Source organism: Frigoribacterium sp. NPDC087798, from assembly GCF_044742985.1.
Classification (GTDB): Bacteria; Actinomycetota; Actinomycetes; order Actinomycetales; family Microbacteriaceae; genus Frigoribacterium.
On the sequence record NZ_JBIUVP010000008.1, the window covers coordinates 1 to 57671 of the forward strand.

At 72.9% G+C, this 57671-nt stretch carries 43 protein-coding genes; 24 read left to right on the top strand and 19 right to left on the bottom strand.

Annotated elements, in window-relative coordinates:
• Nucleotides 1-149 precede the first annotated feature (149 nt).
• From phoA to ACIOSR_RS15135, 3 genes are all read right to left on the bottom strand, one after another.
• On the bottom strand, nt 150-2090 hold the full coding sequence (phoA, locus tag ACIOSR_RS15125) for an alkaline phosphatase (protein WP_402753072.1): 1941 nt from the start codon (nt 2088-2090) through the stop codon (nt 150-152).
• Between the two features lie 256 nt (nt 2091-2346).
• Complete coding sequence (locus ACIOSR_RS15130; protein WP_402753073.1) at nt 2347-5343, bottom strand: AAA family ATPase; 2997 nt, start codon at nt 5341-5343, stop codon at nt 2347-2349.
• The gene (locus tag ACIOSR_RS15135) at nt 5340-6536 is read right to left on the bottom strand and encodes an exonuclease SbcCD subunit D (protein ID WP_402753074.1); all 1197 of its coding nucleotides are present in this window, start codon (nt 6534-6536) and stop codon (nt 5340-5342) included. Before ACIOSR_RS15135 ends, ACIOSR_RS15130 begins: the two co-directional genes overlap by 4 nt.
• Nucleotides 6537-6720: 184 nt before the next feature.
• On the opposite strand from ACIOSR_RS15135, the gene ACIOSR_RS15140 reads away from it, so the two are divergent.
• The gene (locus tag ACIOSR_RS15140) at nt 6721-7932 is read left to right on the top strand and encodes a M20/M25/M40 family metallo-hydrolase (protein ID WP_082460627.1); all 1212 of its coding nucleotides are present in this window, start codon (nt 6721-6723) and stop codon (nt 7930-7932) included.
• 151 nt (nt 7933-8083) lie between these two features.
• On the opposite strand, the gene ACIOSR_RS15145 is transcribed toward ACIOSR_RS15140, so the two are convergent.
• From ACIOSR_RS15145 to ACIOSR_RS15155, 3 genes are all read right to left on the bottom strand, one after another.
• Entirely contained in the window at nt 8084-8323 is a 240-nt protein-coding gene (locus ACIOSR_RS15145) for a hypothetical protein (RefSeq protein ID WP_402753075.1), read from the bottom strand.
• A gap of 965 nt (nt 8324-9288) precedes the next feature.
• Nucleotides 9289-10188 carry a methylisocitrate lyase gene (prpB, locus tag ACIOSR_RS15150; protein ID WP_402753076.1) on the bottom strand — a complete coding sequence of 300 codons (900 nt, stop codon included), beginning with the start codon at nt 10186-10188 and terminating at the stop codon, nt 9289-9291.
• Complete coding sequence (locus ACIOSR_RS15155; RefSeq protein ID WP_402753077.1) at nt 10188-11846, bottom strand: MmgE/PrpD family protein; 1659 nt, start codon at nt 11844-11846, stop codon at nt 10188-10190. Before ACIOSR_RS15155 ends, prpB begins: the two co-directional genes overlap by 1 nt.
• Nucleotides 11847-12028: 182 nt before the next feature.
• On the opposite strand from ACIOSR_RS15155, the gene ACIOSR_RS15160 reads away from it, so the two are divergent.
• Nucleotides 12029-12781, top strand: a complete 753-nt coding sequence (locus tag ACIOSR_RS15160) for an Ltp family lipoprotein (RefSeq protein WP_402753078.1) — start codon at nt 12029-12031, stop codon at nt 12779-12781.
• 130 nt (nt 12782-12911) lie between these two features.
• Entirely contained in the window at nt 12912-13583 is a 672-nt protein-coding gene (locus ACIOSR_RS15165) for a hypothetical protein (RefSeq protein ID WP_173151965.1), read from the top strand.
• A 313-nt stretch (nt 13584-13896) separates the two neighbouring features.
• Here ACIOSR_RS15165 and ACIOSR_RS15170 read toward each other — a convergent pair whose 3' ends face one another.
• From ACIOSR_RS15170 to ACIOSR_RS15180, 3 genes are all read right to left on the bottom strand, one after another.
• Nucleotides 13897-14847 carry an acetamidase/formamidase family protein gene (locus ACIOSR_RS15170; protein WP_123572045.1) on the bottom strand — a complete coding sequence of 317 codons (951 nt, stop codon included), beginning with the start codon at nt 14845-14847 and terminating at the stop codon, nt 13897-13899.
• Nucleotides 14844-16298, bottom strand: coding sequence for an APC family permease (locus tag ACIOSR_RS15175; protein ID WP_173151967.1), 1455 nt, complete (start codon nt 16296-16298; stop codon nt 14844-14846). Before ACIOSR_RS15175 ends, ACIOSR_RS15170 begins: the two co-directional genes overlap by 4 nt.
• 148 nt (nt 16299-16446) lie before the next feature.
• Complete coding sequence (locus ACIOSR_RS15180; protein WP_402753079.1) at nt 16447-17373, bottom strand: proline iminopeptidase-family hydrolase; 927 nt, start codon at nt 17371-17373, stop codon at nt 16447-16449.
• Between the two features lie 127 nt (nt 17374-17500).
• Here ACIOSR_RS15180 and ACIOSR_RS15185 point away from each other — a divergent pair, with 127 nt between their 5' ends.
• The 3 genes from ACIOSR_RS15185 to ACIOSR_RS15195 all read left to right on the top strand — a co-directional run bounded on the left by ACIOSR_RS15185 (nt 17501) and on the right by ACIOSR_RS15195 (nt 20985).
• Nucleotides 17501-18301 carry a FadR/GntR family transcriptional regulator gene (locus tag ACIOSR_RS15185; RefSeq protein WP_056049431.1) on the top strand — a complete coding sequence of 267 codons (801 nt, stop codon included), beginning with the start codon at nt 17501-17503 and terminating at the stop codon, nt 18299-18301.
• A gap of 109 nt (nt 18302-18410) precedes the next feature.
• The gene (locus ACIOSR_RS15190; RefSeq protein ID WP_402753080.1) at nt 18411-20177 is read left to right on the top strand and encodes an alpha-glucosidase; all 1767 of its coding nucleotides are present in this window, start codon (nt 18411-18413) and stop codon (nt 20175-20177) included.
• A gap of 139 nt (nt 20178-20316) precedes the next feature.
• The gene (locus ACIOSR_RS15195; RefSeq protein WP_402753081.1) at nt 20317-20985 is read left to right on the top strand and encodes a hypothetical protein; all 669 of its coding nucleotides are present in this window, start codon (nt 20317-20319) and stop codon (nt 20983-20985) included.
• Between the two features lie 175 nt (nt 20986-21160).
• Here ACIOSR_RS15195 and ACIOSR_RS15200 read toward each other — a convergent pair whose 3' ends face one another.
• Nucleotides 21161-22132: a siderophore-interacting protein gene (locus ACIOSR_RS15200; RefSeq protein ID WP_402753082.1), complete on the bottom strand. Its 972-nt coding sequence runs from the start codon at nt 22130-22132 to the stop codon at nt 21161-21163.
• 185 nt (nt 22133-22317) lie between these two features.
• Here ACIOSR_RS15200 and ACIOSR_RS15205 point away from each other — a divergent pair, with 185 nt between their 5' ends.
• The 5 genes from ACIOSR_RS15205 (at nt 22318) to ACIOSR_RS15225 (ending at nt 29313) form a co-directional block, all read left to right on the top strand.
• Nucleotides 22318-23880: a pyridoxal phosphate-dependent decarboxylase family protein gene (locus ACIOSR_RS15205; RefSeq protein ID WP_402753083.1), complete on the top strand. Its 1563-nt coding sequence runs from the start codon at nt 22318-22320 to the stop codon at nt 23878-23880.
• Nucleotides 23877-25331, top strand: coding sequence for a lysine N(6)-hydroxylase/L-ornithine N(5)-oxygenase family protein (locus ACIOSR_RS15210; protein WP_402753084.1), 1455 nt, complete (start codon nt 23877-23879; stop codon nt 25329-25331). Before ACIOSR_RS15205 ends, ACIOSR_RS15210 begins: the two co-directional genes overlap by 4 nt.
• Nucleotides 25328-27772 (top strand): GNAT family N-acetyltransferase, encoded by a 2445-nt coding sequence (locus ACIOSR_RS15215; protein ID WP_402753085.1) that lies wholly within the window; start codon nt 25328-25330, stop codon nt 27770-27772. Before ACIOSR_RS15210 ends, ACIOSR_RS15215 begins: the two co-directional genes overlap by 4 nt.
• Before the next feature lie 376 nt (nt 27773-28148).
• Nucleotides 28149-28649, top strand: a complete 501-nt coding sequence (locus ACIOSR_RS15220) for a MarR family winged helix-turn-helix transcriptional regulator (RefSeq protein WP_123572037.1) — start codon at nt 28149-28151, stop codon at nt 28647-28649.
• A 157-nt stretch (nt 28650-28806) separates the two neighbouring features.
• Nucleotides 28807-29313 (top strand): DinB family protein, encoded by a 507-nt coding sequence (locus ACIOSR_RS15225; protein WP_402753086.1) that lies wholly within the window; start codon nt 28807-28809, stop codon nt 29311-29313.
• Between the two features lie 213 nt (nt 29314-29526).
• On the opposite strand, the gene ACIOSR_RS15230 is transcribed toward ACIOSR_RS15225, so the two are convergent.
• From ACIOSR_RS15230 to ACIOSR_RS15240, 3 genes are all read right to left on the bottom strand, one after another.
• Nucleotides 29527-31722, bottom strand: a complete 2196-nt coding sequence (locus ACIOSR_RS15230; protein WP_402753087.1) for a DEAD/DEAH box helicase — start codon at nt 31720-31722, stop codon at nt 29527-29529.
• Between the two features lie 308 nt (nt 31723-32030).
• Nucleotides 32031-35204: an efflux RND transporter permease subunit gene (locus tag ACIOSR_RS15235; RefSeq protein WP_402753088.1), complete on the bottom strand. Its 3174-nt coding sequence runs from the start codon at nt 35202-35204 to the stop codon at nt 32031-32033.
• A gap of 163 nt (nt 35205-35367) precedes the next feature.
• Nucleotides 35368-36807, bottom strand: a complete 1440-nt coding sequence (locus tag ACIOSR_RS15240) for a PLP-dependent aminotransferase family protein (protein ID WP_056049466.1) — start codon at nt 36805-36807, stop codon at nt 35368-35370.
• Between the two features lie 62 nt (nt 36808-36869).
• Between ACIOSR_RS15240 and ACIOSR_RS15245 the strand changes: the two genes are divergently transcribed.
• Nucleotides 36870-37496, top strand: a complete 627-nt coding sequence (locus tag ACIOSR_RS15245; protein WP_056049470.1) for a YitT family protein — start codon at nt 36870-36872, stop codon at nt 37494-37496.
• Between the two features lie 104 nt (nt 37497-37600).
• Entirely contained in the window at nt 37601-39877 is a 2277-nt protein-coding gene (locus ACIOSR_RS15250; protein ID WP_402753089.1) for an APC family permease, read from the top strand.
• Between the two features lie 18 nt (nt 39878-39895).
• Here the strand turns inward: ACIOSR_RS15250 and ACIOSR_RS15255 are convergent, their stop codons facing one another.
• The gene (locus ACIOSR_RS15255; protein ID WP_043597449.1) at nt 39896-40894 is read right to left on the bottom strand and encodes a LacI family DNA-binding transcriptional regulator; all 999 of its coding nucleotides are present in this window, start codon (nt 40892-40894) and stop codon (nt 39896-39898) included.
• A gap of 232 nt (nt 40895-41126) precedes the next feature.
• Here ACIOSR_RS15255 and ACIOSR_RS15260 point away from each other — a divergent pair, with 232 nt between their 5' ends.
• From ACIOSR_RS15260 to ACIOSR_RS15275, 4 genes are all read left to right on the top strand, one after another.
• A complete protein-coding gene (locus tag ACIOSR_RS15260) occupies nt 41127-42380 on the top strand; it encodes an extracellular solute-binding protein (RefSeq protein WP_402753090.1) in 1254 nt (417 codons plus the stop codon).
• A gap of 210 nt (nt 42381-42590) precedes the next feature.
• The gene (locus ACIOSR_RS15265; RefSeq protein WP_402753091.1) at nt 42591-43679 is read left to right on the top strand and encodes a carbohydrate ABC transporter permease; all 1089 of its coding nucleotides are present in this window, start codon (nt 42591-42593) and stop codon (nt 43677-43679) included.
• Nucleotides 43676-44602 carry a carbohydrate ABC transporter permease gene (locus ACIOSR_RS15270; protein ID WP_173151986.1) on the top strand — a complete coding sequence of 309 codons (927 nt, stop codon included), beginning with the start codon at nt 43676-43678 and terminating at the stop codon, nt 44600-44602. The genes ACIOSR_RS15265 and ACIOSR_RS15270 overlap by 4 nt, the downstream gene beginning before the upstream one ends.
• Before the next feature lie 64 nt (nt 44603-44666).
• On the top strand, nt 44667-46622 hold the full coding sequence (locus tag ACIOSR_RS15275) for a glycogen debranching N-terminal domain-containing protein (protein WP_402753092.1): 1956 nt from the start codon (nt 44667-44669) through the stop codon (nt 46620-46622).
• Nucleotides 46623-46707: 85 nt separating this feature from the next.
• On the opposite strand, the gene ACIOSR_RS15280 is transcribed toward ACIOSR_RS15275, so the two are convergent.
• On the bottom strand, nt 46708-47868 hold the full coding sequence (locus ACIOSR_RS15280; RefSeq protein WP_402753093.1) for an NAD(P)-binding domain-containing protein: 1161 nt from the start codon (nt 47866-47868) through the stop codon (nt 46708-46710).
• Between the two features lie 140 nt (nt 47869-48008).
• On the opposite strand from ACIOSR_RS15280, the gene ACIOSR_RS15285 reads away from it, so the two are divergent.
• Complete coding sequence (locus tag ACIOSR_RS15285) at nt 48009-48206, top strand: DUF3073 domain-containing protein (RefSeq protein WP_056227242.1); 198 nt, start codon at nt 48009-48011, stop codon at nt 48204-48206.
• A gap of 13 nt (nt 48207-48219) precedes the next feature.
• Nucleotides 48220-48606, top strand: a complete 387-nt coding sequence (locus ACIOSR_RS15290; protein ID WP_173151992.1) for a VOC family protein — start codon at nt 48220-48222, stop codon at nt 48604-48606.
• Between the two features lie 121 nt (nt 48607-48727).
• Here ACIOSR_RS15290 and ACIOSR_RS15295 read toward each other — a convergent pair whose 3' ends face one another.
• Together ACIOSR_RS15295 and purM are read right to left on the bottom strand one after the other, a co-directional pair.
• Entirely contained in the window at nt 48728-48949 is a 222-nt protein-coding gene (locus ACIOSR_RS15295) for a hypothetical protein (protein WP_173151994.1), read from the bottom strand.
• 110 nt (nt 48950-49059) lie between these two features.
• Nucleotides 49060-50184 (bottom strand): phosphoribosylformylglycinamidine cyclo-ligase, encoded by a 1125-nt coding sequence (purM, locus tag ACIOSR_RS15300; RefSeq protein WP_402753094.1) that lies wholly within the window; start codon nt 50182-50184, stop codon nt 49060-49062.
• 71 nt (nt 50185-50255) lie between these two features.
• On the opposite strand from purM, the gene purF reads away from it, so the two are divergent.
• The 3 genes from purF to ACIOSR_RS15315 all read left to right on the top strand — a co-directional run bounded on the left by purF (nt 50256) and on the right by ACIOSR_RS15315 (nt 54162).
• Nucleotides 50256-51716, top strand: a complete 1461-nt coding sequence (purF, locus tag ACIOSR_RS15305) for an amidophosphoribosyltransferase (RefSeq protein ID WP_056049492.1) — start codon at nt 50256-50258, stop codon at nt 51714-51716.
• 89 nt (nt 51717-51805) lie between these two features.
• Nucleotides 51806-52606 carry an ABC transporter ATP-binding protein gene (locus tag ACIOSR_RS15310; RefSeq protein ID WP_233568550.1) on the top strand — a complete coding sequence of 267 codons (801 nt, stop codon included), beginning with the start codon at nt 51806-51808 and terminating at the stop codon, nt 52604-52606.
• Complete coding sequence (locus tag ACIOSR_RS15315; RefSeq protein WP_159825802.1) at nt 52588-54162, top strand: transporter; 1575 nt, start codon at nt 52588-52590, stop codon at nt 54160-54162. The genes ACIOSR_RS15310 and ACIOSR_RS15315 overlap by 19 nt, the downstream gene beginning before the upstream one ends.
• 118 nt (nt 54163-54280) lie before the next feature.
• Here ACIOSR_RS15315 and ACIOSR_RS15320 read toward each other — a convergent pair whose 3' ends face one another.
• Both ACIOSR_RS15320 and ACIOSR_RS15325 read right to left on the bottom strand, forming a co-directional pair.
• Entirely contained in the window at nt 54281-54694 is a 414-nt protein-coding gene (locus tag ACIOSR_RS15320) for a hypothetical protein (RefSeq protein ID WP_159825800.1), read from the bottom strand.
• Between the two features lie 106 nt (nt 54695-54800).
• The gene (locus ACIOSR_RS15325; protein WP_123572021.1) at nt 54801-55181 is read right to left on the bottom strand and encodes a sterol carrier family protein; all 381 of its coding nucleotides are present in this window, start codon (nt 55179-55181) and stop codon (nt 54801-54803) included.
• Nucleotides 55182-55321: 140 nt separating this feature from the next.
• On the opposite strand from ACIOSR_RS15325, the gene purD reads away from it, so the two are divergent.
• Nucleotides 55322-56590, top strand: coding sequence for a phosphoribosylamine--glycine ligase (gene purD / locus ACIOSR_RS15330; protein WP_123572020.1), 1269 nt, complete (start codon nt 55322-55324; stop codon nt 56588-56590).
• Nucleotides 56587-57534, top strand: coding sequence for a phosphoribosylaminoimidazolesuccinocarboxamide synthase (locus ACIOSR_RS15335; protein WP_402753095.1), 948 nt, complete (start codon nt 56587-56589; stop codon nt 57532-57534). Before purD ends, ACIOSR_RS15335 begins: the two co-directional genes overlap by 4 nt.
• The last annotated feature ends 137 nt before the right edge of the window (nt 57535-57671 follow it).

The following is a 57671-nucleotide window of genomic DNA, read 5'->3' on the forward strand; positions in this document are numbered from 1 at the left end:
GGGCCCCCCCGCCCCGGGGGGGGGGGGGGCGGCGCCGCCCCCCCCCCCCCCCCGGGGGGGGGGCCCGGGGGGGCCCCCCCCCCCCCTCCCGGGGGGGGGGGGGGGGGCGGGGGGCCCCCGCGCCTCCCGTGTGTCGGGGCGGGGAACGCCTAGAGCTGCACGCCGTCCTGCACGGACGCCGCGCGGTGGCGACGACGCAGCACGAGGGCGGCACCGGTGCCGGCCAGCATCAGCGCGAGCAGCAGGGCGGGCAGGGCGTCGGAGCCGGTGAACGCGAGGGGCCCGCTTCCGTTGCCGGCCGTCCCCGCGCCTCCTGCGCTCGAGCCGTCACCGGGGACCGCCGCGGGCGGGGTCGTCGGAGCCGGGGTGACGGCGCCTTCGACGACGGCGACGGTCGTCGCCAGCGTCGTGCCGCTCTGCGTGCCGGTCAGCGTGATCGTGTAGCTGCCGGGCTCGGTGGGGGCGGTGACGGTGTAGGTCGCGACGCCGTCGACCACGTCGGCGATGCCGAGGTCGGTCACCGTGCCGTCGACGTCGAGCGTGCCCGTGACCTGGCGGTCGCCGGCGAGGCCGGCGGTGCTGACCGGGAACTCGGCGCCGGGGGCGACCTCGGTCGGAGCCGAGATCGTCGCGTCGGCGCTGAGGCCGTCGAGGTCGCGGTCGAGCTGCAGGGCGTTCACGATGGTGAAGAAGTTGTCGGTCTGGTCGATCAGGCCGACGACGTTCGCGGCACCGGGGCCGTAACCCGCGACGCGCAACTGCGTGCCGGTGTGCTGCTGCGACCCGCCCGCCGCGGCGGTGCCGTAGGCGATCTTCATCGTGGTGCCGTCGACCGTCGTCAGCGCGGTGCTGAGCGTGGCGGGCGGCGTCGAGTCGACGATCTGGCTGGTGTGCGCGTGGTCCGCCGTGACGATGACCATCGTGTTGCCGTCGGCCTTCGCGAAGGCGAGGGCGGACTGGACGGCCTCGTCGAGGTCGAGCACCTCACCGATCTGACCGCAGGCGTCGGCGCTGTGGTCGCGCTTGTCGATCGAGGCACCCTCGACCTGCAGGAAGAAGCCCTGGTCACCGGTGTCGAGCAGGTCGATCGACTTCTCGGTCAGCGACTGCAGCGAGAGGCCGGTGGACAGGCGGGCCGGGTTCGGCTGGCAGGTCTGCGGGGCCAGGTCGGCCCCGCCGACGGTCGCCGTGGTGGCGGCGTACCGGGTCGGGAAGTTGCCGTCGGTGAAGGTGCCGAGCACGGGCTGCGCCTGGTCGGCGGTCGTCAGGGCGTCAAGGCCGGCCGCGTCGCGCACGACCTGGTAGCCACGGTCCTGCGCCTGGGCGAACAGGGTGTCGCCCTGCCACTGACCGGCACGGGCGGACTGGCCGAACGAGGTCGCGCCTCCGCCGAGGGTGAGGTCGGCACGGGTGCCGATGATCTGCTCGCTGATCGAGCCGAGGCCGCCCTGGTCGAGCGCGTCGGCGCCGCACTGGGTGACGCTGTCGGGGCCGTAGCAGCTGCGGGCGGCGACGTGCGCGGCCTGCACGGCCGGGGTGGCGTCCTGCAGCTCGGCGGTCGAGACGTTGCCGGTCTTCTTGCCGTTGGCCTTGGCGATCTCGAGCAGGGTGTCCTGCGGGACGCCGTCGACGTCGACCGAGATGGCGTTGTCGTAGGTCTTCGTGCCGGTGGCCCAGGCGGAGCCGGTCGCGGCGGAGTCCGGCACGTAGTCGGGCTTGCCCTTGTTCGCGCCGTCCCGGTAGACCGAGTACGTCGTGTACTGGCCGGTCAGGGGCAGGGCGTCGATGCCGGGCAGCGTTCCGCCCGCGCCGTAGGCGTAGTTGCGCGCCGACGTGATCTCGCTGTCGCCCATGCCGTCGCCGATCAGCAGGATGACGTTCTTGGCGGGGCCGGCCTCCACCGAGTCGAGCAGCAGCTGCGTGCTGTCGTCGATGCTGCGGGCGGCACCACCGTTCTGGGCGACGTTCGCGGGGGTGGCCGCGAAGGCGGCGACGGGGCTGAGGGCGAGGGCGGCGGCGGCGGCGGCGGCCGTCGCGACGACCCCCGTCGTCAGGGCCGCACGCCGGCGGTTCGGGGTGTTCTTCGACACGGTTCTGCTCCTGTGATCGTGATCGTGATCCGGTCGCCACGCGACGGAGTCGCCGCGGGGCGGGGACCAGCAGACTCCTGCCGGGTGGCCGCCACGTGAACGAGGCCGTGCGCGCGGGTGAACACCCTCGGACGGGGGTCGTCCGCTCGGCTGGCACGCCCCGCCGCCCCGGCCGGCCGGCCCGCCGCGCTGCCCCTCCCCGCTGCCCTGCTCAGCCGACCCGTCCCGCTGAGCCGACCCGCGCTGCCCTGCCTGCTCAGCCGGCCGTCGAGCGGAGCACCGACGACCCGTCGGGGCGGCGTCGCACCTCGACCCGGTCGGCGATGCGCTGCTTGAGCTCGTCGACGTGGCTGACGATGCCGATCACCCGCCCCGAGGCACTGAGCCGGCCGAGTTCGCTCATGACGGCGTCGAGGGTCTCGGGGTCGAGCGAGCCGAACCCCTCGTCGACGAACAGGGTGCCGAGCTCGAGCCCGCCGGCCTCGGCCTGCACGACGTCGGCGAGGCCGAGCGCGAGGCTGAGCGAGGCGTAGAAGGTCTCACCGCCCGAGAAGCTGCCGGGGTCGCGGGTGGTGTCGGTGGTCGCGTCCCGGATGACGAGCGAGAGCCCCGTCTTGCGCGAGCGCGACCCGACCTCGCGCTCGTCGGACGAGGCGAGCTCGTACCGCCCGCTCGACATGACCGACAGCCGGACGTTCGCCGCCGCCACGACCTCGTCGAACCGGCGCAGCAGCACGTAGGTGCCGAGCGTCACGCCCTTGACGTTCTCGCCGGTCGAGGCGCTGGCGAGGTTCGCCATGCGCACCACCGCCCGGGCGTGCTCGACGGCGGCGTCGGCCGCGGCCGTCACGGCCTCGAGGGCGGCCAGGGCCTGGCGCGCCCGCTCGGCGCGGTCGCCGGTGCGCGTCGCGCGGTCGGTGACCTCGTCGAGCTCGGCCTCGACCCCGTCGAGGGCCTGGACGGCCGACGGGACGTCCGCCACCTCGTCGCCGGTCAGCACCGCGACCTCGGGCTCGACCAGCCCGGCCGCGACGATCGCCCGTTCGCGTTCGTGGGCCGAGACCCGCGCCTCGAGCGCGGCGAGGTCGCCCGGCTCGAGCGCGGCGTCGGCCACCTGGTCGACGTCGTCGAACCCGCTGCGCCCGAGCGCGGCGGCGAGCTCGGCACGACGACCGGTCGCCGCGTCGGACGCCACCGTCGCGGCGTCGAGGAGGGTCAGGAGGCGCGTGTCGCGTTCGACCCCGTCACCGACCGCTGCGGTCAACTCGGCGATGGTCGGGGCCCGACCGTCGAGCAGTCGCGCGATCTCGGCCTCGTCGTCGAGCAGGGCCCGCCGGTCGGCGGCGACGCGCTCCCGGACGGTGGCGGCTCGCTCGCGGAGGTCGTCCCGCTCGGCCCGCAGCTCGTCGACCTCGCGGTCGTGGGCCACGAGCGTCGCCTCGGATGCCGCTAGGGCGGTACGGGTCCGGGTGGCCTCGGACACGCGCAGGGCGAGCCGGGCCAGGTCGGACTCGACGTCGTCGCGGGTCAGGTCGCCCAGGGCGCGGCGGGCCTCGGCGGCCCGCCCCTCGTCGGTCGCGTGCCGTGCGGCGGACTCGCGCTGACGGGCCTCGGCCGCTCGTGACGTCCGCGACGCGGCCTCGACCTGGTCGTCGGTGGGGTGCTCGGTGCCGGGAGCCGCCGGGGCCGGATGCTCTCGCGAGCCGCACACGGGGCACGGATCGCCGACGACCAGACCGGCGGCCAGGTGACCCGCCATGCCCTCGATCTGCCGACGGCGGAGGCCCGCCTCGTCGTCGAGGGCCCGCAGCGCCGCCGCCGAGTCGTCGGCCAGTCGTGCGGACGCCGCGTCGACGGCCCGGCCGAGGGCGTCGAGGTCGTCGAGGTCACGCAGGCGGAGCCGCGCCTCGGCCGTCGCCTGCTCGGCGGCGACGAGGTCGGTCGAGGCGTCGGCCAGGGCGTCGCGCTCGACGACGAGCGACGCCCGCACGGCGGGGGCCGCGACGAGGTGCGCGTCGAGCTCCCGGCGCCGCTCGTCGGCATCCACCAGGGACTGCTCGGCCGCCTCGAGGGCGGTGCGGCGACCGGGCAGGGCCTTCTCGGTCCGGGCCGCCTCGGTCAGGAGGGCGAGTTCCGACAGTCGGGCGTCGCGACGGGCGGCGACGTCGGCTCGGATCGGGATCTCGCCGTCCGCCGCCCTCGTCTCGCCGTCCGCGACGACCCCGGCAGCCTCGGCCAGGCGTGACGCCGCATCGCGCTCGACCTCGATCGCCCGCGTGACCGCGGCGAGGGCGTCGGTCACGGTCGCGGCCCGGGTCGCCGCGGCGACGCGCGAGCGGACCGTGGCGATCTCGCCGTCGCCCTCGTCGAGACGCGTCCGCCGGACGATCAGGTCGGCTCGTCGGTCGAGTGCCGCCCCCAGCGCCCGCACGCGATCGAGCGACCGTCGTGCCGCGTCTCGGGCCTCGACCACCCGTGACCGCTGAGCCGACGCGGCGACGGCCTGGGTCTGGAGGTCACCGAGCAGGGCGGCCCCGCCGTCGGCGGCCAGCCCCTCGTCGAGGGCCTCGGCCTCGAGGCCGCTCGCCTCGAGCAGTCTCGCGCGCGCCAGCTCGATGTCGCGGTCGGCGGCGGCGACGGCGGCGTTCGCGACCTTCCGCCGGTCGACGAGCTCGGCCGTGGTGCGTTCGTAGATCTCGGTGCCGAAGAGCGACTGCAGGACCTCTTTGCGCTTCTCGCCGGTCGAGCGGAGGAAGGCGGCGAACTCGCCCTGGGGCAGGACGACGGTCTGCACGAACTGCTGGCGCGTGAGGCCGAGGATGCGCGAGACCTCGGCGCCGGCCTCTTGCGTGCTGATCGAGACGATCTCGCCGTCGACGGCGTCGGGCGACGAGAGGCGCCACAGCTTTGCGGTCGCGTTCGCCGGCGTCGTGCCCGTGCCGCGTGCCTTCGGGCGGCGGTACGCGGGCGTGCGTCGGATGCGATGCACGCCCGCGCCGTTCTCGAAGACGAGCTCGACGAAGGGCTCGACGTCGGGGGCGGCGTGGTGGCTGCGCAGGCGGTCGGGCGTCGAGGCCGAACCGGCGAGCCCGCCGTAGAGGGCGAAGACGATCGCGTCGATGATGGTCGACTTGCCCGAGCCCGTCGGGCCCTCGAGCAGGAAGGTGCCCGAGGCGCCGAGCGCGGCGAAGTCGATGCTGTGCTCGCCCGCGTAGGGCCCGATGGCCCTCAGGGTCAGCCGGTGGAGGTTCATTCGCCGACCTCGCTCGCGAGTGCGGCCTCGTAGGCGCCGTGCACCACGGCGAGCTCGGTCTCGCTCGCCGCCCCGCCCGAGGCGAAGGCGACGAACTCGGCCGCCACCTCGATCGGGTCGGACTCGGCAGTGACGGCGGCGAGCGCCGAGGCCTCGACCGCACCGACGGGCGTGTGGTGGATCGCGAGGGCGTGCGGGAAGTGCTCGGCCACCCGCGTGTAGAGCCGTTCGGGGTGCACCGGATCGGTGACGAAGACCCGGAGCCAGGCGTCCCGCAGGTCGTCGTGGCGCCCGTCGAGCAGGGCGTCGAGGGAGTCGGTCACCTCGGCCAGTCGTCGCGGGACGGGGGCCGGGACGAGCTCGACCGAGACCGAGCCGTCGGCCGTCAGCTCGACGATCGTGGACGACTTGACCTGGTTCCGCTCGCCGAACGAGAAGGCCAGGGGCGAACCCGAGTAGCGCAGGCGACCGGACGGGCCGACGCGCTGGGCACCGTGCAGGTGGCCGAGGGCGACGTAGTCGACGCCCTCGAACGCGGCCGACGGCACGGAGTCGACGCCGCCCACCCGGATGTCGCGCTCGCTCTCGCTGCGTTCGGGTGCCGGGGCACCCTCGGGCTCGCGGTCGACTGCGGGCCCTGCGACGACGAACGCGTGCGCCACCACGACCGACCGGGTGCCGGGCCGCCCGGCGAGGTCGTCGCGCACCCGCTGCATCGCCGCACCCACGACGGCCGCGTGCGACCGGGGCAACGGCTCGTCGGTACCCGCCGGCGCCAGGGACCTGCGGACGCTGTCGGGGTCGAGGTAGGGCAGCCCGTAGAAGGCGACCGGCCCGTCCGGGTCGTCGACGACGACGGGCTCGTCGAGCAGGTCGACCGACGCCCGCAGGTGCAGGCCCGGGCGCATCAGCTCGGCCGCGAACCCCAGACGCACCGCCGAGTCGTGGTTGCCCGGCGTGACGATCACGGTGGCGTGCTCGGTCAGGCCGGCGAGGGCCCGGCCGAGGAGGCGCACGCTGGGCACCGCGGGGACGGCCCGGTCGTACACGTCGCCCGCGACCACCACGACGTCGATCGACCGTTCGACCACGAGCCCCACCAGGTGGTCGACGAAGGCCTGCTGGTGCTCGTGCAGGTCGACCCCGTGCAGCGTGCGCCCCAGGTGCCAGTCGCTGGTGTGCAGGATGCGCACGGCGCCCCTCTCGTGGATGTCGCGGTCGGTGCGGCAACGGGTGCCGGAGTCGGTGCCCCCGACTGTATCGGGGGCCTCCGACAGAGCCGACCGCGCCTCCCCGGGTCCGGCACCGCGCCTCCTCGGGTCCCGCGCCGCGCCTCCCCACCGGTCGCCGCCCCGCCCACGGGAGTGAGATGGTCAGATGCCCGCACACCGTGGCGGGCCCGACGAGAGCGAGACCGTGAGCCACGACGCCCTGCAGCCCGACCAGGTCACCGCCCTCCGTCGCGAGGTCGAGGCCCGCCTCGACGCGATGGTGGCCGACCTGACGACCTACGCGAGCCTCGAGACGCCGTCCGACGACGTCGACCTGCTCGAGGCGGGGCTCCGCTGGATCGAGACCTGGCTCGGCGAGACCGTCGGGCCGCCGGCCGAGCGCCGGGTGCACGTCGTCGAGGGTTACGGCGACACGGTGACCCTCGACTACCCGTCGCCGTCGGGCTCGACCGAGTGGGTGTCGGCCCTGTGCCACTACGACACGGTCTGGTCCGAGGGGACGCTGGCCGGGTGGCCCGTCACGGTCGAGGGCGACCGCATGACCGGCCCGGGCGTCTTCGACATGAAGTCCGGGCTGATCCAGCTCGGCAACGCCCTCGCGATCGGCGACCGCCTGGGGCTGCCACGTCCGAACGTGCGCCTGCTGCTCAACGGCGACGAGGAGGTCGGCAGCATCGCCTCGCGCGAGGCGATCGAGCGCGAGGTCGGACGAGGAGGCGCGGTGTTCGTCTTCGAGTCGGCCGCCGACGGTGCCGTGAAGACCGCCCGCAAGGGCGTCGGCATCTTCGAGGTCGAGGCCTTCGGGGTCGAGGTGCACGCCGGCCTGCACCCGCGCTCCGGTGCGAGCGCCGTCGACGAGATCGCACGCGTCGTCCTGGCCCTGCACGCGGCCGCCGACGTCGAGGCGGGCACCTCGCTGAACGTGGGAGTGCTGCAGGGCGGCACCCGCACCAACGTCAAGGCCGGCTACGCCCGCGCGATGGTCGACGTGCGCGTCACCTCGTCGACCGAGGCCGAGCGCATCGAGCGGGTGTTCGCCGGGCTCGCGGCGCACGATCCGGCCGCGACGCTGAAGGTCACCGGCGGCTGGAACCGCCCGCCGATGGAGCGCTCGGTCGCGACCGGCGCGCTGTACGAACGCGCCGCCCGGGTCGCCACCTCGCTCGGCTTCGAGTTGCGCGAGGTGTCGGTCGGCGGCGCCAGCGACGGCAACTTCGCCGCCGCGCTGGGCCTGGCCGTGCTCGACGGGGTCGGCGGCGTCGGCGGCGGAGCGCATGCCCGACACGAGTGGATCAGCGTGCACGGCATGGTCGAGCGCACCGAGTTCGTCAGCGCCCTGTTCGCCGACCTCGCCTAGTCCGCCCCAACCAACCCCACCGCACCGCTTTGCAGTGCTTTGCACCGCTCTGCACCGCCGAGTGGACACGACGCCGCCGCGCGACACGGCGCCTTGTCCACTCGGCGGTTCGCTGCCGTGGCGCCGACGACGCTGTACGAATAGCGCACCCTCACGACCACGACGCCGAGGTGCGGCCCGACCGCAGTGGCACCCCGCCACGGCGCACGATCGCCGCCAGCCGTCGCGGATCGAGCGCGTCGTCGATGTCACATCTCTCGATGCGTCGGACCCGACCCGTGCCCAACAATCGAGCCTCGCGCTTCTTCTCACGGCGTACGACCTCGGCCGGGGACGAGCCCGCGAGCAAGCGAGGGTCCGAGTACTTGCCGAAACCGTCGAACTCGAGCACGAACCCGAACTCTTCGAAGAAGAAGTCGCATCGTCCGACGAATCCCCGGCGTCGAAGAACTCCTCTTGCAGGATCGGCTGAGGCGCACCGAGCCGATGCAACGCGACTCGCACGAGCGACTCCCCGCCGTTCTCGGACAGGGGCGTGGCGAACGAGATCGCTCGCCCGAGTGCCAGCTCACCCCGCCGTCCGACCACGCCGTCGGCCATCGCCCCGAACCGGAGCCGGAACTCGTCACGCAGATCGTCGACTCGGGTGCGCATCTCGGCGGCCCTCGGAAGCCGACTCGTGACCAAGAGCCGACGACGCATCACGCCGTCGAGACAGAGGACGCCGTCGTCGAACCCGGATGACCTCGCGACGTCGAAGGCGGTGCGCAGCTCACTCGTGACCAGCAGGTCGCCCACCGACTCGATCTCGTCGTCCTCGAGACCGGCCCCGTGCTTGACGAGGACCGGCGTGCACTGGGTCGAGGCCCGACGTCGGTCGATCACGTGCACCCGGCGCGGGTCGCCCTGGACGCTCGGCAGCCCGTGCACGGCGACGGCCGAGCCGTGGGACACGACGCAGTCGGCGGGGAGCGCGGACACGGCGGCCCGCACCCGGACGACGTGGCGACGCCAGGGCCTCAGTCGGCCCCAGTCCTCCGTCGCCACGTAGACGCCCCGTTGGACGCGCACGAGACGTCCCGCGGCGGCGTCGCGTCGCAGGGCGCGCGCCTCGCGGGACTGCGCACCCGGCGTGGCGGAGAAGATCAGATCGGGGAGGTCGTCGTCCATCCCTCGATGCTCGCCCGTCGATCGGACCCGGCCGCGCCTCCAGAACTTCGCTGTGGACGACCGCCCGCCCACCGCGTCATGTCGACGAGACGACCTATGCGCACCGAGAACCGCCGAGTGGACAGCGCGCCGCCGCATGACGCGGCGCGCTGTCCACTCGGCGGCGTCCGGCACCGGCTCCCGACCTCAGCCCTCCAGCGTGAAGTCGTAGACGCCGGCGTCGAAGCGGGCGTAGCCGGGGTAGTCGATCAGCTCGTAGAGCTCGGCACGGGTCTGCATCGTCGGCACCTGCGAGTCGAGCGACCCGTCGGCCACGAGCGCGTCGAGCGCCCGGGACGCCGCGCCCATCGCGGCACGCATGAGCGACACCGGGTGGATGACCATGCTCACGCCGACGTCGTGCAGTTGCTGGTGCGTGAAGAGGGCGCTCTTGCCGAACTCGGTCATGTTGGCGAGCACGGGCACGTCGAGCGCGGAGCAGATCGCCTCGAACTCGCCGAGGTCGGCCATCGCCTCGGCGAAGATCGCGTCGGCCCCCGCGTCGACCAGGGCCCGGGCCCGGTCGACCGCGGCCTCGAGCCCGTCGAGCGCCCGGACGTCCGTGCGCGCCATGATCACGAGCGACGGGTCGCGGCGCGCGTCGACCGCGGCCCGGATGCGCCCGGCCGCCGTCGCCGCGTCCACGACCTGCTTGCCGTCGAGGTGACCGCAGCGCTTGGGGTTGACCTGGTCCTCGACGTGCAGCCCGGCCACACCGGCGGCCTCGAGCACCTGGACGGTGCGGGCGACGTTCATCGGCTCGCCGAACCCGGTGTCGGCGTCGACGAGCACGGGCAGGTCGGTCATCGACGCGATCTGCCCGGCCCGCGTGGCGACCTCGGTGAGCGTGGTGAGGCCGATGTCGGGCAGCCCGAGCTCGTTGGCCATCACGGCGCCCGACACGTAGACGCCGTCGAAGCCCTTCTGCTCGATCAGGCGCGCGGTGAGCGGCGTGAACGCGCCGGGGAAGACCAGGGTGCGCTCGTCGGCCAGCCCGGCCCGGAACGCCGCACGCTTGTCGGCCGGCGACACCGTCGAGTACAGCATCAGAACAGCCCGCCCGGCTGGGCGGCGGCACCCGCGAGGGCGTCGGGAGCGACGATGCCCAGCTGCCGCACCTCGGCCGCCGTCAACGAGGGGAGGCGCGTGGCCAGGTCGACGAACCGCTCGACCTCGGCGTCGGGCAGCACGCCCTCGGCCAACGTGCGGAACTTGCGCACGTAGTCCTCGCGTCCGAAGGGCCGCGCCCCCAGGGGGTGGGCGTCGGCGACGGCGATCTCGTCGACGAGGGTCGTGCCGTCGACGAACTCGACCTCGATGCGGCCGCCGAACGCCTTCTCGGCGGGGTCGGTCGAGTGGTAGCGGGCCGTCCAGGCGGGGTCCTCCGCCGTGGTGATGCGCTGCCACAGCTCGACGGTGTCGGGACGCTGCGCTCGGGCCGGGGCGTAGCTGCGCTCGTGGTGCCACTCGCCGTCCTGCAGGGCGACGGCCACGATGTAGGGGATGGAGTGGTCGAGCGTCTCGCGGCTGGCCGTGGGGTCGTACTTCTGCGGGTCGCCGGCGCCCGAGCCGATCACGACGTGCGTGTGGTGGCTGGTGTGCAGCACGATGCCGCGCACCTGCGCCGGGTCGCGGAGGGCGGGGTGCGCGCGGCCGAGCCGCCGGGCGAGGTCGATCCAGGCCTGGGCCTGGTACTCGGCCGAGTGCTCCTTCGTGTACGTGTCGAGGATGCCCCGCTTGGACGCACCCGGCGCCGGCAGGGGCACGTCGTACGACGCCCCGGGTCCGTCGAGCAGCCGGGCGATCACGCCGTCCTCGCCCTCGTAGATCGGGGCGGGGCTGCCCTGGCCGCGCATCGCGCGGTCGACGGCCTCGACCGCGGCCTTGCCGGCGTAGGCCGGGGCGTAGGCCTTCCACGACGAGATCGCCCCCTTGCGGGACTGCCGCGTGGCCGTCGTCGTGTGCAGCGCCTGGCCGATCGCCTGGTGCACCACCTCGGTCGAGAGCCCGAGCATCGTGCCGAGGCCGGCCGCGACCGACGGGCCGAGGTGGGCGACGTGGTCGATCTTGTGGGCGTGCAGGCTGATCGCCCGGACGAGGTCGACCTGCACCTCGTAGCCGGTCACGATGCCGCGCAACAGGGCCGCACCGTCGAGTCCGCGGTGCTGGGCCACGGCGACGAGCGCGGGGACGTTGTCGCCGGGGTGCGAGTACTCCGCCGCGAGGAACGTGTCGTGGAAGTCGAGTTCACGCACGGCGACCCCGTTCGACCAGGCGGCCCATTCGGGCGAGACGGGGTGCTCGGGCGCGACGCCCGTGACCTGCGAGCCCGCGCCTCCGGTGGTCGGCGGATGCGCGAGCGCCTGGTCGCGCGCGACGGCGACCGGCGCGCGCAGTAGCGACGCGGCCGAGACGGCGGCGTTGTCGATCAGGCGGTTGATCACCATCTCGGTCACGTCGTCGTCGACGGGTGCGTCGTCGGTCGCGAGCGCGGCGAGGCGCCACGCGAGCTCGTCCTCGCGGGCCAACGGCTGGTCGCTGCGGTGCACGCGCACCGCGTGCACGACGAGGTCGGCGGTCGGGGTGCCCGACTCGCCGATGACCCCGGACGAGGAGGCGCGGGTCGCGTCCCCTCGTCCGCCCGCGTCGGTCGTCGCCCCGGCGTCGTGTGCGTGCTCGGACGCCTGCTCGTGCTGCGTGCCCATCGGCCACCCTCTCTGGTGGGGCGGGCGTCGTGCGGCCCGCCGTGCGCCGTCGTCGGTGACGGCCGTGTCGTTGCCGACCAGTCTCGCACCCGGTCCGGGCGACGCGCCTGGCGTCCCCCGGCCCGCCGACGCGCCCCGTTCGGGGGTGAACCCGTCTGTCCGCCACCTGGCAGGCTCGGAGCATGACCACCGAGAGCCCGCTGGGGGGCGGCTCCGACGAGCGACGCCCCTCCGCCGACCAGCCGACCACCTCATACCCCGCGACGGGGACGTCGACCCCGCCGCCGCGACCGGGCCGCCCGATCGGGCTCGCGATCGCCGCCCTCGTCGTGGGCGTCGTCGCGTTCCTGCTCGGCCTCGTGCCCGTGGTGGGCACGATCGTCGGACTCGCCGCCGTGGTGCTCGGCATCATCGCGCTGCTGCGGCACCAGTCGAAGGTCATGGCGTGGATCGGCCTCGGCCTGGGAGCCGTCGCCACCATCGTGTCCATCGTCGTCGCCGTCGGCCTCGGCGCGGCGATCGACAGCGTGCAGCAGGACGACCCGGCCGTGTCCGCCACCTCCGAGCCCGCCCCCGTCCGCACCTCGTCGACGCCTGCGCCCACCCCGTCGGCCACGCCGTCGTCGGCGGCCGCCGACGTGCCGGCCGACCACTCGGAGGCCCTGGCGGACGCCGAGACCATCGCGAACGGCCTCGGCAGCAGCAAGCTCGAGACCTACGCGAAGCTCGTGGCCGGCGGCGCCTCCGAGGCCGCGGCGCAGTACGCGGTCGACACGGTCGACGCCGACTGGCAGGCCAACGCCGTCCGCAAGGCCAAGGCCTACGCGGCGGACGGCATGACGGGCGACGTGCTGCGCAACCAGCTCGTCAGCGAGTACGGCGAACAGTTCACCGCCGAGGAGGCCGACTACGCCCTGGCTCACCTCGACGGCTGACGCCTCGTGACGCGATCGTGACCCTGGCCGGCCCGACCTCATCCTCCGGGACGAGTGCTCGGGCCGGACCGGTCTGTAGCGTCGAGAACGACTGCCGGGGGGACGACCCGACGACCAGGAGGGCACGACCATGAAGAGCACGACGACGATGCGCGCCGCGATCGGCACGGGGGCCACGGCCTGCCTGATCCTGGTGCTGACCGCAGGCTGCACGGGCGGCGCCGGCGACGCGACGCCGAGTCCGTCCGAGAGCTCGACGACGCCGTCCTCGGCCACCGGCACGGCCACCGCCACGCCCACGCCCGCGCCCACCGAGACCGCCGGCCCGGTCGCCCTTCCGGTCGACTGCACCGACATCGTCGACCAGGCCACCTACGCCTCGACCTTCGGCGACACCCCGCTCAACCCGGTCGAGTTCGGCGGCTCGGGCACCAGCTCGGGCGTGGTCACCCCGACGACCCCGCCGGCCGGGGCAGGCGCTCGTGACGTCGTCGGGGCGGCGACCGAGCTGTTCTGCATCTGGCGTGACCCGCGGGCCGACATCTCGGGCATCTCGGTCTCGATGGGCCACCTCGAGCCCGCCGCCGGCGCTGCGGCCCTCGACGGTCTCGCCTCGCAGGGCTACACCTGCACCTCGGTCCACGAGGGGCGCAGCTGCCAGCTCGTGACGCCCGACCCGCTGTACCCGGTGGACCGCGCGCAGACCTACTGGCTGCGCGACGACGTCGTCGTCACCGTCGACCAGACGAACGTGCCGACGGACGACCTGATCGGCTCGATCGCGACGCGCCTCTTCGGCTGAATCCGCGCCTGCTGCACCTGTCGCACCGTGGACCGGACGTGGGGGCGCCCCCCCCGCCGGGGGGGGGGGGGGGGGGGGGGGGGGGCCCCGGGGGGGGCGCCCCCCCCCCCCCCGCCCGCGGGGGCGGGGCCCCCCCCCCCGGGGGGGGGGGGCCCGCCCCCCGCGCCCCCCCCCCCCCCCCCCCCCCCCCCAACCCCCCCGCCCCCCCCCCCCCCGGCGCGGGGGCGCCCCCACGTCCAGTCGGCGGTGCGGCACACGCGCGGCGCACGCGCGGCACACGCGCAGCGCGTGCGCGGCGCACGCGCGACGAGCGCTACAGCACGTGCTTCGGCACGCGGTGCAGCGTGACCGCGCCGACGGCGTCGAACGGGTGCAGCGGGTCGGGGGCGACCGAGCCGGTCGGGCCCCCGAGCCTCGAGTGCCCCACGGCGCTGAGCACGGCGTAGGCGTCTCCGCGCGACCAGCCGTGGTCGTCCACGAGGAACGAGAAGGCGTCCTCGTACCCGCGGCGGATGCTCTCCTGCACCGGGTCGCCGAGGCCGACGAAGATCCAGTCGTCGGCGGTCTCGATGCGCGGCGCCCGCAGGCCGAGACCGGGCACCAGGTCGATCGAGACGACCGCCGTGCCCTCGGCCTCGATGGCCACGAACGACGACTCGCCCTCGGCCATGATCGCGTGCACGTCGCCGATCGACAGGTACGCCCCCTCGACCATGACCGGGAGGTAGACCGTCGACCCGACCGTGTTCTCGGTGACGTCCATGTTGCCGCCCTGGGCGTACGCGGGCATGATCGTCGAGTTCTCGCCCTCGGCGGGCGCCGTGCCCATGCAGCCGATCATCGGCCGGGCCTCGAACACGTGCCGGTCGGTGACGTGGACCCCGTCGGAGTCGATCGGCACGCGGCGGGTGAACATCTCGTCGCCCATGACGTGCTGCAGGGCCCCGGAGCCGGGCAGGCTGACCGACCAGCCGTGCTCGATGAGTCGGATCTCGTGCACCGTGACGGCGAGCGCGTCGCCCGGCTTCGCGCCCTCGACGTAGACCGGCCCGGTGACCGGGTTGATCGGCACGGACAGCTTCGCGAGGTCGTGGTGTCGGTGCAGCTCGGCGTAGACGGCGTCGCTCGTCTCGAACCCGATGCGTTCGCCGGTGCCCGGCTCGATGCGCAGGGCCGGCGGCACCGTGGCGGTGAAACCGGGGCGACCGTGCTCCTTGCCGAGGAAGTGGTCGATCCCGTCGCGCGCGGCGTCCTCGGCGGTCATGCGTCGCGCCGTTCGGAGTCGGCCGCGGGCACCGACGCGACCGCGGAGTCGTCCGCAGCCTGCCCGAGGGACGGCGCCGCGCCTCCTCGGCTGCGGTAGTAGAGGAACACGCCCGCGCCGAGCACCAGCCAGACGAGCCCGCCGATCTTGGCCTCGGGTGCCGCGTTCACCAGCACGTAGCCGATGATCAGGAACCCGACGACGGGCACGACGAGGTGCAGCAACCAGTTGCGCGACTTCTTCTTCACGACGTAGTGCACCACGACGGACACGTGCAGCAGCATGAAGCCGAACAGCGCCCCGAAGTTGACCAGCGACGAGATGACGTCGATCTGGCCGACGAAGAACAACACGAGCACGGCCGAGAGCGCCGACACGACGAGGATCGCGGCCTGCGGCACCTGACGCGTGTTGATCTTCGACAGGAACGCCGGCAGCTGCCCGTCGCGGCTCATCGAGAACAGCAGGCGCGACGTCGCGGCCTGGGCGGCCATGGCGTTCGCGATGCCGACGGCCAACACGTTGACGACGAAGAACGCCGTCGCCCACCCGCTGTTCGACGCCTCGCGCACGAGGTCGAAGAAGGCGTTCCCGGCCTCGCCCTCGGGGAACGAGTCGCGGCCGCCGGCGAGCGCGCTGGCCAGCCAGGTCTGCAGGATGAAGCAGAACGCCACGATGAACAGCGCGATGATCATGGCCTTGCCGGCCCCGCCGCGCTTGCCGGTGCTCTCCTCGGCGAGGGTCGAGATGCCGTCGAAGCCGAGGAAGCTCAGCACGGCGATCGACAACGCCGAGGCGATCAGGGGGGCGGTGACCTTGCTGGAGTCCCAGATCGGGTCGGTCGTGAACTCGGCCCCGGGGATCGTGCCGCCGTTGAGCGCCGTCACCGCGATGATGACGAAGATCACGATGAAGACGACCTCGATGGCGAGGAACACCCGGTTCATCAGCTTGATCGAGCTGATGCCGAGCAGGTTCACGGCGGTGTTGACGGCGACGAAGATCAGCGCCCACATCCAGCGTGCGGTGCCCGGGAAGATGCCGATCATCGACTCGGCGGCGAAGACGTAGAGCAGCGTCGGCACGAGCAGGTAGTCGAGCAGGATGGCCCAGCCGGCGAAGAACCCGGCCACGGGGTGGATGCCCCGCCCGACGTACGAGAAGACCGACCCGGCGAGCGGGATCGACTTGGCCATCTGCGCGTAGGCGAGCGCGGTGAAGATCATCGCGACGAGGCCCACCAGGTAGACCAGCGGCACCATGCCCGAGGAGGCGTTGTAGACGGTGCCGAAGATCGCCCAGGGCGCGATCGGCACCATGAAGATCAAGCCGTAGATGAGCAGGTCGACGGTCGAGACCGACCGCTTGAGTTCTTGCTTGTAGCCGTACTGCTCGAGCTGCTGCTGGTTGCTCAGCTCACCGCCGGAGGCGGCCTTCGTGGGCAGGGACATGGTGTGCTCTCTCGCTCGGGTGGGGATCGGGTCGGTGCGGATGCGGGTGCGGGTCGGGTCGGGTCGGGGGGTGCGGGTGCGGTCGGGGTGCAGGTCGGGGGGCGGGAGGCGCGGGCCGCGTCGGTTCAGGAGGCGCGGCCCGCGCCGGTCAGGAGGCGCGTGCGGCGTCGCGCAGCTCGTCGTGCGCCGCCAGGAACGGCGCGACGACGGCCCGGAACTCCTCGGGCTGTTCGAGGTGCGAGCAGTGGCTGGCACCGGCGAACACGTGCGACCGGACGTCGGCGATGCCGTCGACGAAGGGCTGCCAGGTGGCGGGCGTCGCCTCGTCGAACTCGCCCGCGACGACGAGGGTCGGCGTCGTGATCACCGGCAGGCGGTCGACGACGGTCCAGTCGCGCAGCGTGCCGATGACGTGGAACTCGTTCGGCCCGTTCATCGTGTGGTAAACCGTCGGCTCGGCCTCCATCTGCTCCTCGCTGTCGACGAAGTCCTGCGGCATGGGCACCACGCGGCAGACGTGCCGCTCGTAGAACGCCTGGGTGGCGGCGAGGTACTCGGGGTCGGTGGTCGTGCCGTCCGCCTCGTGGCGTGCCAGCGCCTCCTGGGTGTCGGTCGGCAGCTGGTCGCGCAGCTCGGCGGCGCCCTCGACCCAGAGCTGCATGGACGCGGGCGAGTTGCAGATGGCCAGGCTCGCCAACCCGTCCGGTGTCGTCACGGCGATCTCGGCCCCGAGCATGCCGCCCCACGACTGGCCGAGCAGGTGGTACCGCTCGAGGCCGAGGTGCGCGACGAGGTTGGCGAACTCCGAGACGAAGAGGCTCGGCTGCCAGAAGTCGACGGGCGCGTCGGGCAGGTGCGTGCTGCGGCCGCAGCCGAGCTGGTCGTAGTGCACGACGGTGCGGCCGGTCTCGTCGGCGAGGGCCTCGAGGTTGCGCAGGTAGTCGTGGGCCATCCCCGGGCCGCCGTGCACCACGACGAGGGGCAGCGCACCCTCGCGTGGCTCGTCGGGCGTGGTGACCCGGTACCAGGTCTCGGCGTCGTGGAAGGCGGCGGTGCCGGTGGTGATCGTGGACATGCGGGTGAGCATGCACCCGGCTAAGGTCTCGCGACAAGACCTTTCGTGATGCCTTAATCTGCTCGTAACACGACGAGACCTCGACGGCTCCGCACAGGACGGGTCGTCGAGCAGGGACGGGGACGCGATGGGCCAGGACGACAGCCGAGGAGGCGCGGGCGGCGCGCGCTCGGACGTCGCGGTCGACGGCGCCCTCGGTGGCGCCCTCGGAGCCCCTCTCGCCCCCACGACCCGGGTCGACGACCTCACCGACCGCCTCGTCACGGCCATCACGATCGGCGAGTACCTGCCCGGCTCGCGCCTGCCCGCCGAGCGCGACCTCGCCGCCTCGCTGCGGGTCGGCCGCATGACCGTGCGGGCCGCCCTGGCCCGACTCGTCGAGCAGGGGTTGATCGTGACGCAACGCGGGCGCGGCGGCGGCTCGTTCGTCCAGGCGCCGGCACCGGGTTCGGGCACCGACGTCGTGCGCCGCACGCTCGCCGCGCGCTGGTCCGACCTGCGCGACACGAGCGAGGCGATCAGCCGACTGCACGGCGTCGTCGCCGAGGCCGCGGCCGAGAACCGCACCCCGGACGACGTCGACCGGCTGCACGACCGGCTCGAGGGCTACCGCGGCGCCGCGTCGGGCCTCGCGTCGCAGAAGGCCGACGAGGCCCTGCACGTCGCGATCGCCGAGGCCGCCGGCAACGCCACGCTGCGCGGGGTGCTGTTCGACCTCGAGGCCCGCGTGAGCATCTCGGCGCCGGCGCACCTCTGGGGCGGGCCGGACGGCATGCGCGAGATGGAGCTGCGCGCCCTCGCCGACCACGAGGCGCTCGTCGCCGCGATCTGCGACGGGCGTGCGGCGGACGCCGCGGCCATCGCCCGCGAGCACGTCAAGATCGACCTCGAGCTGCTCGAACGCGAGCTCGGCCGCGCCGCGCCCTGACCCCGCACCCGCGCCTCCCCGCCTCCGTCCCCGCGCCTCCTGAGCCCCCGATGCCCCTGGGGTCTCGGTGCCGCGGCGCGGCCGAGGCCGGCCGTGACAGGCTGGGCCCGTGAGCGACTCGACGACGAACGACACCACCCCCACGACCGCCGGAGGCGCGGCGCACGACGCCCCGCCCGTCACCACCCCGCCCGCCTGGTGGACGACCGCGACGGTCTACCAGATCTACCCGCGCAGCTTCGCCGACTCGAACGGCGACGGGGTCGGCGACCTCGGCGGCATCCGGCAGCGGCTCGGTCACCTGCACGACCTCGGGGTCGACGTGATCTGGCTGTCGCCGATCTACCGCTCGCCCCAGGCCGACAACGGGTACGACATCAGCGACTACGACGACGTCGACCCGCTGTTCGGCACGCTCGCCGAGTTCGACGTCCTGATGGACGAGGTGCACGCGCTCGGCATGAAGCTGGTCATGGACCTCGTCGTCAACCACACGAGCGACGAGCACCCGTGGTTCGTCGAGGCCCGGTCGTCGCGCGACTCCCCGAAGCGCGACTGGTACCTCTGGCGCGACCCGCTGCCGTCGGGCGAGGGGACCGACGCCGCGGGCACCCCCGGGGCCGGCACCCACCCGACCGCCTGGCGCAGCGCCTTCAGCGGCCCGGCCTGGACCCTCGACGAGCCCACCGGCCAGTACTACCTGCACATGTTCGCGTCGAAGCAGCCCGACCTCAACTGGGAGGACCCCGACCTGCGCCGGGCCGTCTACGACATGATGAACCGCTGGCTCGACCGGGGCGTCGACGGGTTCCGCATGGACGTCATCAACCACATCGCGAAGGAGCCCTCGTCGCTGGCGCCCGGAGCCTCGCACTTCGTCATGGGCGGGCAGATCCACGACCACCTGCGCGAGATGCACCGCGAGGTCTTCGCCCACCGCACCGACCGCGAGCTGATCACCGTGGGCGAGATGCCGGGGGTGACGGTCGACGACGCCCGGCTGTTCACGGCCGCCGACCGGCACGAGCTCGACATGGTGTTCCAGTTCGAGCACGTCGGCCTCGACCACGGACCGACCTCGAAGTTCGACAACCTCCCGTTCGACCTCGTGGCGCTCAAGCGCTCGCTGTCGCGGTGGCAGGAGGGCCTCGCCGACCAGGGCTGGAACAGCCTCTACCTCGGCAACCACGACCAGCCGCGGTCGGTCTCGCGCTTCGGCGACGACGGCCGCCACCGGTTCGAGTCGGCGACGCTGCTCGCCACCGTGCTGCACCTGCACCGGGGCACGCCGTACGTCTACCAGGGCGACGAGATCGGCATGACGAACGCCGGGTTCACCGCAGTCGAGCAGTACCGCGACATCGAGTCGATCAACTGGTTCGACGAGTCGGTCGCAGCGGGGGCCGACCCCGAGACCCTGCTCGAGGCGTTGCGCTTCCGCAGCCGCGACAACGCGCGCACCCCCGTGCCGTGGTCGGGAGGCGCGGCGGCGGGCTTCAGCACCGGCACCCCGTGGATCGAGGTGGTCGCGAACCACGACACCGTGAACGTCGACGCCGACCGTGCGGCGGGTGACCGCTCGGTGTTCGAGCACTACCGGCGGTTGATCGCGCTGCGGCACGAGTCGCCCGTGGTGGCGCTCGGGTCGTTCGAGCTGCTCGCTCCGGACGACGAGCGGCTCTACGCGTTCACCCGCACGCTCGGCGACGAGCAGCTGCTCGTGCTGGCGAACTGGTCGGGCGAGGCGTACGAGCTCGACCCGGCGCTCCACCCGGCGCTGCGGCGCCGGTCCGTGCCGCAGGTCGTGATCGGCAACGTGCCCGATGGGGCCGGGCTGACGCTCGCGCCCTGGGAGGTGCGCGTCCTGCAGGGCTGACCCGCGCCTCCTCGGCTCCCCCGCGCCGCGCCGTGGGCTCTCATCGCACCGTCCGCTGAACGTCGCACCGCCGGTGTTCGCGGTGCGACGTTCAGTCGACGGTGCGACTCGGGCCCCGGGACGCGCTAGCGTCGGCGAGGTGAGCGATCCCGACGACGCGCCCGCGCCTCCCGACGACCCGGCACCCGCCGACCCGGCACCCACCGAGCTCCCGCACGGCTGGGTGCGCGTCGGCGAGCGCCGCTGGTGGTCGACGTGGGTCGGCGCGACGACGGCCTTCGCGTTCCTCGCGGCGTTCCAGGGCGTCAACTTCTTCTTCCGCATCGCCGAGACGGCCTTCCGCTGGGACCTCGCCCTGCTGATCGCCCTCGGCGTCACGGTCGGGATCGTCGCCGTGATCACGCTGATCCGCAACGCCCTGGCGCCGCAGCCCTGGGTCGACCTCGACTCCGGGCAGCTGCGGGCCGGCACCCGCCGGCCGATCCCGCTGACGCAGGTCGATCGTGCCGTCCTCACGACGGCGCCCGTCGGCAACGGCGGCCGCGTGCTCGTGCTGCGCCTGACGGCGAAGGAGGCGCGGGTCGAGTTCATCCTGCGCGACCGGAAGGACGCGACCCTCGACCCGACCTCGACCGCCGTGTTGGCGGAGGCGCTGCGCCGCACCTCCGTCGCCATGCCGACCTCGATCCACGACCCCACCGGCCGGTTCGCGCGCTACAACTTCCCCGGCCACGTCGACCGCGACGACGCCGTCGCCCTCGTCGAGCACCCGCCCGCGGCCGGCGACCCGCTGCCCGCGGCCTGGTGACCGGTGCTGGTGACCGCGGTCTGGTGCCCGCGACTGGTGACCGCGGCCTCGTGACCGGTTCGCCCTCGAGCGCCCTCGTCCGAGACCACGTCGCACCACCGTCGCGTCGTCGAACCACGCGAGAAGGTGGTTCCCCGACGCGACAGTGGTGCGACCTCGCTGACGGGTCCCGGACTCAGCGCTTCCAGTACCCCGAGAACGTGATGCGGTTCTTCGGCAGCCCTGCCGCGTGCAGGTGCCGCCGTCCGCCGGTCGCCAGCGCGGACTCGCCCACGACGTAGGCGTAGGCCCGCGGGTCGGCCGCCGACCGCGAGAGCAGCGCGGCGAGCGCCCACTCCCCCGGCGCGACACCCCCGGCACCCCCGACAGCCCGACCGTCAGCGTCGTCGTGGCCGCCGAGCGGCCGGCTGCCGGACCCCAGGGCGCCGAGCGCCCGGGCGTCGAGCTCGTCCCGCACAACCCACGTCACCTCGACGCCGTCGGGCGCGTCGAGCGGCCGCACGTCGGCCCGGGTCGGCACCTCCTGGATCACCGACCCGACGGAGGCGCGGTGCAGCGACCGCACGATGCCCTCCGTCCCCGGCAACCCGGTCTCGTCGGCGACCAGGTGGATCTCGGTCGCGTCGTCGGGGGCGTTGAAGAGCACGCCCTGGTCGAGCAGGCCGAGGGCGTCGCCGGGGCGGGCGGCGCAGGCCCAGATCGCCGCGCCTCCTTCGAGTTCGCCGGACCCGCCGCGGTGCAGCACGAAGTCGATGTCGAGCTCGGCGCGCGAGGCCCCGCCCGCACCGGCCGCACCGGCCGCACCGGCACCCGCGCCGGCCGCCCCCGCACCCGCACCCGCCGGACCCGCCGGCCGGAACTCGCGCACCGTGTAGTTCGCGCAGTGCGGCCGCTCGGCCTCGGGGATCGCCAGGTACTGCGCGTACCAGAGCGACGTGGTCGCCCGAGGCAGCCTCAACGAGTCGCTGCCGGGCACCGGCAGGAACAGCCGGAACCACTGGTCGAAGCCCATGCCGCCGAACTCGTGCAGGTCGTCGCCGACGACGGTGACGCGCTGGAAGCTCGGCGAGACGCGCTCGGAACGCAGCACCTCGAGCCGGTGCACTCGGGGGTCGGCGGGCTTGACGGGCGGACGGCGGGTCGACATAAGGTAAGGCTAACCTAACGAACCGCGGGTCGCATCCGACGTCGTCGACCACGCCTCCGACGGGCACACCGACGTCGAGCCACCCGCACGACCCGCATGACCAGCACCACCCGCACCATCCGCACGACCCGCACGACGCGCGACACCGCGCCCTGCCCCACCGCTCCACGATCCGAAGGAGACCCGTGTCCGAACGCCACGCGTCCGCACTGCTGACCACCGCGACCGCCGACGAGTACGAGCGCCTCACCGGCGCCGCCGTCGCCCGGATCGCCGACCGCTTCCGCACGACGCGCCAACCCTTCTCGGGCGAGAGCCGTGCGCACCTGCAACACCTCGTCGACGCCGTCGACCTGGACGCCCCGGGCACCGGCCTCGACGACGCCCTGCGCGAGGTCGACGAGCTCTTCACGGCGAACGCCGTCTGGTTCCACGACCCCGCCTACCAGTCGCACCTCAACTGCCCGGTCGCCCTCCCGGCGGTCGCGGCCGAGGCCGTGCTCGCCGCGGTCAACCCCTCCGTCGACACCTACGACCAGTCGGCCGTCGGCACCCTGATCGAGCGTCGCCTCGTCGACTGGACCGCCGAGCGCATCGGCTTCGACCCCGCCACCCGCGACGGCGTCTTCACCTCGGGCGGAACGCAGTCGAACCTGCACGCCCTGCTGCTCGCCCGCGAGCACGCCACGGCGCGCGCCCGCGCCGACGCGAGGGACGAGGAGGCGCGGCTGCGAGGCACCGCCGCCCCCGGCCACCGACCCGTCCCGCGCGCCACGGCACTGCACGACCTGCTCGGCCGCATGGTCGTGGTCGCCACCGCCGAGAGCCACTTCAGCGTGCAGAAGTCGGCTCGGTTGCTCGGCCTCGGCGAGGACGCCGTCGTGACCGTCCCCACCGACGACGCCGGTCGGATGCGACCCGAGGCCCTCGCGGTCACCCTGGACGCCCTCGTGCAGGCCGGACACCTGCCGGTCGCCGTCGTCGCGACCGCCGGCACGACCGATCGCGGCTGCCTCGATCCGCTCGCCGCCGTCGCCGAGGTCTGCGACCGCACGGGCGTGTGGCTGCACGTCGACGCGGCGTACGGCGGTGGCCTGCTCGTGTCGCCGACGCGTCGGCACCTGCTCGACGGCATCGAGCACGCCCGGTCGGTCACGGTCGACTTCCACAAGACGTTCTTCCAGCCGGTGTCGTCGAGCGCCCTCATCGTGCGCGACGGGCACGACCTCGACCCGGTCGCCTGGCACGCCGACTACCTCAACCCGCTCACCGACCCCGAACCGAACCAGGTCTCGAAATCGCTCCAGACCACCCGACGGTTCGACGCGCTCAAGCTCTGGGCGACGCTCCGCGCCCTCGGCGCCGACGGCGTCGGCGAGCTGGTCGACCGGGTGATCGACCTCGCGACCGGCGCCCACGACCTGCTGCGGGGCGACGACGAGTTCGTGCTGCTCGCCGAGACCCAGCTCAGCACGGCGCTGTTCCGCTGGCAGCCGTCCGGCGTCGACGACGCCACCGCCGACCGGCTCGTCCCCCTCGTCCGACGCGTGCTCTTCGAGTCCGGCAGGGCGATCGTCGCGAAGACCGTGGTCGACGGGCGTCCCTGCCTCAAGCTCACGCTGCTCAACCCGGACGCGGGTCTCGACGACGTGAGAAGCGTGCTCGAGCTGGTCCGCGCCTCCTCGTGGGCCCTGCTCGAGAGCGACGCCCCCGCCCTCGTCGCCGCCGGGACGGAGGTCGCCCGATGACCGCCGCCACCACGGCAGCCGCAGCCGCCGCCACCCCGCGCGACGCCCCCCGCGACGCCCCGCGCCTCCACGACCTGGTCGGCATCGGCCTCGGCCCGTTCAACCTCGGACTGGCCGCCCTGACCGACCCGCTCGACGACGTCGACGCGGTGTTCCTCGACGAGAACGACGGCTTCGCCTGGCACCCCGGCATGATGATCGAGGGCGCCACGATCCAGGTGCCGTTCCTGGCCGACCTCGTGACCATGGCCGACCCGACCTCGCGCTTCGGGTTCCTGAACTGGCTGAAGGCGACCGGGCGGCTCTACCCGTTCTACATCCGCGAGGAGTTCTCCCCGCTCCGCGCGGAGTACGACGCCTACTGCCGCTGGGTCGCCGGCCAGCTCGACACCCTGCGGTGGGGTCGACGCGTCACGAGCGTCGACGAGCAGCCCGACGGGACGTACGTCGTGACCTCGCGACGTGCTGCCGACCAGGCCGTCGAGACCTGGCACGCCCGACACGTCGTGCTGGGGGTGGGCACCGAGCCGCGCCTCCCCGAGCCGCTGCAGCACCTCGCCGACCGGGGCGACACCCACGGCCGGGGCGACGCCCACGGCCGGGTCGTGCACAGCGCCGACTACCTGACGGCCCGCGACCGCCTGCGCGCCGCCGACTCGGTGACGATCGTCGGCAGCGGGCAGTCGGCCGCCGAGATCTACCGCGACCTGCTCGACACGACTCGCGTCGGCGACCGACCGGGGCACCGGCTCGACTGGGTCACCCGTTCGCCGCGGTTCTTCCCGATGGAGTACACGAAGCTCACGCTCGAGCTCACGAGCCCGGAGTACACCGACCACTTCCACTCGCTGCCGCGCGAGACCCGCGACCGCCTCGGCCGCGAACAGCGCAGCCTCTACAAGGGCATCAGCGGCGACCTCGTCGACGACGTGTACGACACGCTCTACCGGCTGAGCGTCGACGGGCCGGTCGACTCGACCCTGCTGACCGAGACCGAGCTGGTCGACGCCCGGTGGGTCGACGCCGACGAGCAGCTCGAGATCACGGTCCGGCACGCGCAGCTCGGCACGACGACGACCACCCGCCGCACGGACGCGCTCGTCGTCGCGACGGGCTACGCCGCACGGCTGCCGTCGTTCCTCGACGCCCTCGGCGACCGCGTCGACCGGGACGACCTCGGCCGCCTCGCCGTGGCCCGGGACTACTCGATCGACGGGGGCCGGGGACGGCTGTTCGTCCAGAACGCCGAGGAGCACACCCACGGCCTCACCGCCCCCGACCTCGGTTTCGGCGCCTGGCGCAACTCGAGCATCATCGCCTCGATCACCGGCCGCGAGGCCTACCCGATCGAGCGCCGCATCGCCTTCCAGACCTTCGGCCGGCCCGACGGGCCGACACCGACACCGACACCGACGCCGGCACCGACCGAGGAGGCGCGGGTCACCCGATGAGCACCACCCACGACACCGAGGCGCTCGCGCCCGAACTCGCGCCAGCCGCCTCGCCCGCGGCGCCCGCGGCGCCCGCAGCACCGTCCCGCACCGACGAGGGGGCGACGGGCGTGGCGTTCTCGCGCCGCGCCTCCTGCGGTCTCGTCACGATCGAGCTGTTCGCCGCGGACCCCTACGCCGTCTGCCTCCGCCGGTGGTTGGCGCACCCGGCATCGGCCGCCTGGCAGATGGCGGGCCTGAGCACCGACGAGGTGCGCGCCTACCTGGCCGCGATCGACGCCGACCCGCACCAGCAGGCCTGGCTCGGGCGGGTCGACGGCGAGCCGACGTTCTTCGTCGAGACCTACGACCCGGCCGAGGTGCTGCTGACCGAGGTGCACGACGCCGAGCCCGGAGACGTGGGCATGCACCTGCTCGTCGCTCCCCCGCGCGGGCAGCGGGTGCACGGCCTGACCAGCGCCGTCATGGCGAGCGTCGTCGACTTCGTCTTCGAGATCGAGCGGGCGAGGCGCATCGTCGTCGAGCCCGACGTGACCAACGACCGCATCGCGGCGAAGAACGACGAGGTGGGGTTCCGGGCACTCGGCGACGTCGAGCTGCCCGACAAGACGGCTCGGCTCTCGGTCCTGACGCGACACGACCGGGCGGCGGCGCACCTCGCCCCCGGCCCCGTGGACTGGGCTCATCGGCACCTGGTGACCAAGGCGCTGAGCGAGTTCGCCCACGAGCGGCTGATCGCCCCGGTGGCCGACGACGACGCCGCGACCGCCCCCGCAGTCGACGACGACGACGCCGACGCCACGAGGGACGGCGCCTGGCGGGTCGCCCTCGACCACGACGGCCACCGGATCGACTACCGGTTCACGGCCCGCCGGCTGGCCCTCGAGCACTGGGCGATCGACGACACGACGGTCACCCGCACGATCGACGACCGCCCCGAGCCCCTCGACGCCCTCGCGTTGGTCGTCGAGCTGGACGACCTGCTCGGCATCCCCGAGTCGCTGCTCGCCACCTACCTCGAGGAGGTCTCGTCGACCCTGGCGAGCGCCGCCTACAAACGTCACCGGGGCGGCCCGACCGCCGAGCGGTTGACCACCGCGGACTTCCAGACGGTCGAGGCGGCGATGACCGAGGGGCACCCGGGCTTCGTCGCGAACGCCGGGCGCATCGGCCTCGGACTCGACGAGTTCCACGCCTTCTCCCCCGAGGCCGCGGCTCCCGTCCGGCTGGTCTGGTTGGCGGCGCGTCGGTCGGTGACGCACCTCGCACTCGGCGCCGGACTCGACGAGAGGACGCTGTGGCAGGCCGAGCTGGGCCCCGGGACCGTCGCCCGGTTCGACGCGACCCTCGCCGCGAAGGGCCTCGACCAGGCCGGGTTCCACTACCTGCCGGTGCACCCGTGGCAGTGGCAGCACCGCGTCTCGATCTCGTTCGCCCCCGACGTCGCCCGGCGTGACCTCGTGCTGCTCGGCGAGGGCGACGACACGTACCAGGCGCAGCAGTCGATCCGCACCTTCGCGAACCGCAGCCGGCCCGACCGGCACTACGTCAAGACGGCGCTGGCGATCCAGAACATGGGCTTCGTCCGCGGCCTCTCGCCGGCCTACATGAGGCCGACGCCCGCGATCAACGACTGGGTGCACGACCTCGTGCACACCGACGCGACCCTGCAGGAGGCGCGGTTCCGGGTCCTGAGGGAGCGCGCCTCCGTCGGCTACACCGGTGACGCCTACCACCGGACGACGACGTCGTCGCCGCACCGGAAGATGATCGCCGCGCTCTGGCGCGAGAGCCCGGTGCCGCTGGTCGGCCCGGGTGAGCGGCTCGCCACGATGGCGGCGCTGCTGCACCGCGACGGTGCCGGCGACGCACTCGCCTCGGCCCTCGTGAAGGCCTCGGGGCTGTCGGCCGAGGACTGGCTGCGGTCGTACCTGCACGCCTACCTCCGACCGGTGGTGCACTGCCTGCGGGCGCACGACCTGGCGTTCATGCCGCACGGCGAGAACGTCATCCTCGTGCTCGAGGGGTGCGTGCCGACGGCCGCGTTCATGAAGGACATCGGCGAGGAGATCGTCGTCGTCGCCCCGCGCGAGGTCCCCGAGGCGGTGCGGCGGACCGTGCACCCGGTCGACGACCGCGAGAAGGCGTTGGCGGTGTTCACGGACGTGTTCGACGGGGTGTTCCGACACCTGGCCGCCATCCTCGACGGCGACGGCGTGCTGCCTGCGGCCCGGTTCTGGGCGCTCGTGGCCGAGTGCGTCGAACGGCACGCCGACGAGCACCCCGACCTGCCGGGGTCGGTCGACCTGCGGGCGGCGCGCTTCGACCACTCCTGCCTCAACCGGCTGCAGCTGCGCGACACGCGCCAGATGGTCGACCTCGCGGCGCAGTCGTCGTCGCTGATCTTCGCCGGGACGCTGGCGAACCCGATCGCGAGGTAGGGGCGGCGCCCCGGGGCGGGGGCGGTCGGGCCGCCTCCGCCCCTGGGAGGTGGCGGTCGATTCACGGTCGACCACCACCCGATCCGCGCAGGGCCACGGGCCGTGCGGGCCGCCGCCGATCACAGGGGGAGAACCATCGGCGGCGGGTCGAGCTGCTCGAGCGACGATACCGCCGTCGAGTTGCTTGGGTTTGAAGATACTCGCCCGACAAGGGGAAGGCAACGACCGAGCGCTGGGCATTCGCTGCACGGGGCGGGTGATTCGAAGCTCGAACAACTCACTCGGCGAGGTATCGTGGCCTCCGTGGCGTCCGTCGCCGCGCCTCCTCGTCTTCGCTCCGTCCTCGCGTCGCCGTCCCGCCAGCAGAGAGCCCACCATGTCCGACGTCTCCCCTCAGCCGCCCGCCGGCTCCCCTCCGCCCCTCGACGACGAGGGCCAGTTCGACGTGACCCTCGTGCTCTCGGCGTACGCGTCGCTGCAGCGACAGGGCGAGCGCGTGCAGAAGGTCGTCGCCGACCACTTCGGCATGGGCACCACTGACCTCCGCTGCCTGACCTTCATCGCCACCGACCACGACACGACCCCGAAGCGCGCCGCCGAGTTCCTCGAGCTGTCGACCGGGGCGACGACCAGCCTGGTCGACCGGCTCGAGAGCGGCGGGTACATCTCGCGCCAGCCGCACCCCTCCGACCGGCGGAGCGTGCTGCTCGAACTGGCCCCGGCCGGGCGCGAGGCGATCGACCAGATCCACGACTTCTACCGCCGGGCGTTCCGCGACGCGGTCGACCCGAACCACCTCGACTTCCTCGCGGCGGCGATGCGTGCGATCGGCGACTCGCTGACGCGCGCGGCGGCCGGCGACGACGCCGTCGGCTGAGCGACCACGCCGCCACCGCCGCCACCGCCGGGTCGAACCACCGATGTGGCGTCGAACCACGCACTCCGGTGGTTCGACGCCACGTCGGTGGTTCGGTGTCGTCCGGATGGTCCTGGTGACCCGCACGGGCGCGCGCGGCCGGTCGTAGAGTGGGTCGATGACCCCCTCGGACGTCCTCGTCGAAGCCTTCTCGCGCCTCCCCGCCATCGCCGTGCGGGCGGTCGCCGACCTCTCGGTCGACGACCTCGCCTGGCGCCCCGACGACGAGGCGAACACGATCGCCTGGCTCGTCTGGCACACCGCGCGGGGGCAGGACGTCCAGATCGCCGACCTCGCCGCCTCGGAACAGGTCTGGACGGCCGACGGCTGGGCCGAGTCGTTCGCGCTGCCGTTCTCGTCCGCCGAGATGGGCTACGGCATGTCCCCGGCCGACGTGGCTGCGGTGCGGGTCGACGCCGAGCTGTTGGTCGGCTACCTCGAGGCCGTGACGCTGCGGACGCGCGGCTACCTCGACGACCTCGACGGCGCCTCGTACGACGACGTGGTCGACGAGGCCTGGGACCCTCCGGTCACGGCCGGCGCCCGTCTCGTCAGCATCCTGAACGACTGCGTGCAGCACCTCGGCCAGGCCTCCTACGTGCGCGGCCTGCTCGACCGCCGCTAGCCGCCCGACTGCCGGCCGCCCCGCACCGAGACCCCGGAAGTCGCTGAGACCCCTCGCCGCGCGGCGACGTCCTCGTGTCCGACGAGCGCAGGAGGCGCGGCCCGCACGACGAAGAACCCCGTTCCGAACGATGCACCCACGCGATGCGGGGTCCGTCGTCCGGAACGGGGTCCGTGAGCAGGAGGCGCGGTGTGCGCCCCCGGGGGAGGCTCGCTACGCCTGCACTCCCGCGAGCTCGTCGATCAGGCGGTCGCCGGAGCGGGCCTCGATCATCTCGGCGTCGATCTCGGCGCGGTCGAGCAGCTCTTCCATGCGACGGCGGCGCTGACGCGTGATGAGCGTGACGACGGTGCCCTCCTTGCCCGCGCGGCCGGTGCGGCCCGAGCGGTGCATGTAGGTCTTGTACTCGTCGGGCATGTCGGCCTGGACGACGAGCTCGATGTCGTCGACGTGGATGCCGCGGGCGGCGACGTCGGTCGCGACGAGCACGTTGACCTTGCCGCTCGTGAGCAGCTGGAGGTTGCGCGTGCGGCGGGCCTGGTTCAGGTCGCCGTGCAGGCTCGTCGAGCGGATGCCGGCGTCCTCGAGCTGGTCGGCGAGCTGCTCGGCGAAGGCGCGGGTGCGGGCGAAGACCAGGGTCTTGCCGCCGCCCGAGGCGAGCTGCTCGATGACCGCGGTCTTGTCGCGCTGCTCGATCAGGAGCACGCGGTGGTCGATTGTGGCGCTGGCCTGGTCCTCGCCGGCGACCTCGTGGACGGCCGGGTCGACCAGGAACTCGTCGACGAGCTTCGCCACGCCCTTGTCGAGCGTCGCGCTGAAGAGCAGCTTCTGGGCGCGGGCGCCGTCGGGGCGGACCGTCGCGGTCTCGCGGATGATGCGCTGCACCGGCTCGAGGAACCCGAGGTCGCACATGTGGTCGGCCTCGTCGAGCACGGTCACGACGACCTCGCTCAGGTCGAGACGACCCTGGTCGATGAGGTCCTCGATGCGGCCGGGGGTGCCGATCACGATGTCGACGCCGCGGTTGAGGGCACCGACCTGGCGCTGCTGGGGCACGCCGCCGTAGACCTGCGTGGTGAACAGGCCGACCGAGCGGGCGATGGGCTGCACGGTGCGGTCGATCTGCATGGCGAGCTCACGGGTCGGGGCGAGGATCAGCGCGCGGGGCTTGCGGCCCATCTTGCGGTTCTTCGCGCCGTTGTTCTCCATCAGCTTCTCGACCAGCGGGGCGCCGAAGGCGATCGTCTTGCCCGAGCCCGTGCGGCCACGGCCGAGCACGTCACGACCGGCGAGCACGTCGGGGATCGTCGCGGCCTGGATCGCGAACGGAGCCGCGGCACCCATCGAGGCCAGCTGACGCTCGATGTTGTCGCCGAGGCCCAGGTCGCCGAAGCTCACGCCCTCGACGTCGGCCGCGGTGACGACCTCGGCCTTGAGCTTCTCGAGCTTGACGTCGTCCTCGGGCGAGTAGTGGGTCGCCGCGTCGCGCTTGGGGTAGAAGTCGCTCGAGCGGTCGCCGACGCGTGCCGGGCGATCGCTGCGGTCGCTGCGGTCGAAGCTGCGGGGCGCGCGGTCGTCGCGAGCCGGGCGGTCGCTGCGGTCGAAGCTGCGGGGCGCGCGGTCGTCGCGAGCCGGGCGGTCGCTGCGGTCGAAGCTGCGGGCGGGGCGGGCGTCACGGTCGACACCACCGGAGGCGCGGCCCCCGCGCTCGGGACGGTCACCGTACGAACGCTGGGCGCGGTCGTCACGCGCCGGGCGGTCGCTGCGGTCGAACGAACGAGGGGCGCGGTCGTCGCGCGCCGGGCGGTCGTTCCGGTCGTACGAACGAGGGGCACGATCGTCGCGAGCCGGGCGATCGCTGCGGTCGAACGAACGAGGGGCACGATCGTCGCGGGCCGGGCGGTCGCTGCGGTCGTAGCTGCGGGCGCCGCGGTCGTCGCGGGGGGCGCGGTCGTCGCGTGCCGGGCGGTCCGAGCGGTCCCACGAGCGGGGTCCACGGTCGGAGCCCCGGGCGGCGTCGCGGCCACCGTCACGGCCGTAGCCGCGGGCGGCCTCGCGGCCACCGTCACGGCCGAAGCGGGGAGCGGCGTCGCGGCCACGCTCGCCGTTGCGGCTGTCGAAGTCGCGGTTGCCGAAGCGGTTGCCGCCGGCCGGCTTCTCGCGGGGCTCCCAGTTGGGGCGGCGGTCGTCGGAGCGGGCCGCGCCGGGGGCACGGTTGCCGCCACCGTCACGGGTGCCGAACTCGCGGCGTCCGCGGTCGGCGCGCTCGCTGGCGTCCCACCGCTTCTTGGGGGCAGGGGCCCCGGCCTCGTCGGCGCGGTGGCCGCGGTGCTTGGGGCTCTTCGAGCCGGCCTTGGGGGCACCGCCGGTGCGGTCGGTGCGCGGGCGGGAGTTGTCGTAAGGAGACATGGAGGAGTTCTTTCCGGGCTTGTCAGAGATGACGCGAAGAAATACCCGGGCAGCCATTGACCAGGACCGTTCACAATCGTGAATTCATCCCGTCGTGACTCGACGGGAATCCGGCCCACAAGACTTACAAACCCTCGTGCTGTTCAAAGCTGTGCATGATCGGCACCACCAGGTGCCGATGTGCTCGCGCCACAGGCGCGGTGTCTTGAGCCGACCCACCTACGATACCCGAGCCTCCCCCGAACCGGAAGCCCCGCCTCCTCGGGTCGGTCGGCGGCTGGACCGGCAGCCGGGCACACCGGCCGAGGTCACCCCCGGGCAGCAGCCGTCTCGGCACGCTCGGCACCCGCGGCGCCCTCGCCCGACTCCGCCGCCCGTCGATCGGCCCGGCGTTCGCCGATGCGCTCGAACAGGTAGTAGATGACGGGCAGCACCACGAGCGTCAGCAGGGTGGACGACACGAGCCCGCCGATCACGACGATGGCGAGCGGCTGCGAGATGAAGCCGCCGTGCCCGGTCACACCAAGCGCCATCGGGGTGAGCGCGAAGATCGTGGCCGCCGCCGTCATGAGGATCGGCCGCAACCGCCGCGACGCTCCCTCGAGCAGCGCCTCGCGCACGCGCAGACCCTTCTCGCGGTACTGGTTGACGAGGTCGATCAGAACGATGGCGTTGGTCACCACGATGCCGACGAGCATGAGCACGCCGATCAGCGACGCCACCCCGAGCGGCACCCCCGAGGCGAGCTGCAGCAGGATCGCCCCGGTCGCCGCGAACGGGATCGACACGAGCAGCAGCAACGGCTGGATCAGGCTGCGGAACGTCGCCACCATCACGATGTAGACGATCAGGATGGCGATCAGCACGGCGAGACCGAGCTGCGAGAAGGCGTTGGCCTGGTCGGCCGTCGCCCCGCCGATGGTCGCGTCGGTCCCGTCGGGCAGGTCGACGGCGGCCACGGCGTCGGACACCTCGGTGCCGGCGGCCGAGAGGTCGTCGCTCGACGGCGTGATCGTCACGGTCGCCGAACGCACCGCGTCGGTCGTCGTGACGGAGGTCGGCCCGGTCGTCTGCTCGACCGTGGCGATGGAGTCGAGGCGCACGGGCCCGGTCGGGCTCGGCAGCTCGAGGGCCTTCAGCTCGTCGATGGTCGCCGGCGGCGTCGGGTCGACCGTGTAGACGTCGACCGAGCTGTCGTCGATCTCGAGCGACCCCACCCGGAAGGGCTGGATGGCCTGCGACACGATGCCCCCCACGGCGACCTCGCTGTAGCCGAGGGCCGCGGCCGCGACGCGGTCGACCTGCACGCCGATGACCGGCTGGGCCGCCTGCAGGTTGGAGCTGGCCTCGGCGGTGCCGGGAAGCCCCTGCACCTTCGTCAGCACGGCGTCCGTCGCGGTCTGCAGGCTGTCGGGGTCGGGTGCCGTGACGTCGACGGTGATGTCGTTGCTCGTGCCGAAGCCGCTCGACGCCGAGACCTCGATCTCGCCCGCGTCCGTGACGTCGTCCAGCCGGGACCGGACGTCGGCCTGCAGGGCGTCCTGGTCGGCGCTCTCGTCGGTGGTGATCGAGTAGGTGACGGTGCTGTCGCCCGATCCTCCGAGGAAGCTCGCGATCGACGTCCCGCTCGAGCCGATGGTCAGCTGCACCGTCTCGATGCCGTCGACGCCCTCGAGCACCTGCTCGACCCGGTCGGCGGCGTCGGACTGCGTCTGCAGGCTCGACGCGGGCGGCAGGGTCTGCGTGACGCTGAAGGTGTTCTGCCCGCTCGCCCCGAGGAAGTTCGTCTTCATGAAGGGGATGACGGCGCCCGTGCCCACGAGGATGAGCAACGCCACGAGGATCGTCACGACCGGACGCTGCAGGGTGCCCCGCAGCACCGGGACGTACGCGCGACGCAGGCGGTCGAGCGGCCGGGTGTCGGACGGGTCGGAGGCGCGGGTCGTCAACGACTCGACCGTCGCCCCCTCGACGGCGGCGGCCTCGCCCCCCGGCGCGTGCTTGTGGGCCTTCGGTGCCCGGAGGAACCAGTACGCCAGCACGGGCACGATCGTCAGCGCGACGAAGAGCGACGCGACGAGCGCGATGGTGACCGTCAGGGCGAACGGCCGGAACAGCTCGCCGGTGATGTTGCCGACGAAGGCCAGCGGCAGGAAGACCACGACGGTCGTGACCGTGGACGCGGTGATGGCACCCGCCACCTCGCGGACGCCGACCTTGATCGCCTCGAGCCGGTCGACGCCCGCGGTGAGGTGCCGCTTGATGTTCTCGATGACGACGATCGAGTCGTCGACCACGCGGCCGATGGCGATCGTCAGCGCACCCAGGGTCAGGATGTTCAGGGTGTAGTCCGCCGCCTGCAGCCCGATGAACGTGATGAGCACGCTCGTCGGGATGCTGATGGCGGTGACGATGGTCGACCGGATCGACAGCAGGAAGACCAGGATGACGATCACGGCGAACACGAGGCCGAGCAGCCCCTCTTCGGCGAGCGCGTCGATCGACTGCTGGATGAACGGCGCCTGGTCGAACACCACCGACAGCTCCACGCCGTCACCCAGGTCGGAGGCGAGGCCCGGGATGGCGTCGCGCACGGTCTGCGACACGTCGACGGTGTTGGCGTCGAGGGTCTTGGTGATGGCGACCGTGAGGGCGTCCTGCCCGTCGACGCGGCTGATCGAGGTGACGGGTGCGCCGGTCAGCTGCACGTCGGCGACGTCGCCGATCGTCGTGGCCGAGGTGCCGCCGAGGAGCGGCAGGGCGCGGATCTCGTCGACGCTCGTGAGTCTCTGACCCGCCTGGATGGACAGCGTCTTGCCGTCCTGCGTGAGGGTGCCGCCGGGGATCAGCGTGCCGTTGGCGTCGAGGGCGTCCTGGAAGGCGGCCGTGGTCAGCCCCGCGGCGGCGAGCGCCGTCTGGTCGGGCGAGATGGTGACGCGTTGGCCGGCGTCGCCGTAGATCGAGGCCTCGCGGACGCCGTCGAGCTTCTGCAGGTCGGGCACCGTGACGGTGGTCAGCCGGTCGACGAGGGCCTGCGAGTCGGCCGAGTCGTAGCCGGTGACGGCGATCTGGATGACGGGCAGGTCGTCGAGGCTGCCCGTGACCACCTGGGTGTCGACGGAGTCGGGCAGCGAGAGCCGGTTGATCGCCGACTGGATCTTCTGCTCGGCCGAGTCGAGGTCGGTGCCGTAGGTGAACTCCGCCGAGACCGTGCTCTGCGAGGTGCTCGAGGTCGCCGAGGTGCCCTCGAGCCCGGGGATGATCTGGACGGCCTGTTCGATCGGGGTCGAGACGTCCTCGTTGACGACCTCGGGCGTGGCCCCCGGGTACGAGCTGACGATCGCGATCTGCGGGAACTGCACGTTGGGCGCGAGCTCTTGCTTGAGCGAGGTGAGGGCGATGCCGCCGAAGACGGCGACGACGATGGTGACGAGGGCGATCAGCGCGCGGTTGCGCAGGCTGAAGACGGACAGCAGGTGCACGGTGCTCCGGTGGTGAGAGGGAGAGCGGAGGAGGCGCGGTGAACGACGTGCACCGCACCTCCATTGTCACCAGCCTCTCTGGGAACTGGCGGCGGTTCCTTTCACGCTGTGCAGATCGCTGCCCGGTCGCCGTGACGGGGAGGAGCCGACCGCACGACCCGGCTCAGACCACCTCGGCCAGCAGGGGCGAGGTCGGCGCCTGCACCCCGTCGACCCCGTCCCACGCCGCGCGCAGGGCGGCGAGCGCCCGGTCGGTGTCGCTGTCGGCGTACGAGAACGGCACGCGGAGGAACCGCTCGAACGCCCCGTCGATGCCGAACACCGGGCCGGCCGCGAGCAGCAGGCCCTCCCGGCGGGCCGCGAGGGTGAGCTGCGAACTGACCGGCGCCCCGAGCCCCACCCAGGTGGTGAGGCCGCCCGCCGGCGACGGCACCTGCCACGACGGGAACGCCTCCCTCAGGCCGTGGACGACGCGGTCGCGACCTCGTCTCAGGTGGCCGGCCCGCGCCTCCAGCACGCGGTCGAAGTCGCCGAGCAGCTCGGCGACCACCAGCTGCTCGAGCACGGGGGTGCCCAGGTCGCCCGCCGAGCGGGCGCGCACGAGCCGCTCGACGAGCGGGCGCTCGGCACGGATCCAGCCGATGCGCAGCCCACCCCAGAGCGACTTGCCGACCGAGCCGATCGTGACCGCGCGTCCGTACGCGGCCATCGGCGAGGGGGCGTCCCGACGGTCGTCGATCGCCATCTCGGCCATGGTCTCGTCGGCGATCACGACGGTGCCCTCGGCGGCCGCCGCCTCGAGCACGCGCGCCCGCTGGTCGGCGGGCATCGTCGCGCCCGTGGGGTTGTGGAAGTCGGGCATCAGGTAGGCCACCGGCGGGCTGGTGCGCCGCAGGGTCTGCATGAGCGCCGCTTCGTCCCAGCCGTCATCGACGGTGACGCTGACCGGCACCAGGCGGGCACCGGCGCCGCGGAGGGCCTCGAAGGCGTGCGGGTAGCCGGGCGCCTCGACGACGGCCCGGTCGCCGCGCGAGACCAGCACGCGGGCGAGCAGCGCGATCGCGTGCTGCGCCCCGAGGGTCACGACGATCTGGTCGGCACTCGTCTCGAGCCCCCGCCGTCGGTACCGTTCGGCGATCGCCTCGCGCAGCACCGGTCGCCCGACCGGGTCGTAGCCCGGGTCGTCCAGGTACGCGCCGAGCCGCCCCGCCGCCCGTTGCGCCGCCTCGGCGATGCCGTCGACCGCGGGCAGCGCCGCCTTCGTCAGGTCGAGCAGCCCCTCGGTCGTCGTCGGACGCGGCACCGACGCGCGGGCCGGCAGCCGGACGACGCTGCCGCTGCCCCGCACGCTGTCGACGTGCCCCGTGTCGCGGAGGGCGGCGTAGGCCGCGGCCACGGTCGTGCGACTGACCCCGAGGTGCGCGCAGAGGTCGCGTTCGGACGGCAGGCGGGTGCCGACCGGCAGCCGGCCGTCGAGCACGAGCAGGCGGATGCGGTCGGCGAGCGCCAGGTAGCCGGGAACCGAGGAGGCGCGCCACGAGTCGAGCAGGACGCCGAGCGCCCGCGACGAGACCGTGGTGGCACCGTGGTCGAGGTTGGTCACGCGGCCACCCTAGGCGGATTGGACCCTTGCCACCAGGCCAGTCGAGCGATTGGATCGACCCCATGCTCCTCTCGCGTCGCCTGCTGCAGTTGTTCGTCGGCCTCACCGCCTACGGCTTCGCCATCGCCCTCATGGTCCGCGCGGGCATCGGCGTCGCCCCGTGGGACGTGCTGTCACAGGGGCTCGTCCGCCACACCGGGCTGACGTTCGGCACCGTCACGTTCGTCACGAGCCTCGTCGTGCTCCTGCTCTGGATCCCCCTGCGCCAGCGACCCCGCTTCGGCACGATCGCCAACACCCTGATGATCGGTCCGGTCGCCGACCTCGGCCTGCGCGTCCTGCCACAGCAGACCGAGTGGTGGGCACAAGGCCTGACCTTCGCGGGCGGCCTGCTGTTGCTCGCCGTCGCGAGCGGCCTCTACATCGGAGCCGACTTCGGGCCGGGCCCGCGCGACGGGCTCATGCTCGGCCTCCACGCCCGGTTGGGCTGGCGGGTGGGCGTCGCGCGCACCGTCATCGAACTCACGGTCCTCGCCGCGGGGTGGCTGCTCGGCGGGCAGGTCGGCATCGGCACGGCGGCCGAGGCCCTGCTCATCGGCCCGCTCGTGGCGATCACGTTGCCGCTCTTCGCCCGGCGCCGGGTGGCGACCTCCGTGGTCGCCCCGGCCCGCGCCTCCTCGCCCGCCTGAGCCGCGGCCGGTACGAACCAGTTCGGACCGACCCGCGCTGACCGGGAATAAATCGTCCACGAGCGAAGTTGACAGGCCCTCGCACGGGAGTAGAGTCGCCGCTCGTGACCAACGACACCCGGTCGCCGAAGCGTTGGCTGATCGGTGAACCCCTCCCCTCGGAGAAGCTCGAGGGGCAGCTGCTCCCGAAGCACCTCGCACTGCCGATCTTCGCCAGCGACCCGCTCAGCTCGGTGGCCTACGCGCCGCAAGAACTGCTGATGATCCTGCTGATCGGCGGCCTCGGGTTCCTGACCCTCGCGCCGTGGGTGGCCGTCGCGGTCGTCGTCCTGCTGCTGGTCGTGGTGGCGTCGTACCGTCAGCTGATCAAGGCGTACCCGTCGGGCGGCGGCGACTACGAGGTCGCCCACAAGAACCTCGGCGAGAAGGCCGGGCTCGTGGTCGCCTCGGCGCTGCTCGTCGACTACGTCATGACGGTGGCCGTCTCGGTCGCCTCGGGCGTGGACAACATCATCTCGGCCGTGCCCGAACTGGCGCCGGTGCGCGTCGAGCTCGCGATCTTCTTCGTCGTCCTGCTGGCGGCCGTCAACCTCCGGGGCGTGCGCGAGTCGAGCAAGGCCTTCGCGATCCCCACCTACCTCTTCGTGTCGAGCGTCTTCGTCATGATCGTCATCGCCCTGGTGCGCACCGCCCTCGGCGACCCGCCCGTCGCCGAGAGCGCCGAGTACACGGTGCAGGCCGACCAGCTGACGCAGGCCGCCTTCATCCTGCTGTTGCTCCGGGCGTTCTCGAGCGGCTGCTCGGCCCTGACCGGCGTCGAGGCGATCGCCAACGGCGTGCCCGCGTTCCGGCGGCCCAAGGTGCAGAACGCCCAGAAGACCCTCGTGCTGATGGGCAGCATCGCCATCGTCCTGTTCGCCGGCCTCGTCGCCGTCGCCTTGATCGCCAAGGTGCACTACGCCGAGGACGCCTGCGACCTCCAGGGGTTCGTCGACTGCGCCACCACGCCGCAGCGCAGCCTCGTCGCGCAGATCGCGAGCGCGGTCTTCGGCGGGTCGCTGTTCGGCATCCCCTTCTACTTGATCCAGGCCTGCACCGCGGCGGTGCTGTTGCTGGCGGCGAACACGGCCTTCAACGGGTTCCCCTTGCTCGGGTCGATCCTGGCCCGCGACCAGTACGCCCCCAAGGCGCTCAACACGCGCGGCGACCGACTGATCTACTCGAACGGCGTGATCGTGCTGGCGCTGGTGGCCTGCGCCATCCTGCTCGTCTACCAGGCCAGCGTCACCGGGCTGATCCAGCTGTACATCATCGGCGTCTTCGTCTCGTTCACGCTCGGCCAGACCGGCATGGTCGTCCACTGGACCCGCATGCTGCGCGAGGGATGCGCCGACCGTGGAGCGGTGTACCGCGCCCGCGGCATCAACGCCTTCGGCGCCCTGCTCACGGCGTCGGTGCTGATCGTCGTGACGGTGACCAAGTTCACGCACGGCGCCTGGCTGGTGTTCGTCATCATGCCGATCCTCTTCGTGCTGATGCTCGGCGTGAACCGCTACTACCGGGACGTGCTCGTCGAGATCGAGCCCGACGCCACGACGCAGTTCGGCTCGCACGGCGACCACGCGATCGTGCTGGTCGGCACCATGCAGAAGCCCGTGCTGAAGGCCCTCGACTACGCCATCGCCGCACGCCACGAGTCGCTCGAGGCGATCCACGTGGGCATCGACGACGAAGCAACGGCGCTCCTGCAGCGTCAGTGGGCCGAGCAGGACATCGAGGTGCCCCTGCGCATCGTCGCCTCGCCGTACCGCGACATCAGCATGCCGCTGATCAAGTACATCAAGGCCCACCGTGAAGAGCACGGCAGCGAGGTCGTCACGGTCTACACGCCCATCTACATCGTCGGCCACTGGTGGGAGGCCGCGCTGCACAACCACAAGAGCCGCCGCATCCGCCAGAAGCTCATGCTCGTGCACGGCGTGACGATCTCGCTCGTGCCGTGGCTGCTCGACTCATCCGAGGTGCTCTACGGGCGTCGATCGCGGCCGATCCCCGGCCAGGACCGCCGTGGCGAGCCGATCCGCCCCCGCCCCGTGCCGCGCCGCGTGCTCGAGCCGGCCGGTCGCCGGTCGGGCGCCGCCGGCGGGGCCCTGGGTGCCGACGCGGGCCCGGACGGCCGCGCCGGGGCGGCGGTCGAAGGAGGCGCGGTGCAGCGGGGCCTCGACGTCCAGCCCGCGCAGAACGGCACCAAGCCCGGCCCGAAGCAGACCCCGCGTGCACCGGGTTCGGCGGCCGGCAACCGCGGAGGCGGCGCCGCCGCACGCAAGGCCCGCTCGGCCGCCCGCAACTCGACCGGCACCTCCCCCCGCAAGAAGAAGTAGCGCCGGCGCCCGGGAGCGTCAGCGCCAGACGGTGCGGGGCCGCAGCAGCCGGTGCCGCGGCTCGCTGTCGTCGAGCAGCAGCGAGAGCACGGCTCCTGCGACGTCGACGAGTGGTTGCTCGACGCTCGACAGGCCGAGCGCCGAGGCGACCGGGGTGTCGTCGTAGCCCACGACCGGCACCGACGACCCCAGCACGACCGATGCCCCGAGCGCGAGGGTGTCGCTCGCGCACACCACGGCGTCCACCGCGACTCCCGCGTCGAGCACCGACCGGACCGCAGCCGAGGCGAGCGGCACCGAGTCCTCGACGGCCAGGTCGAGCGCGTCGATCGAGGCCGGGTCGAGCGTGCCCCGTGACGCGAGCGCCTCGCGCCACCCGCGCCTCCGGTCGTCCCCGGCGCCCGAGCCGGCGGGCCAGCCGAGGAAGGCCACGTGCGTCGCACCCCGGTCGAGCAGGTCGTCGGTCGTCGAGGCGAGGCCGGCGCGGCCGTCGACGTCGACCCAGCGGTGTTGCGGGTCGCCCATGTCGTCGATCCCCCAGGGCCGACCGAAGGTGACGAAGTCGGCGCCGGCGTCGATCAGCCATTCGGTGCGCGGGTCGTCGAAGAACGTCGAGGTGAGCACGAACCCGTCGACGTCGGCGCCGTCGAGCAGGCGGCGGAACTGGGCGATCTCGTCGTCGGGCCCGGCCGCCGTGTACAGCAGGATGCGGTGGTCGCGAGCGTCGGCCTGCTCGGTGACCGCGTGCAGGAACCGGTCGAGCACCGCGCCCGAGATGCCGTTCTGTACGGGGTCGAGCCGGATGCCGATGGTCGAGCTCTTGCGGGTGCGCAATCGTCGCGCCGACGCGTGCGGTCGGTAGCCGAGGTCAGCGATCGCCCGCTCGACCCGGCCCCGCGTGTCGGGTCGGACGATGTCGGGCGCGTTCAGCACGTTCGAGACGGTCTGCCGCGACACCCCCGCGACCGAGGCGACGTCGCTGACGGTCGGGAGGCGCGGTGTCGGAACCCGAGTCATCGCGCCCTCCACCCCGGCGCCGGTCGGCGGCCTCGGGTCACGTTACCCCAGCGCCCGGGTGCCTCTCGGCGCTCTGGTCTTGACACCCACGGGGCGGCCTGCCTACTCTGACGACACGGATTTGATCGATCAAATCGCACGTCCGCCCCCGCTCCATCCCGAGGCGCCACCCCGGCACCACACCCCGACCACAGCACCCGCACCATCGCAACGACGCGACGAGAGGCCCACCATGCGACGACGCACGACCCGCCTGGCGGCAGCAGCCGCCCTCACCACCATCTCGGCCCTGGCCCTCACGGCCTGCGGCTCCGGTTTCAGCGAGGGGTCGGGCGCCGCGAGCGACGGCGCCCTCACCAGCAGCGACGACTCGCTGACCGTGCTGATCGGCTCGAGCGGAGACGCCGAGACGAAGGCCGTCACCGACGCCGTCGCGAGCTGGTCCGACGATTCGGGCACCGGCGCCGAGGTCAGCGTGGCCTCCGACCTGCCGCAGCAGCTCAGCCAGGGCTTCGCCTCGGGCGAGCCGGCCGACGTGTTCTACGTGTCGACCGACACGCTCGCGGGCTTCGCCGGCAACGGCAGCCTGCTGGCCTACGGCGACCAGCTCGCCAACGAGGGCGACTTCTTCCCGACCCTCGTCGACAGTTTCACGCTCGACGACCGGTTCTACTGCGCGCCCAAGGACTTCTCGACCCTCGGCCTGATCATCAACACCGACATGTGGGCCGCGGCCGGCCTGTCCGACGCCGACGTCCCGACCGACTGGGACTCGCTGAAGGCGGTCGCCGCGAAGCTCACGACGGCCGACCACGTGGGCCTGGCCTTCAGCCCCGAGTACGCCCGGGTGGGCGCGTTCATGGCGCAGGCCGGCGGCGCGGTGACCACCGCCGACGGCACCGAGGCGACGCTCGACTCGTCCGAGAACGTCGAGGCGCTGACCTACGTGAAGGACCTGCTGACCAGCGGCGACGCCGCGTTCTCGAGCGACCTCGGCGCGGGCTGGGGCGGCGAGGCCTTCGGCACGGGCAAGGCGGCGATGACCATCGAGGGCAACTGGATCACCGGCGCACTCACCAACGACTACCCCGACGTGTCGTACCAGGTGGCCGAGCTGCCCGCCGGCCCCGGCGGCCAGGGCACGTTGCAGTTCACCAACTGCTGGGGCATCGCCGCCGACAGCCCCAACCAGCAGGCCGCCGTCGACCTCGTCGAGCACCTGACGAGCACCGACCAGCAGCTCGCCTTCGCCGACGCGTTCGGCGTGATGCCCTCGATCCAGTCGGCCGCCGACACCTGGAAGTCCGACAACCCCGACCAGGCCGCGTTCCTCGACTCGGTCGAGTTCGCCCAGGGCACGCCCACGCAGGACGGGTCCGCCGCCGTGATCAGCGACTTCAACTCGCAGCTCTCCGGCCTGAAGGACGGCGACCCGAAGACGATCCTCGAGTCCGCGCAGAAGAACTTCGAGGCGATCCTCCAGTAACCCTCGGGGCACCGCGCCTCCCCCGGCGCGGTGCCTCGCACTCCCCACCCGACGGGGGCGGCCGGGGCCGCGACGAGTCCTCCCCAGGGCGGTCGCGCCTCCGTCCCTCCCCGGTCCCGCTCCCCGCCTCCCCCGCGGCCGCGCCTCGTCGGCGATCATCCGAGGAGGCGCGACCCACCGACCCGAGACAGCGCACGAAAGGCAGTCCCCATGACCGCGATCTCGACCAAGGTCCCCCGACGGCGCAGCGCCGTCTCGCGCGGCGAGGGCCTCTCGGGCTGGCTGTTCGTCTCGCCCGTGCTGATCGTCCTGGGCCTCTTCCTGGCCGTGCCCGTCCTGATGGCCCTCTGGGTCAGCGTCTCGGACTGGACCGGCCGGGGCTCCCCCTTCGCGGCCGGCGTCGGCTTCGTCGGGGCGCAGAACTACCGAGACCTGCTCGGCGGCGGCGGCCTGGCCGAGCGCGACTTCGGCCTGAGCCTGCGCAACAACGCCTGGTACGTGATCCTCGTCGTGCCGATCCAGACCGCCGTGGCCCTGCTGCTCGCCGTGTTGGTGAACCGCCAGGTGCTGCGCGGCCGCGGGTTCTTCCGCACCGCGTTCTACTTCCCGTCGGTGACCAGCTCGGTCGCCATCACCGTCCTGTGGCTGTTCCTGTTCTCGCAGAGCGGCGCGGTGAACAAGCTGCTCTCGTTCGTCGGCATCACCGGGCCCGCGTGGTTCAACGACGCCAGCGGCGTGCTGCACAACCTGCTCGCCGTCAACGGCGTCACGCAGCCCCCGGCCCTGCTGGCCGACCACACCGCCCTCGGCGTCAGCTGGTGGGACTGGCTGGCCGGGCCGTCGGTCGCGATGTCCGCGTTCATCCTGATGGCCGTCTTCACCACCAGTGGCACGTTCATGCTGCTCTTCCTGGCGGCCCTGCAGAACCTCGGTGGCGACGTCCAAGAGGCCGCGATGATGGACGGCGCGAGCGGCTGGCAGCGCTTCTGGCGCATCACGTTGCCGCAACTGCGACCGACGCTCTTCACGGTCCTCACCCTCGGCCTCATCGGCACCTGGCAGGTCTTCGACCAGATCTACACCGGCACCCAGGGCGGCCCGCAGAAGACCACGCTGACGCCCGCCTACCTCTCGTACACCTCGGCGTTCGGCGAACAGGAGTGGGGTCGCGGCGCGGCCATCGCCTTCGTGCTGTTCGTCATCATCGTCGCCTTGACGGTCCTGCAGCGCATCGTGCTGCGCGAACGGGCCGTGTCGAAGAGACGCACCCGGCTCTACACGACAGGAGTCGAGCGATGACCACGACCGCACCGATCGCCGACCGGACGAACCCCTCCTCGCCGGTCGCGCCTCCCCCGGCCCCACCTCACCCGGCCGGGCGCGAGCCCCGCAGCACGCGACGCATCGCCGGCACCTCGGTGCTCTACGCCGTGCTGATCGTCATCGCGGCGATCTACATCCTGCCGTTCCTGATCAACGTGGCGACGTCGTTCAAGACCGACCCCGAGGCAGCCTCCGACCCGCTGGCGTTGATCCCGATCACGCCGACGGTCGCCGCCTACCGCCAGCTGTTCCTCAACAGCGACTTCCCGACCTGGTTCCAGAACTCGGCGATCGTGACGATCGTGGTGACGCTCGGGCGGGTCTTCTTCAACTCGCTCGCCGGCTACGCCCTGGCGCGGCTGCAGTTCCGGGGGCGCAACGTCATCTTCGTGCTGCTGATCGGCGTGATGGCGGTGCCGACGGTCGTGCTGCTCATCCCGAAGTTCCTGGTGATCAACCAGCTCGGCATGTACGACTCGTACTCGGGCATGATCGTGCCGCTGCTGACCGACGCCGCCGGGGTCTTCATCATGAAGAACTTCTTCGAGTCGATCCCGCGCAGCGTCGAAGAGCAAGCGCGCATCGACGGCGCCGGCACCTTCCGGGTCTTCTGGTCGATCGTCCTGCCCATGGCTCGCCCGGCCCTCGTGACGATCATCATCCTGTCGTTCCAGGGGTCGTGGAACGAGCTCTCGCACTTCATCGTGTCGACCCAGTCGCCCGAGCTGACCACCCTCACCAAGGGCGTCGCGAGCCTCGCCTCGGGGCAGCTGAGCCAGGGGTCGCAGTACCCGATCAAGCTCGCGGCCGCCGCGGTCATGACGATCCCGGTCGCCATCGTCTTCTTCGTCTTCCAGCGCCGCATCATGAACGCCAGCGCCGGGGCCGTCAAAGAGTGATGCACGCCGCGACGCCCACCCCGTCGCACCCCACGCCCGCCACCCGGAGCCCCAGGAGCCCCCGATGACCCAGACCTCCCCCCTCGATTCCGACCACGCCGACCGGTCGACCCCGACACCCGGCCTCCAGCCGTTCCTCGCCGCCGAGACCGTCGTGCTGAGGGCTCCCGTCCAGGCGTGGTCGGCCGCCGACGGGTCGATGGGCGCGGCGACGATCCACGGCGTCTACCTCGGCGACGTGCGTCTCGTCGCCGGGCACGGCGTCACCGTCGACGGCCTCGTCCCCGAGCACGTGGCCACGGTGCCCCTCGGAGCCTCCTCGGTCCGCTTCGAGTCGCTGCTGCGCGGCCTCGACGACGCCGGAGCCGACCCCGACGTCCGCCTGAGCTCGCTCCGTGACGTCACGACCACGGGCGTCCACGAGCGCCACACGGTCACCTCCCGGCTCGACCGCGAGCTCACGGTCACCCTGGCCGCGACCCTCCGACCCGACGCCTCCCCCATGGACCACGTGAAGGCCGGGATCGTGGGCGCGCCCGTGCGCGACGCGACGCTCACGTCCGACGGCACCCGCGCCTCCTGGCGGGCAGATGGAGTCCGGGTCGACCTCGAGACCCGAGGAGGCGCGGTGCGGGACACCCCGGCCGGCCTCGTCGTCGAGTGGGTCGCCGTCGTCCCCGCCCGGGGTTCCGTGACGGTCGGTCTCGACCTGGTCGCGACCGCCCCCGACGCCGTCGTCCGGGGCGTGCGGACGCCGCCGCACTGGGCCGACCTCGACCCGGCGCCGCGTGACGACCGGCTCGCCCGCTGGGTCGACCGTGCCCGCGACGACCTGGCGGCGCTCCGGCTGACCACGACGACGGCACCCGACGACGTGTTCTACGCCGCAGGTGCGCCCTGGTTCTTCACGCTCTTCGGCCGCGACTCGCTCTGGGCCGCCCGCTTCACCCTGCCCCTCGACCTCACGGTCGCGGGGGGCACCCTGCGGGTGCTGGCGGGACTCCAGGGCACTCGACACGTGCCGGGGACGGCCGAGCAGCCGGGCAAGATCATGCACGAACTCCGTCAACGGACGTTGACGATCCCCGGTGAGGACGTCAACCTGCCCCCGCTCTACTACGGCACCGTCGACGCGACCGCGCTCTGGATCTGCCTGCTGCACGACGCCTGGCGCTGGGGCCTGCCGCGGGCCGAGGTCGAGGCGCTGCTGCCGCACCTCGACGCAGCCCTCGCCTGGATGCGCGACTCGGGCGACAGCGACGGCGACCTGCTGCTCGAGTACGTCGACGAGACCGGCCACGGCTTGGCGAACCAGGGTTGGAAGGACTCCGGGGACAGCGTCCAGTGGCGCGACGGAACCCTCGCCGAGGGGCCGATCGCGCTCTGCGAGGTGCAGGCCTACGCGTACGAGGCGGCCGTGCACGGGGCCGACCTGCTCGACGCCTTCGATCGGGCGGGCGGCGACGCGTGGCGCGACTGGGCGGGGCGCCTGCGCGACCGGTTCCGCGCCTCCTTCTGGGTCGACGACGACGCGGGCGCCTACCCGGCGATCGCCCTCGACGCGGCCAAGCGGCCGGTCGACACGGTCACGAGCAACCTCGGGCACCTGCTCGGCACGGGTCTGCTCGACCCGGACGAGGAGGCGCTGGTCGCGTCCCGCCTCGTCTCGCCCGAGCTGTCCAGCGGTTTCGGCCTCCGCACGATGTCGACCGACAGCGCCGGCTACTGGCCCCTGAGCTACCACGGGGGCAGCGTCTGGACCCACGACACGGCCATCGCGGTGCAGGGCCTCGCTCGGGCCGGGTTCGCCGACGAGGCCGCGGTGCTCGCCGAGGGTCTGCTCGCGGCGGCGCCGACCTTCGACTACCGGATGCCCGAGCTCCACTCGGGCGACCCGGCCCGCGAGGTGCCGTCGCCCGTGCCGTACCCCGCCTCGTGCCGCCCCCAGGCCTGGTCCGCCTCAGCCGCCGTCGCCGTCTGGTCCGCCACGCACGCCGTGCGCCCGCCCCGCCACCCATGACCGCTCGCCCCGCTGGCCCCGCCGCCGATGGTGCGCGCACCCTCCCGCCGAACGCGGGCGAGCCCGCGCACGGGCATCGCCTGCGTCACCCCTGCCGTCGGCGCTCGGCGTCGCTCTCCGACAATCGCGCGACCACCTGACGGGCGATCGCCCGTCCGGCCCGGTTCGCCCCGATCGTCGAGGCCTGCGGCCCGTAGCCCGCGAAGAACAGCCGCGGGTCGAGGGTGGAGGCGCCGCCCTCGACGCTCACGCCCCCGTCGGCCGAGCGCAGTCCGAGCGGCGCCAGGTGTCGCAGCTCGGGCCGGAACCCGGTCGCCCAGACGATCGCGTCCGCGTGGGCGGAGGTGCCGTCGGCCCATCGCACCCCGTCGGGTTCGACGGTCGCGAACATCGGCCGCTCGACCAGCACGCCGCGCTCGATGCCCGACACGAAGCGCCGGGTGCGGGGCACGCCCGTCCCGCTGACGATGCTCGGCAGCGCCTGCCCCGCCCGTGCCGCGCGGTCCTGCGCGGCGACCGCCGCGACGGCCGACTCGACGTCGAGCTCGCCCTGGTCGAGCCAGTCGACCGGCCGGCGCGTCACCCACGTCGTCGAGGCCGCGACGCCGTCGAGCTCCAACACGAAACCGATCGCGCTCGTGCCGCCGCCGACCACGACGACGTCGAGCCCCTCGAGCTCGGAGGCCGCCCGGTAGTCCGAGGTGTGCAGCTGACGCCCGCGGAAGGTGTCGCGCCCGGGGTACCACGGCACGAACGGGGCGCCCCAGGTGCCGGTCGCGTTCACGACGACCTCGGCCCGCAGAGCGCCGGACTCAGGCCCTGTCGCCGCAGCCGGAGCGCCCCCCGAGGAGGCGCGCCCCGCCCACCGCACCGAGAACCCGTCGCCCAGCCCGGTCACCCCGGTCACCTCGACCGGGCGCCGCACGTCGAGCCCGAGCGCGTCCTCGTACCGGGCGTACCGGTCGGCGACGACGTCACGCGCCGGGGCCGACCGGTCGGCGTCGGCGAACCCCAGCCCCAGCTCGGCCATGCCCGGCAGGTCGTGCACGCGGTGCGCGGCACCCAGCCGCAGGCTCTCCCAGCGGTGCTGCCACGCGCCTCCGGTTCCGGGGCCCCGGTCGAGGACGACGAGATCGCGACCCACCTCGAGTCCGAGCCGGCGCAGGTACCACGAGACCGACAACCCGGCCTGGCCCGCACCGATCACGAGGACCCTCGTCCGCTCGCCTTCGCCCCCTGCAGTCATCCGGACCATCATGCCCGTCCGAGGCGGCAGCCGGGGCTAGGGGTACATGATAAGATCGGTCCAGTTTTTCACCAGCATCCTGTCGGCAGTTCCCGGGTCGTCCGACACCGTTTCCGGGCCGAGTTCAGAGGGGGTCACGCATGGGGCGCGGCCGTCAAAAAGCCAAGCACACCAAGGTCGCCAGAGAGCTGAAGTACTTCAGCCCTGACACCAACTACGGTGCACTCGAAAAAGAGTTGGCGACGAAGAACGACTCCGGCGACGAATACGTCGACAAATGGGCCGACGACTTCGACGACGAATACGACACCGAGCACGACCAGAACAAGAGCGCCTGAGGCCGGCCAGCTGATGACCTCTTCGTCCTCGTCCCTCGCCTGGGAGCAGGTCGTCGTCGATGCGAGCGACCCGTCCGGGCTCGCCCGTTGGTGGGCCGACGCCCTCGGGTGGGTGTTCGTCTCGGTCGACGACGACGAGCCCGAGATCCGTCCGACGGCCGACACGCTGCCGGGGCTCCTCTTCGTGAGCGTCCCCGAGGCCAAGACGGTCAAGAACCGTCTGCACCTCGACTTCCGTCCGACGCCGGTCGACGGCCAGAGCCGCGAGGCGACGCAGGCCGACGAGGTCGCGCGGCTCGAGTCGCTCGGGGCCGTCCGCGCACAGGTCGGCCAAGACGACACGGACGTGTCGTGGGTCGTCCTCGCTGACCCGGAAGGCAACGAGTTCTGCGTCCTCTGAGTCCGCACCACGCACGCCACACGACGACGGCCCCTCGATCTCGAGGGGCCGTCGTCGTGTGTCACCAGCTCACCGGGTGACGGGCCGACCGGGCGCCGGGGCCACGGCCAGGAGGCGCGGCTCAGCCGCCGACGAGCGTCGCGACCGCGGGCAGCAGCCCCACGACCAACAGCAGGATCATGCCGCCGGCCGTGAGAGCAGCGACCTTGCGCCCGCCGGTGACGGGTGACGCGGGCGAACGCAGCGGCGCGGGCTGGGCGGGGACGCGGCTGATCCGGGCGCTGCGCGGAGCGGCGACCGCCGCGCGCGAGACGGTGGAGAGGGGGATGCGGGTGGTGCTCATGGGTCGACTCCTTCGTCGTCCGGTCTGACGTCGTCGTCAGGACGCCCGGCAGGGGCGTGGCTTCATCGTACGTCCGCCGCCGGACGAACGCCACGCGACGTCGCCGGTGATCAGCCCGCGTAGGACCCGACGAGCCGCACCGCGCCTCCGTCGACTCCCTTGGCGCCCTGTTCGAAGCCGGACAGGTCACGCGCCCGGGTCGAGACGGTGCCGACGGGCCACGTCGCGATGCCGTCGGCCCCGAGGGCCGCGGTGACCGAGTCGGCCTGTCCGGCGGCCACGACGGCGATCATGCCGATGCCGAGGTTCCAGGTGCCCTCGCTCGACTCGAGGGTCGAGCCGGCCAGGTCGCTCAGCACCCGGAAGACGGGCAGCGGCGACCAGGTCGAACGGTCGACCTCGGTCCACGACCCGAGGGGGAGCACGCGGGCGAGGTTGGCGGCGATTCCGCCCCCGGTGACGTGGCTGAGCGAGTGGATCGCGCCGTCGAGCGCAGGGTCGTCGAGCACGCGCAGCAGGGGCGAGGTGTACAGGCGCGTCGGTTCGAGCAGTGCCTCGCCGACGGTGCCCGAGAACTCGGGCAGGGTGTCGTCGTAGCCGAGGTCGCGTGAGGCCAGGATGTGGCGCACGAGCGAGAAGCCGTTCGAGTGGACGCCCGACGAGGCGAGGGCGAGCACGACGTCGCCGTCGCCGACGAGGTGCGGGCCGAGCTGGCGCCCCGACTCGACCGCACCCACCGCGGCGCCGGCCACGTCGTAGTCGTCGGGCCCGAGCAGGCCGGGGTGCTCCGCCGTCTCGCCGCCGACGAGGGCGGTCCCCGTCGCGCTGCAGGCGCGGGCGATGCCCTCGACGATCGAGGCGATGCGGGTCGGCACCACACGGCCGCAGGCGATGTAGTCGGTCATGATCAGCGGCCGGGCGCCGACGACGACGATGTCGTCGACGACCATGCCCACGAGGTCCTGCCCGATCGTGTCGTGCTTGTCGAGCGCCTGGGCGATGGCGACCTTCGTGCCGACGCCGTCGGTCGACGTCGCGAGCAACGGCTTGTCGAAGTCCTTGAGGAACGACACGTCGAACAGCCCGGCGAAGCCGCCCACGCCACCGACGACACCGGGGCCGTGCGTGGCGCCGACGGCCGCCTTCATCAGCTCGACCGCCCGGTCGCCGGCGGCCGTGTCGACCCCCGCTGCGGCGTAGGAGGCGCTGGTCGAGTGGGCAGAGGAGGTCGCCATTCGTTCATCCGTTCGGTGTCGCTCTAGACTGTCGCGGTAACCCCAACTCTACGGTCTGGAGCCAGATCCGCATGTGCGGCATCGTCGGTCTCGTCGCGCACGAGCCAGCAAATCAACTCGTCTACGACTCGCTCCTCCTGTTGCAGCACCGAGGGCAGGACAGCACCGGCATCGCCACCGCCGAGGGCGGCATCTTCCACGTGCACAAGACCAAGGGGCAGGTGCGCGAGGGCTTCCGCACCCGCGACATGCGCGCCCTGCTCGGCAACATGGGCCTCGGTCACGTGCGGTACGCCACCAAGGGCGCGGCCAGCAACGAGCAAGAGGCGCAGCCGTTCTACGTGAACGCGCCCTACGGCATCGTGCTGATCCACAACGGCAACCTGACGAACACGCGCGAGCTCACCAGCGAGCTCTTCCACGTCGACCGTCGCCACCTCAACACGAACAGCGACACCGAGCTCCTGGTCAACGTGCTGGCGCACGAGCTGCAAGAGCAGGTCAACGGCAGCGAGCTCGACCCCGAGCAGATCTTCGCCGCGGTCTCCCGCGTGCACGACCGGGTGCAGGGCTCCTACGCGGCGATCGCGATGATCGCGGGTCACGGCCTGTTGGCCTTCCGCGACCCCTTCGGCATCCGCCCGCTGGTCCTGGGCCGCCGTCTCGCCGCCGACGGCGTCCGCGAAGAGTGGATCACCGCCTCCGAGTCGCTCGTCCTCGAGTCCGGCGGCTACGAGATCGTCCGCGACGTCGCCCCCGGCGAGGCCGTCTTCATCTCGCTCGACGGCCAGATGGTGTCGAAGCAGTGCCACGCCAGCCCGCGCCTCATCCCCTGCTCGTTCGAGTACGTCTACCTGGCCCGCCCCGACTCGATCATGAACGGCATCTCGGTCTACGACGCCCGCCTGCGCCTCGGCAACCGGTTGGCCGACACGATCGCCGCGCACTCGCCGATCGGCGACATCGACGTGGTCATGCCGATCCCCGACTCGTCACGCCCCGCGGCCATGCAGGTCGCCCAGAAGCTCGGCATCGAGTACCGCGAGGGCTTCTACAAGAACCGTTACGTGGGCCGCACCTTCATCATGCCGGGGCAGGCCGAGCGCAAGCGGTCGGTGCGCCAGAAGCTGAACGCGATGTCGAGCGAGTTCAAGGGCAAGAACATCCTGATCGTCGACGACTCGATCGTCCGCGGGACGACCTCGCGCGAGATCGTCGAGATGGCCCGCGCCGCCGGAGCGAACAAGGTGACGTTCACCTCGGCCGCTCCCCCGGTCCGGTTCCCCCACGTCTACGGCATCAACATGCCGTCGCGGCACGAGCTGGTCGCCCACGACCGCAAGATCCCCGAGATCGCCCGTGAACTGGGTGCCGACCACCTCATCTACCAAGAGGTCGCCGACATGCAGGCGGCCATCACCGAGGGCAGCGACGTCACCGAGCTCGAGATGAGCTGCTTCACGGGCGAGTACGTCACCGGCACCGTCAGCCCCGAGTACCTCGCCTGGGTCGAGGCCAACCAGCTCAGCTGAGTCGCGCCGCCGTCGCCACCCGCACCTCGCCCCTGCTTCCACCCGCCGGGGGAGGTGCGGTGTCGGCAGGCGTCCCTAGGCTGGGGGCCATGAGCGACGTCGGCATGCCCCGCCCCGAACCGACCGCGACGCCCCCGGCGTCCGCCCTGCAGATCACCGGTCTGCGCAAGGCGTTCGGCGACAAGGTCGCCGTCGACGGAATCGACCTGACCGTGCCGACGGGCTCGTTCTTCGGCCTCGTCGGCCCGAACGGCGCCGGCAAGACGACCACGCTCTCGATGGCGACCGGTCTGCTGCGTCCCGACTCGGGCAGCATCGCGGTCCTGGGCGTCGACGTCTGGTCCGACCCGACGCACGCCAAGTCGCTCGTGGGCGTGCTGAGCGACGGCATCTCGCTGTTCGACCGCCTCACCGGCGAGCAGCTCGTCACGTACCACGGCCTGCTCAACGGCATGAGCCGCGAGACGACGGCCCAGCGGGTCGGCGACCTGCTCGACCTGCTCGACCTGCGCTCGGCCGGCGGCACGCTCGTCGTCGACTACTCCGCGGGCATGACCAAGAAGGTGGCGCTCGCCTGCGCGCTCGTCCATGCCCCGCGCCTCCTCGTCCTCGACGAGCCGTTCGAGTCGGTCGACCCGATCTCGGCCGCGAACATCCGCGACATCCTGCACGGTTACACGCAGAACGGTGGCACGGTCATCGTGTCGAGCCACTCGATGGACCTCGTCCAGCGCATGTGCGACCACGTCGCCGTCATCGCGGCCGGGCGCGTGCTCGCGGCCGGCACGACCGACGACGTGCGTGCCGGCTCCACCCTCGAGGACCGCTTCGTCGAACTCGTCGGCGGCCGTCAGCACAACGAGGGGCCGTCGTGGTTGCGCACCTCCTGAGCCTGCGCTGGCGGGTGCTGCTGAACGGCTTCAAGCGCAGCACCTGGCAGATCGTCGCGGCCGTCATCGGCGGGCTCTACGGCCTCGGCGTGCTCGCCGCCGTCGTGGTCGGCCTGGTCGCCCTCTCGTTCGCGCCCGAGCGCTGGGCCTGGACGGCCGGCGTGCTCGGCGGTTCCCTCGCCGTCGTCGGCTGGATCGTCGTGCCCTTCGTCGCCCGGGGCTACGACCAGACCCTCAGCGTCTCGAAGCTGCGCCCGTTCCCCCTGCCCGCCGACAGGCTCCTCGTCGCCCTGTTCGTCACCGGGTTGCTGGGCATCCCGGGCATCGTCACGCTCGTCGCCGCCCTCGCGACGACCTTCAGTTGGCTGCACCACCCTCTCTCGGCCGTCCTCGCGCCGTTCTGCGGGGTGCTCGGCGTCTTCGTCTGCGTCGCGGCGTCCCGCGCGGTCGAGACCGCCACCAGCGCGCTGGGTGCCAAACGTCGCTACCGCGAGTTGATGAGCGTCGCGATCTTCGTGCCCCTCATCCTGGCCGGGCCGCTGATCGGCCTGGTCGGCCAGGGGCTCAGTTCCGTCGGCGACGACCTGCCCCGTGTCGCCCACGCCCTGTCGTGGAGCCCGCTCGGCGCCGCCTGGTCGATCCCCGGCGACGTCGCCCTCGGCCGACCGGGCGAGGCAGCCCTCAAGGCCCTCATCGCCCTGGTCACCCTGGGGGTGCTCCTCCTGCTCTGGCGACGTGGACTGGCGACGGCGCTCGTGGCTCCCCCGGCCGTCACGGCCACCGCGGCGTCCAAGGGCCTCGGGCCCTTCGCCCGGTTCCCCGCGACGCCGACCGGTGCGGTCGCCGCCCGGACGGCCGTCTACTGGCTGCGCGACCCGCGGTACGGCGGGTCGCTGATCGTCGTCCCGCTGATGCCGGTCCTGGCGATCTTCCTGTCGTTCTCCCTCGAGACGACCTGGCCGCTGTACGCCATCGGTCCGGCCGTGGCCGCGCTCCTCGCCATCACGCTGGCCGCCGACGTCTCGTACGACGGCACGGCCTTCGCAGCACACCTGTCGACCGGCTTGGCGGGTGCGGCCGACCGCGCAGGTCGCGTCCTCACCCTCTCGCTGTTCGCGGTGCCCTCCGTCGTGCTCGCCACGCTCGTCCCCCTGGCCGTGGTGGGCCGATTCGACGTGGCCCCGGCCCTGCTCGGCATCGGCCTGGGGCTGCTGCTCACCGGGTTCGGCGTGTCGAGCGTGGCCTCGGCGCTGTACCTGATGCCCGTCCCGGCGGCGGGCGAGAGCCCCTTCAAGTCACCGCCCGGGGCCAACGTCACCTCGACCCTCGGGCTCTACGCCTCGTGGGCGATCGTCTTCGTGCTGTCGCTGCCCGAGCTCGTGCTCGGAGTCGTGGCGCTGGTCCAGGGCTCGGTGATCCTCGGGCTCGCGACGCTCGTCGTCGGCGTCGTCCTCGGTCTCGTGCTGACGATCATCGGCATCCGACGCGGCGGCCGCCTCCTCGACGCCCGCGGCCCCGAGCTGCTCACCAGGTTGCGGCGGGCTCGCGGGGCCTGACCCGGGCCGTCAGCCGGGCACGCGGCAGGTAGGCGAGGCCTGGCGCGGCTCGGTGAGGCCTGGCTCGGCTCGGTGAGGCCTGGCTGGGCTCGGCTCGGCTCGGCTCGGCAAGGCGACGTCAGTCGCGGTCGGGTTCGCCGTCGGTGACCGGGCGGGGCGCCGTGTCGACCTCGTCGTCGATCGGCATCTCGAGCCGTTCGCGTTCGACCTGGACGCGCTTCGCCCCACGGCTGGTCACCTGCTCGGCGACGATGGCCACGACGCAACCGACGGCCCCGCCGATGGTGAGCCCCCAGAGCGAGATGTAGCCGTAGGTCTGCGCGACGCCCTCGCCCGAATCGAACGGGAAGAGCGAGGTGACGATCAGCGACACGACCACGCCGAGCGCCGCACCCATGATCAAGAACACGGGCACCTTGGGAGCCCGGCGCACGGTGACCTCGTCACGTTCGACGATCGACTCGACTGCGCGATCGGCGGAGGGCTCGACGACGGGCTCGGGTCGCTGCTGGTCGTCGGGTGCGTTCGTCACCCGCCCATCATCCCAGAGGAGGCCGACCACCGCCGCCGCCCCTCTCGACGTCGAGCAGGGCCCTGGCAGGGCGACCACGGCGGAGGCACCGCCGAGGAGGCGCGGGTCAGCCCCGCTGCCAGGCGATCGGCACGTAGCCGGTCAGGTCCGCCCTGCTGCCGGAGGCCGACACGAGAGCCCCGGCCCGCGCCTCCTGCCAGCTGAGATCGCCGGTGGCGAGTCGCACGAAGGTGGCGGCGTCGGTCTCGACGACGTTCGGCGGCGTGCCTCGCGTATGACTGAGTCCTTCGCGGAACTGCACCGCGCCGAACGGTGGGACGCGCACCTCGACCGTCGCGCCGGGTTCGCCGTCGGCGAGCACCTGCAGCAACCAACGGACGGCCATGGCGGTCACCGGCCGTGGCGCGGTCTCGTCGGCGGCGAGCGCCGCCCGCACCTCGCCCACCGCGGCCGATCCCGCCGCGTCCTCGATCCGTGCCCTGGCCATGCGCCCACGCTACCCGCGCCTCCTCGTCGCGCCCCGCTCCGGCCCGCCCGCCCCGGCCCGGCCCGGCCCGCCCGCGCCAGCCCTCCCCGGCCCGGGCGACGGACTCGGCATCGCAGCACGCCCTCGGTAGGCTGTGGCGCGTGCGAATCCTCGTCCTCGGTTCCGGTGCTCGCGAGCACGCCATCATCACCGCCCTGCTGCGCGAAGACGCGGGCCACGAGATCACCGCGGCCCCCGGCAACGCGGGCATCGCCGACCAGGTCGGCATCGTGCACCTCGACCCGTCGAACGGCGCCGTCGTCACCGAGTACGCCCTCGAGAACGACGTCGAGCTGGTCGTCGTCGGTCCCGAGGCACCGCTCGTCGCCGGTGTCGCCGACGCCCTCCGCACCCGGGGCATCCCGGTCTTCGGGCCGGGCAAGAAAGCCGCGGCGCTCGAGGGCAGCAAGACCTTCGCGAAACGCATCATGGACGAAGCCGGCGTACCGACCGGGCGGGCCACGCGCGTGGGCACCCTCGACGAGGCCCTCGGCGTGCTCGACGACTTCGGCTCCCCGTACGTCGTCAAGGCCGACGGGCTGGCGGCCGGCAAGGGCGTCCTCGTCACCGACGACCGCGACGCGGCGGTCGAGCACACCACCTACTGGCTGCAGCACGGGCCCGTCCTCGTCGAGGAGTTCCTCGAGGGCCCCGAGGTCTCCCTGTTCTTCCTCAGCGACGGCCACACGGTCGTGCCGCTCAGCCCCGCGCAGGACTACAAGCGCCTGCTCGACGGCGACGCCGGGCCCAACACGGGCGGCATGGGTGCCTACTCGCCGCTGCCCTGGCTCGCCGACCGCTTCGGCAGCGAGAAGGACTTCGTCGACGAGGTCCTCGACGCCATCGCCACCCCGACGGTGCGGCAGCTCGAGTCCGAGGGCACGCCGTTCATCGGCCTCCTCTACGCCGGGCTCATCCTCACCGAGCGGGGCGTCCGCGTCATCGAGTTCAACGCCCGGTTCGGCGACCCCGAGACGCAGGTCGTCCTGCCCCGTCTGGTCACACCGCTCAGCGGGCTGCTGCTCGCCGCGGCGACCGGATCGCTGGGCAACCACGAGTCGCCGCGGTTCTCGTCCGACGTCGCGGTGACCGTGGTCCTCGCGAGCGAGGGCTACCCCGAGGGCGCCGTGAGCGGTCGCCCGCTGCGGGGTCTCGACGACGCGACCGCCGTCGCCGGGGTCCACGTCGCGCACGCCGCGACGGCTCGCCTCGACGACCAGCTCATCGCCACCGGAGGGCGCGTGCTCAGCGTCGTCGCCGAGGGGGCCGACTTCACCGAGGCCCGGGGTCGCGTCTACGACGCCCTCTCCCGCATCGAGCTCGAGGGCGGCCAGTACCGCCACGACATCGCCGAGCGGGTCGCCCGATGACCGCCCCCGACGGCACGACGCCCTCCGCCTCCGGCCTCGACGCCGCCCCTCGCCACCTCGACGGGTGGACGCCGGTGTACTCGGGCAAGGTGCGCGACCTCTACGTCCCGGCGCCGGTCGCCGGCTCGGTCGGCGACGCCGCCACCCTCGCCGACACCGAGTACGTGCTCGTCGTCGCGAGCGACCGGGTCAGCGCCTTCGACCACGTGCTCGAGCCCGGCATCCCGGGCAAGGGCGCCCTGCTCACGCAGCTCAGCCTCTGGTGGTTCGCCCAGCTGACCACCGTGCCGAACCACCTGGTCGACCCGACCACCGCCTCCGTCTCGTTGCCCGCGCAGGTCCGGGACCGCGCCATGCTCGTGAAGCCGCTCGACATGTTCCCCGTCGAGTGCGTCGTCCGCGGGTACCTGGTCGGCAGCGGCTGGGCCGAGTACCGCGAGCACGGCACCGTCTGCGGCATCCCGCTGCCCGAGGGGCTGTCGAACGGCGACCGGTTGCCCGAACCGATCTACACCCCGGCGTACAAGGCTCCGCTCGGCGAGCACGACGAGAACATCTCGTTCGAGCGCACCGTCGAACTCGTGGGGGCCGAGACCGCGGCGGCCCTGCGCGACCGGTCGCTCGAGATCTACCGCCTGGCGTCGGACGTGGCCGAGGCCAGGGGGGTCGTCCTCGCCGACACGAAGTTCGAGTTCGGCGCCGACCGGGCCACGGGCGAGATCACCCTGGGCGACGAGGTCCTCACGAGCGACAGCAGTCGCTTCTGGGACGCCGAGGTCGACGCCTCGGGCGACCGCACCCAGAGCTTCGACAAGCAGATCGTCCGCGACTGGCTCTCCGCGCACTGGGACGGCACGGGCGAGTCCCCCGCCCTGCCCGACGACATCGTCGCCCGCACCTCAGCCCGCTACCGCGAGCTGATCGAGCGCCTGACCGCCCGCTGACCCGGGCTCCACACCGCGTTTCGTGCACTGCACCGCATCGAGTTCCGGTGCCGTGCACGGAACGCGGTGCGCCGTCGGTCGGGAATGCCCGGCCCGACCGGCCGGTTCCTGTCGATGACACGTCACCGACCCGGTGA

Coding starts and splice junctions, on each gene's coding strand:
- ACIOSR_RS15295 (WP_173151994.1), bottom strand. CDS start 48,949: ATGAGCACCACCCGCATCCCCCTCTCCACCGTCTCGCGCGCGGCGGTC.
- ACIOSR_RS15200 (WP_402753082.1), bottom strand. CDS start 22,132: ATGTCGACCCGCCGTCCGCCCGTCAAGCCCGCCGACCCCCGAGTGCAC.
- ACIOSR_RS15255 (WP_043597449.1), bottom strand. CDS start 40,894: ATGACTCGGGTTCCGACACCGCGCCTCCCGACCGTCAGCGACGTCGCC.
- ACIOSR_RS15285 (WP_056227242.1), top strand. CDS start 48,009: ATGGGGCGCGGCCGTCAAAAAGCCAAGCACACCAAGGTCGCCAGAGAG.
- ACIOSR_RS15260 (WP_402753090.1), top strand. CDS start 41,127: ATGCGACGACGCACGACCCGCCTGGCGGCAGCAGCCGCCCTCACCACC.
- ACIOSR_RS15140 (WP_082460627.1), top strand. CDS start 6,721: ATGCCCGCACACCGTGGCGGGCCCGACGAGAGCGAGACCGTGAGCCAC.
- ACIOSR_RS15230 (WP_402753087.1), bottom strand. CDS start 31,722: ATGTCTCCTTACGACAACTCCCGCCCGCGCACCGACCGCACCGGCGGT.
- ACIOSR_RS15170 (WP_123572045.1), bottom strand. CDS start 14,847: ATGACCGCCGAGGACGCCGCGCGCGACGGGATCGACCACTTCCTCGGC.
- ACIOSR_RS15220 (WP_123572037.1), top strand. CDS start 28,149: ATGTCCGACGTCTCCCCTCAGCCGCCCGCCGGCTCCCCTCCGCCCCTC.
- ACIOSR_RS15310 (WP_233568550.1), top strand. CDS start 51,806: ATGAGCGACGTCGGCATGCCCCGCCCCGAACCGACCGCGACGCCCCCG.
- ACIOSR_RS15180 (WP_402753079.1), bottom strand. CDS start 17,373: ATGTCCACGATCACCACCGGCACCGCCGCCTTCCACGACGCCGAGACC.
- ACIOSR_RS15225 (WP_402753086.1), top strand. CDS start 28,807: ATGACCCCCTCGGACGTCCTCGTCGAAGCCTTCTCGCGCCTCCCCGCC.
- purF (WP_056049492.1), top strand. CDS start 50,256: ATGTGCGGCATCGTCGGTCTCGTCGCGCACGAGCCAGCAAATCAACTC.
- ACIOSR_RS15210 (WP_402753084.1), top strand. CDS start 23,877: ATGACCGCCGCCACCACGGCAGCCGCAGCCGCCGCCACCCCGCGCGAC.
- ACIOSR_RS15130 (WP_402753073.1), bottom strand. CDS start 5,343: ATGAACCTCCACCGGCTGACCCTGAGGGCCATCGGGCCCTACGCGGGC.
- ACIOSR_RS15155 (WP_402753077.1), bottom strand. CDS start 11,846: ATGGGCACGCAGCACGAGCAGGCGTCCGAGCACGCACACGACGCCGGG.
- ACIOSR_RS15215 (WP_402753085.1), top strand. CDS start 25,328: ATGAGCACCACCCACGACACCGAGGCGCTCGCGCCCGAACTCGCGCCA.
- ACIOSR_RS15280 (WP_402753093.1), bottom strand. CDS start 47,868: ATGACTGCAGGGGGCGAAGGCGAGCGGACGAGGGTCCTCGTGATCGGT.
- ACIOSR_RS15275 (WP_402753092.1), top strand. CDS start 44,667: ATGACCCAGACCTCCCCCCTCGATTCCGACCACGCCGACCGGTCGACC.
- ACIOSR_RS15245 (WP_056049470.1), top strand. CDS start 36,870: ATGCTCCTCTCGCGTCGCCTGCTGCAGTTGTTCGTCGGCCTCACCGCC.
- ACIOSR_RS15175 (WP_173151967.1), bottom strand. CDS start 16,298: ATGTCCCTGCCCACGAAGGCCGCCTCCGGCGGTGAGCTGAGCAACCAG.
- ACIOSR_RS15160 (WP_402753078.1), top strand. CDS start 12,029: ATGACCACCGAGAGCCCGCTGGGGGGCGGCTCCGACGAGCGACGCCCC.
- ACIOSR_RS15270 (WP_173151986.1), top strand. CDS start 43,676: ATGACCACGACCGCACCGATCGCCGACCGGACGAACCCCTCCTCGCCG.
- ACIOSR_RS15325 (WP_123572021.1), bottom strand. CDS start 55,181: ATGGCCAGGGCACGGATCGAGGACGCGGCGGGATCGGCCGCGGTGGGC.
- ACIOSR_RS15290 (WP_173151992.1), top strand. CDS start 48,220: ATGACCTCTTCGTCCTCGTCCCTCGCCTGGGAGCAGGTCGTCGTCGAT.
- ACIOSR_RS15265 (WP_402753091.1), top strand. CDS start 42,591: ATGACCGCGATCTCGACCAAGGTCCCCCGACGGCGCAGCGCCGTCTCG.
- ACIOSR_RS15165 (WP_173151965.1), top strand. CDS start 12,912: ATGAAGAGCACGACGACGATGCGCGCCGCGATCGGCACGGGGGCCACG.
- ACIOSR_RS15335 (WP_402753095.1), top strand. CDS start 56,587: ATGACCGCCCCCGACGGCACGACGCCCTCCGCCTCCGGCCTCGACGCC.
- ACIOSR_RS15185 (WP_056049431.1), top strand. CDS start 17,501: ATGGGCCAGGACGACAGCCGAGGAGGCGCGGGCGGCGCGCGCTCGGAC.
- prpB (WP_402753076.1), bottom strand. CDS start 10,188: ATGCTGTACTCGACGGTGTCGCCGGCCGACAAGCGTGCGGCGTTCCGG.
- purM (WP_402753094.1), bottom strand. CDS start 50,184: ATGGCGACCTCCTCTGCCCACTCGACCAGCGCCTCCTACGCCGCAGCG.